Raw genomic sequence first — 56,283 nt, 5'->3', positions numbered from 1 at the left:
TTGGTGGGGGGGCGGGGAGCCGCGGGGGCGCCCGGGGTGGGTGAGGGGCTGGGGGGGGTGGGGGCGCCGGGGGCCGCGGTGTCGGGGCGCGGGGGGGGGGGGGGGGGTCCCCCCCCCCCCCACCCCCACCGCCCTGCCTGAAGGACGAAGGCCCGGACTCAGGCGACTTCGCTGACCGCGGAGGTGCCGTCGATCCGGGCCAGGGCGTCGTCCGCGCCGAAGGGCTGCAGATACGGGAGCCAGCGCGGGTCCCGGTGCCCGGTCCCGATGATCCGCCAGGCCAGACCGGTCGGCGGGGCGGGCTGATGGCGCAGCCGCCAGCCGAGCTCCCTCAGGTGCCGGTCGGCCTTGGTGTGGTTGCAGCGGCGACAGGCCGCCACCACGTTCTCCCAGGCGTGCTGTCCGCCACGACTGCGCGGAATGACGTGGTCGACGCTGGTTGCGACGCCACCGCAGTACATACAGCGCCCGCCGTCCCTGGCGAAGAGCGCACGGCGGGTGAGCGGAACGGGCCCCCGGTAGGGGACCCGCACGAACCGTTTGAGCCGTACGACGCTGGGAGCGGGGACGACACGGGTCGCACTGTGCAGGAAAGCGCCGGACTCCTCCAGGCAGAGTGCCTTGTTCTCCAGGACGAGAACGAGCGCGCGGCGGAGCGGTACGACGCCGAGCGGCTCGTACGACGCGTTGAGGACCAGGACATGCGGCACGGATGCCTCCTTGGACGCCGGCGGCGCGTGGCTCGCGCCGGGACGATGCAGCACCAGTCTCCCCTCATGCCTGGTCGTGGCGCCACCACGTCCGGGTAACGGGCCACAAGTGTTGTCCACCACACGGGGGAACCGCCGCGCGTGGTGTCGCGGACCACAGGGTTGCGGGCCCGAAGTCAACGGGGCCCTGCCCGTTGCCCCGATAGTGTGGTGGGTCTGCCACACCGCAGGAATCGCATGGAGGTGCCCGAGGTGTCCTGGTCCGTCCTACCGCTCGCAGACCCGTCCCCCACCCCAGGCCCCGTCACCCTCGACGAGGCCGCAGAGCGGGCCGGCAACGCCGCGAGCTGGGTGGAGCAGAACTGGTCCACCTGGCTGAGCGTCGGCCTGCGCATCCTGCTGATCGTGGTGATCGCCGCCGTGCTGCGGACGGTGATCCGGCGCACGATCACCAAGCTGATAACGCACATGAACAACAGCGCCCAGGCGGTGGAGGGCACCGCCCTCGGCGGTCTGCTGGTGAACGCCGAGCGCCGCCGCCAGCGGTCGGAGGCGATCGGGTCCGTACTGCGCTCCGTGGCCTCGTTCCTGATCCTCGGCACGGCGGCGCTGATGGTGCTGGGTGCGCTGAACATCAACCTGGCGCCGCTGCTCGCGAGCGCCGGTGTGGCGGGCGTGGCGCTCGGTTTCGGCGCCCGCAACCTGGTCACCGACTTCCTCTCGGGCGTCTTCATGATTCTGGAGGACCAGTACGGCGTCGGCGACACCATCGACGCGGGCGTCGCCTCCGGCGAGGTCATAGAAGTCGGGCTGCGGGTCACCAAACTGCGCGGGGACAACGGCGCGATCTGGTACGTCCGCAACGGCGAGGTGAAGCGGATCGGCAACCTCAGCCAGGGCTGGGCCACCGCGGGCGTCGACGTCCAGGTCCTTCCGAGCGAGGACCTGGACAACATCCGGGCCGTGCTGTCCGAGGTCGCCGAGGACATGGCGAAGGCCGAGCCGTGGAACGAGCGGCTCTGGGGCCCGATCGAGGTTCTCGGCCTGGATTCGGTACTGCTGGAATCCATGATCGTGCGGGTGTCCGCGAAGACCATGCCGGGCAAGGCGCTCGGGGTGGAGCGCGAACTGCGCTGGCGGATCAAGCAGGCCTTCGACCGGGCGGGCATCCGGATCGTCGGCGGCCCGGCACTGCTGGTCGAGGAGGCGGCGGCGGACCCGTCGGCGGGGGTGGCCGCGCCGTCCGCGCTGGCCAGTCCCACGTCACCGCAGGCGCTGGCATCGGCGCCGATCCCGCCCGCCGGCCCGACGCCCGGCTCCGGTCCCGCGGCTCCCGCGCCAGGAGCTCCGCCGCTCAACAAGCCCTGACGGACCGGCGGACGCCCCGCCCGCCCCTTATGGGAACACCTCCCTTTTTGGGAACACCTCCTTCCACGCCCCCGCAGGTAACGCTTTGGTTGCCTCGGGGGCGCTTCCCATTGACGCCCCCTTCGCCTGCCCTTACGTTCCTCCCATCCGAATAGGAAACTTTCCTAACAGCGTCTGACCGCGAGGTCGGGAGAGCGGACCGCCGAAAGGGCAGGTGACACCGTCGTGGCCGTAACGCCGGGCACACCGGGTACTCCACGCGTGCTGCGCGCGATGAACGACCGCGCGGCGCTGGACCTGCTGCTGGCGCACGGGCCGCTGTCGCGGACCAGGATCGGAAAGCTCACCGGGCTCTCCAAGCCGACCGCCTCCCAGCTCCTGGCCCGGCTCGAAGCAGCCGGCCTCGTCGTCGCCACCGGCACCACCGAGGGCCGTCCGGGCCCCAGCGCGCAGCTGTACGCGGTGAACGCGGGCGCCGCGCACGTCGCCGCGCTGGACGTCGCCCCGGACCGGATCCGTGCCGCCGTCGCCGACCTCGCGGGCACCACCGCCGGGAGCTTCGAGCTGCCCACGCCGGGCCGCTCGTCCACCGGTGTCGTACGTCAGGTGACGCAGGCGATCGACGGCGCCGCGAAGGACGCCGGTCTCGTACGGGGCGATCTGCACCGGGTCGTGATCGGCACCCCCGGCGCCTTCGACCCGAACACCGGCCGGCTGCGGTACGCCTCGCACCTGCCCGGCTGGCACTCCCCCGCCCTGCTCGACGAACTGGCCGCGGCGCTGCCGATGCCGATGGAGTACGAGAACGACGTGAACCTGGCGGCGGTCGCCGAGCAGCGGCTCGGCGCGGCACGCGGCCACGAGGACTTCGTGCTGCTGTGGGCGGAGGGCGGACTCGGCGCGGCCCTCGTCCTCGGCGGGCGGCTGCACCGGGGCTGGACCGGCGGCGCGGGCGAGGTGGGCTTCCTGCCGGTGCCGGGAGCGCCGCTGATCCGGCGGGTGGCGCAGGCCAACGGGGGCGGGTTCCAGGAGCTGGCGGGCGCGGTCGCCGTGCCGCGGATCGCCCGGCAGCTCGGTTACGACACTCCCGAGCAGCCGGCAGTGGAGGTGGCCACCGGCCTACTGGCGCGCGCCGCCGCAGGAGAGCCAGGACTGGAGGGGCTCCTGCCGGAGTACGCGCAGCGGCTGGCGACCGGACTGGCCTCGGTGGTCGCCGTGCTCGACCCCGAACTGATCGTACTGTCCGGAATGGTGGCCGCCGCGGGCGGCGAACCGCTGCGGGCCCTCGTCCAGGCGGAGCTGGCCGAACTGGCCGCGCCCCGCCCCCGTCTCGTGATCGGCGAGATCCAGCAGTCCCCGGTGCTCAGGGGCGCGTTGCAGAGCGCGCTGGAAGCCACCCGCGACGAAGTGTTCGACACGACGTCGACCGGCTAGCCAGCGCCCCCCGGCCGCCGGCCGGCCCCGGCCCCGTACGACCTGCTTCCCCCACCCCGCAATCCCCCTTGCCCTGCCCCTGGGAGTTTCGTCATGCGCAGAAACCTTCTCCTGTCCGCCGCCGTGCTCGTCGCCTCGATATCGGTCACCGCCACCGCCTGTACCGGCTCCGCCGGGAACACCGCCAAGGACGACCCGAACGCGAGGACCACGATCAACTTCTGGCACGGCTGGAACGCCCCGAAGGAGGTCAGGGGAATCGAGGAGAACGTCGCCCGGTTCGAGCAGGCCCACCCGCACATCAAGGTCAACGTCATCGGCAACATCAACGACGACAAACTGAACCAGGCGCTGCGCAGCGGCGGCTCCAAGGGCCCGGACGTCGTGTCGTCGTTCACGACGTCCAACATCGGCAAGTTCTGCTCCTCGGGCGCCTTCGCGGACCTGAAACCGTTCATCGAGAAGTCGAAGCTGGACCTGGAGAAGACTTTCCCGAAGGTCATGCTCGACTACACACAGTTCGACGGGAAGCGGTGCGCACTGCCGCTGCTGGCCGACGCGTACGGGCTCTACTACAACAAGGACGCCTTCGAGAAGGCGGGCATCACCGAGCCGCCGCAGACCTACAGCGAACTGTCCGCCGTCGCGAAGAAGTTGACGAAACCCAAGGGCGACGGTTTCGAGCAGCTGGGCTTCATGCCCGCCTACCACGGTTACGAGACGACGACCGAGCACTACCTGGGCTCGTGGGGGCCGGAGTACTTCGACAAGGACGGCAAGTCCAACATCGCCAAGGACCCGGCCTTCGCGGACATGCTGACCACGCAGAAGAAACTCGTCGACGACCTCGGCGGAATCAAGAAACTGGACAGGTTCCGCAACACCTTTGGCGACGAGTTCGGCCCCCAGCACCCCTTCCACACCGGTCAGGTCGCCATGCAGCTCGACGGGGAGTGGCGGCTGGGGATGGCGACGGACGCCAAGGTGCCGTTCAAGATCGGTGTCGCCCCGATGCCGGTGCCCGACAGCCGGAAGGACACGTACGGCAGGGGCTTTCTGTCGGGCACGGTGATGGGCATCGCCCCGCAGAGCAAGAAGCAGAACGCCGCGTGGGAGCTCATCGAGTTCATGACGACCGACACCAAGGCGGTCGTCGCGTTCTCCAACGCGATCAACAACGTGCCGTCGACCTTCGAGGCGCTGAAGTCCCCCGACCTGAAGGGCCCCGAGGGCTTCCGGACGTTCCACGAGATCGCCCAGCACCCCCGGTCCAACAGCCCCGCCGGTGCGGTCAACGGGGCCGCGCACCTCAACTCCCTCCAGGAGTTCGGTTACCAGTACGAGAAGGGCGCCGTGAAGGACCTGAAGGCGGGGCTGGAGAAGCTGGCCGAGCAGATCGACACAGACATCGCGAAGGCGAAGTAGCTCCGCGATGACCACTCACACTCTCCGTGCGAAGCGCACCCGCGGTGCGCTTCGCACGGCAGCCTTCATGTCGCCCTGGCTGATCGGTTTCTCGGTCTTCTTCGCGTACCCGCTGATCTCCACCGTGTATTTCTCCTTCATGAAGTACGACGGTTTCGGCGCCCCGGTATTCAACGGCCTCGACAACTGGACGTACGTCTTCACGGACTACCCGAACTTCTGGCCCGCGATGAGGAACACCCTCTGGCTGGTCGTCGTGATGGTGATCTGCCGCGTCGCCTTCGGCCTCGGCATCGGCCTGCTGATCACGAAGATCAAATCGGGGACGGGTGTCTTCCGCACCCTTTTCTATCTGCCCTACCTCGCTCCGCCGGTGGCGGCCACCCTCGGTTTCGTCTTCCTGCTCAATCCGGGCACGGGCCCGGTCAACGAGATCCTGGGCTCCCTGGGGCTGCCCACCCCGGACTGGTTCACCGACCCGGCGACCTCGAAGCCGGCGCTGACGATCCTCGCCGTGTGGGGCATCGGCGACCTCATGGTCATCTTCATGGCCGCGCTGCTCGACGTACCGAAGGAACAGTACGAGGCGGCGGAGCTGGACGGGGCGTCGTCCTGGCAGCGGTTCCGCTTCGTGACGCTGCCGAACATCTCGCCCATCGTGCTGTTCGCGGTGGTCACCGGGGTCATCCAGGCGATGCAGTACTACACCCAGCCCCTGGTGGCGGGGAAGGTCGCTTCGGGCGTCATCGGCAACTCGGGCCAGCCGTTCGAGCCCGGCTTCCCGGACAAGTCGACCCTGACTCTGCCCCAGCTCGTCTACAACCTCGGCTTCCAGCGGTTCGACTACGGCTCCGCCGCGGTCACCGCACTCGTCCTGTTCGTCCTGGCGATGGCCTTCACGGCCCTGCTGATGCGACGGCGCGGCGGCCTCCTCCAGGCAGGTGACTGATTCCCATGTCCACCACGACTCTTGAGCGTCCGCTCCGTACGGAGACCCCCACTCCGGCCCGCCGCACCGCCCGCCGCAGAGCCACACTCCACTGGATCGGTGTGCACTCCCTGGGGACAGCGGCAGCCCTCTTCTTCGTGCTGCCGTTCGTCTTCCTGCTGCTCACCTCGTTGATGAGCGACCGTCAGGCGCTCACCAGCGACCTGGTGCCGCACACCTGGGAGTGGGGCAACTACGTCAAGGTCTTCCGGACGCCGGGCTTCCTCGGCTGGTGGCGGAACAGCCTGATGTACGCGGGCCTGGGCACCGTACTGACCGTGCTGTCGTCGGTACCGGTGGCGTACGCACTCGCCAAGTTCCGCTTCCGGGGCCGGAACCTGTCGCTGCTGCTGGTCATCTCGATGATGATGCTGCCGCCGCAGGTCGTCATCATCCCGATGTACCTGTTCTGGTCGAAGCAGCTGGACCTCACCGGCACCCTGTGGCCGCTGATCATCCCGCTCGCGTTCGGCGACGCGTTCTCCATCTTCCTGCTGCGGCAGTTCCTGCTGACGATCCCCGACGAGTACCTGGACGCGGCGAAGGTGGACGGCTGCGGCGACTTCCGTACGCTGATCCGCATCGTGCTGCCGATGGCCAGGCCCGGCATCGCGGCGATCGCCCTGTTCCAGTTCTTCGCCCTGTGGAACGACTACTTCGGTCCGCAGATCTACGCGTCGGAGAACCCGGCCGCCTGGACCCTGAGTTACGGACTTGAGTCCTTCAAGGGCGCGCACCAGACCAACTGGAACCTGACCATGGCCGCGACCGTACTGGTCATGGCCCCTGTGATCCTCGTCTTCTTCTTCGCCCAGAAGGCGTTCGTCGAGGGTGTCACGCTGACCGGAGTGAAGGGCTAGGTCACCAATTCATGAAGCTCGCAGTAGTCGGTGGAGGTTCCACCTACACCCCCGAGTTGATCGACGGCTTCGCCCGGCTGCGGGACACCCTGCCGGTCACCGAACTCGTCCTGATCGACCCGGCGGCCGACCGGCTGGAACTGGTCGGCGGTCTCGCCCGGCGCATCTTCGCCAAGCAGGGCCACCCGGGCACGATCACCACCACCTCCGACCTGGACGCGGGCGTCACCGGTGCCGACGCGGTGCTGCTCCAGCTCCGGGTCGGCGGCCAGGCGGCCCGCCGGCAGGACGAGACGTGGCCGCTGGAGTGCGGCTGCGTCGGCCAGGAGACGACCGGCGCGGGCGGTCTCGCCAAGGCGCTGCGCACGGTCCCCGTCGTCCTGGACATCGCCGGACGCGTCCGCCGCACCAGCCCCGACGCGTGGATCATCGACTTCACCAACCCCGTCGGCATCGTCACCCGCGCCCTGCTCCAGGCCGGCCACAAGGCGGTGGGACTGTGCAACGTGGCCATCGGCTTCCAGCGGAAGTTCGCGAAACTGCTCGACGTCGCCCCGGCCGAGGTCCACCTCGACCACGTCGGCCTCAACCACCTCACCTGGGAGCTGGGCGTACGTCTCGGCGGCCCGGCCGGAGAGGACCTGCTGCCCCGGCTGATCGCCGAGCACGGCGACGCCATCGCCGCCGATCTGCACATGCCGCGCGCGGTCGTGGACCGCCTCGGCGTGGTCCCCTCGTACTACCTGCGGTACTTCTACCAGCACGACGAGGTCGTACGGGAACTCGGCAGCAAGCCGTCCCGCGCCGCCGAGGTCGCCGCGATGGAGAAGGAACTGCTGGCGCTGTACGGCGACCCCGCGCTCGACGAGAAGCCCGAGCTGCTCGCCGGGCGCGGCGGCGCGTTCTACTCGGAGGCGGCCGTCGACCTGGCGTCCTCGCTGCTGGGTGGCGGCGGTTCCGGGGTGCAGGTCGTCAATACGTACAACAACGGCACGCTCCCCTTCCTCCCGGACGACGCCGTCATCGAGACGCAGGCGCGCGTCGACGCCAGTGGCGCGACACCTCTCGCGGTGCCCGCACTCGACCCGATGTACGCGGGGCTCGTCTCCCACGTCACCGCGTACGAGAACCTCGCGCTCGAAGCGGCCCTGCACGGCGGACGCGAGCGCGTCTTCAAGGCGCTCCTCGCGCACCCGCTGGTCGGACAGTTCGAGTACGCCGAGGCGCTCACGGACAAACTGCTCGCGCACAACCGGGAGCACCTGGCGTGGGCATGAGCACTGCCGCCGACGGCCCGGCCGGCGAGCGGGGCTCGGTCCTCGCCGTCGACGCGGGCAACAGCAAGACGGACGTCGCCGTCGTCGGCGCGGACGGAACGGTTCTGGGCACGGGCCGGGGAGGCGGCTTCCAGCCGCCGCTGGTGGGCGTGCGGGCGGCCGTCGACGTCCTCGCGGACGCGGTCGAACGGGCCATGCGGGCGGCCGGGGTCTCCGGGGTCGACCACGTCTCGGCGTGCCTGGCCAACGCCGACCTCCCCGTCGAGGAGCGGGAGCTGGCCCAGGCGGTGCAGGCGCGCGGCTGGGGCCGCACCACCGAGGTCCGCAACGACACCTTCGCCGTCCTGCGTGCCGGAGTGGACGAGCCGCGCGGGGTCGCGGTGGTGTGCGGGGCGGGCATCAACTGCGTCGGCATGCTGCCCGACGGACGCACCGCCCGCTTCCCCGCCATCGGCAAGCTCTCCGGCGACTGGGGCGGCGGAGGTGGCCTCGCGGACGAGGCGCTGTGGTTCGCGGCACGGGCGGAGGACGGGCGCGGGGCGCCCACCGCGCTCGCGCGCGTGCTGCCCGCGCACTTCGGACTCGACTCGATGTACGCCCTCATCGAGGCACTGCACCTGGGGCGCATCCCCGCGGTGCGGCAGCACGAGGTCGCGCCGCTGGTGTTCGCGGTGAGCGCGGAGGGCGATCCGGTCGCCCGGTCGCTGGTGCACCGGCTGGCGGACGAGGTGGTCGCGATGGCTTCGGTGGCGCTGGGGCGCCTGGACCTCCTGACGGAGGAGGCGCCGGTGCTGCTCGGCGGGAGCGTGCTCGCGGCCCGTCACCCGGAGTTGGACGACCGCATCCGCGCCCTGCTCGCCGAGCGGGCACCGAAGGCGGTCGTACGGGTGGTGACGGCGGCGCCGGTGCTGGGGGCGGCGCTGCTGGGGCTGGACCGGGTGGGGGCGCGGGGGGAGGCGGGGCGGAGGTTGCGGGGGCAGTACGGGTAGGGGGTGGACGGGGGGCGGCGGGGCTTGGGGGTACGGCGGGGGCGGGGCGCACGGCCGGGCGGCGTACGGGGGGTGGGGCGTACGGGGGATGCGGGGCGTACGGCGGGAGGGTGCACCTCCGGTGGGGGCCGCCCCCTTGCCCGCCCGTTCCGCCCCCGGGGGGCGGCCCCGCCGCCCAAAGGGGCGGGCGTAGAGGCGGGCGGCCCCGCCGCGCAAGGGAGCTACCGGGGGCAGCAAGAAGGCGACGTGGGTGATCGTTGGGTTTTTGTGGTCCGGGGTCTGTCTGCCGCATAGGATTCGGCCACGAAGTGGCATGTCCCTGGCGCGAGTTGGGCATCGCACCGGTCCCCGGCCGGCCGGGGCGCCGATCGCCGCCGGGCCCGGTGCGGGAACCAAGCGGATCTCTCCGACGTTTTCATGGGGAGGGGAGCCCGCCGGGAGACGGGCCAGCCGTCCACGACCGAGGGGGAGGTCACGTGGCACACCCGCCGACGAGCGGCCCAGGGGGCACGGCCGTGGCGCCCGCGCCGACACCCGCCGTGCCCGCGCCCACGGGCTCCGGCGCCGTGGCGTCCGGGCCGCAGCAACCGCCTCCCGCCCGCACCACCGCCTGGGCCGAGGGCAGGGACCGGCTGCGTGCCGGTGCCACGACCGAGCCCGGCCGGCTGCGGATCATCGGGGCCGCGCTGGCGCTGCTGGTGCTCGCGTTCGGCGCGGTGACCGCCTGGCAGGTGTCCGACCGGGCCGCCGCCGCCGACGACGTGGTGACCCGCAGCCAGCCGCTGTCGGCCGACGCCGCGAACATCTACCGCTCCCTCGCCGACGCCGACACTTCCGCCGCGAGCGGTTTCCTCGCGGGCGCCCAGGAGCCCCGCGCGGTCACCGAACGGTACGAGAAGGACATCGCGGAGGCGTCCCGCCTGCTGGTCAAGGCCGCCGCGAACACGTCGAGCGTGAGCGCGTCGGGCCAGGAGATAGCCAAGCTCAACCAGCAGCTCCCCCGGTACACCGGGCTGATCGAGCGCGCCCGCGCCAACAACCGGCAGGGCCTCCCGCTCGGCGGCGCCTACCTGCGGTACGCCAACGAGCAGATGACCACCCACCTGCTGCCCGCCGCGAAGAAGCTCTACGACGAGGAGACGGCCCGCCTCTACCGCGACTACGACGAGGCGAGCTCCTGGCCGTACGTCGCCCTGGGCCTGGGCGTGCTCGCGCTCGGCGGTCTCGGCTGGGCGCAGCACCGCAACTACCGGCGTACGAACCGGGTGTTCAACCAGGGCATGCTGGCCGCTTCGGTCGCCTCCCTGGCCGTCCTGCTGTGGCTGACCGTGGGGCACGCGGTCGCCGCGTCGGGCCTGGACGACTCCCGGGCGCACGGGCAGGAGTCCCTGAAGGTCCTCAACGACGCCCGGATCAGTTCCCTCCAGGCCCGCGCCAACGAGAACCTGACCCTGGTGTCGCGGGGCGCGGTGACCACCGCGGACGGCAAGGACAAGTACGAGAGCGACTACCGGAGCGGGATGGCCGCCCTGGAGCGGCAGTTGTCCGACGCCCGGCGGCTCGCCGACGACGTCGGCGGCAGCACCCCTGTAAGTCGGGCGCTGGAAGGCGTCAAGACGTGGAAGGGGTGGCACGCGAAGGCGCGCACGGCCGACGACGGCGGCGACTACGACGAGGCGCTGACGCGGATCACCAGTGCGAAGGACTCGTCCGGTGAGGCGTTCGGGCACGTCGACGACGCCCTGGAGAGGGCCGTGAGCTGGGAGCAGCGGGAGTTCACGGAGGCCGCCGAGGGCGGCAGGAGCGCGCTGTCCGGTCTGGCCGTCGGGGCGGGCGTGCTGGCGGTGCTCGCCGCCGGGGCGGCCGTCGTCGGCATCGGTCGCAGGCTTTCGGAGTACAGGTGATGAGGGAGCGCGGCGCACACGAGGCGCAGGACCGATCGTCCGGAGGGAGCGCGATGAGGAAGACCTGGACGGGCACGTCCGGTACGGGGCGGACCCGTGGGGCTCCCGCGACCGGATCGGCCCGCACCCTGCGGGGCGGCTGGCGGTCGGGGGTGGTGGCGCTGGCCGCCGCCTGTGCGCTGACGGCGGGCGTGGCGGTACTGCCGTTGCCCGACACCGACGGCTACCGCGCGGACACCGTGTCCGCGCCGGGCAGCGGCACCCTGGCCGGACTGTCCGGCAAGGCGGAGGAGTGCGAGAACCCGGAGGCGAGCCTGCGGCCGTCCGGTGCGGACGGTCCGTCGGTCGCGGAGATCAAGAAGCGGGGCAAGCTCGTCGCGGGCGTGGACCAGAACAGCTTCCGCTGGGGGTACCGCAATCCCGCCACCGGCACCCTCGAAGGCTTCGACATCGATCTGGTGAAGGCCATCGCCAAGGAGATACTCGGCGACGAGAACAAGGTCGTCTACCGCGCGATACCGACCAGTCAGCGCATACCCGCGCTGAAGAGCGGTCTGGTCGACATCGTGGCGCGGACCATGACGGTGAACTGCTCCCGCATCAAGGACGTCGCTTTCTCGCACGCGTACTTCCAGGCGGGACAGCAGGTGCTGGCCCCGGTGGACTCGCCGATCAAGGGGTACGACGACACCCTCAGGGGCCGGCGGGTCTGCACCGCGAAGGGCTCCACCGCCAACGAGGCGCTGAAGGAGGAGTCGTTCGGCGCGGTCTTCGACAAGCCGGAGTTCACGGTGGCCAATCAGCTGGACTGCCTGGTGCGGCTGCAGCTCGGCCAGGTGGACGCGATCGTCACGGACAACGCGCTCGCGGCGGGCCAGGCGGCGCAGGACCCGGCGATCCAGGTGAAGGGCAAGCCGTTCACGACGGAGTACTACGGGGTGGCGACCAAGCTGGGCAACGACGACCTGGTGCGGCGGATCAACAAGGTCCTCGCCGCGTACAGCCAGGGCGGCCCCCGGAGCCCGTGGATGACCTCGTACAGCCGCTGGCTGGAGGAGGACCTCCCGGACCTCACGGGCCCACCGGCGCCGAAGTTCCGCGACTGACCCCCGACCGCCCCTGCGCGCAACGCCGCGCACCGCGCACCACACAGGCAGCACCCACCCACAGGACGACAGCAGTCGACGGCAGAAGCGGAGAGGTGATCGATGGGCGTCGCGGGATCCTCCCCCGGCTCGGCGGGGAGCCCCCCTGGTCCGGTTCTCGACCGGGACCAGGCGGACCGCGCGCTGGCGCGGCTCGGCGCCGAGCACGAGGCGGTCGAGTCGTCGCTGCTCGCCCTCCAGGACCACGCGGGACGGCGTCTCCTGGAGGGGGCGGCGCTGACCGGTGTCACCAAGGACCGGTGGGCGTCCGCCGAGCAGTCCATCGCCCTGCTGTGGACGTACTTCGACGCGTACACCGCGGCGCTGCACACGGCCCGGGAGGTACGGGCGCGGCGGCGGTGGCCCAGCCGGGAGGACCTGGTGGAGCTGACCGAGATCCTCCGGGGCAGGGGCGTCACCGTGTCCGGCGGGGCGCACGCGCACGGGGCCCCGTCCTCGATCACCGGCCCCGCGAAGCTCTCAGAGCACTTCTCGCTCGCCGAGCTGGTGGCCCGGATGAACGAGTTGTACGCGTCCTCGCTCGACATGGTGGTGACGGCGGACGCGGTGTGGTCGGCGCTGCCCGCCCGGATAGACCTTCTGGCCGCGGAGCTGCACCGCACCCGTTCCCTCGCGCACTCCGTCGGTGTGCGTCCGGGCGAGCACCCGGCGGGCGACGACCTGGAGTCGATCACGCACGAGCTGGCGACGCTGCGCGAGCAGGTGGTGTCGGACCCGCTGGCCTTCTGGCGTGCCGCGCCGGGCAGTTCGGCTCCCGGCGGCGGCCGTCCCGACACGGACCGCTACGACCGGGCGGCGCGCGCGCTGGAGGACGTGCGGCGCGAGATCGACGCGGTGCTCACGGTGCGCCAGGACGCCGAGCAGCGCCTGGTGAGGCTGCGTGACGTCCTCTCGCGGGCGGACCGCACGCTGACCGAGGCGCGGTCCGCGCGCGGCGAGGTCCTCGCGAAGATCGCCGCGTCCGAGGTGCCCGCGGTGAGCGGGCCGCCAACGGCCCTGCAGGAGCTTCTGGCCGCGGCGGCCGAGCATCGCCGGCACGCCCGCTGGCACCGGCTGTCCCCGCTGCTGGAGTCGCTGGAGCGGGACGCCGAGGACGAACTGATGCGGGCCAGGGAGTCGCTGACCGCCGTCACCGCGCCGCTGGCGGTGCGCGCCGAGCTGCGGGGCAGGCTGGACGCGTACAAGGCGAAGGTGGCCCGGCACGGCCTGGCCGAGGACCCGCAGCTCGTCGAGCGGTACGACGCGGCCCGCCGGATGCTGTGGAGCGCCCCGTGCGACCTGCGCGTCGCCGAGCAGGCGGTGCTGCGCTACCAGGAGTTGGCCCGGGAGGTCCTGAACGCACGTCCGTCCGGCGCCCCACCCAGCGACCGCACCTACGGGGGTAATTCATGAGCACGGCCTGTCAGCGCCCCGGTTGTGGGGGCTCCTACGAGGACATGGGCGGCGGGGAGATGTACTGCGACACGTGCGGGCTCGCGCCCGTGGTGTCGCCGAACGGTCTGATCGTCGCGCCCGCGACCGGTGTCACGGGTGGCGGGCAGGCCTCCGCGAGGGGCTCCGGCGGCTCGCGCAGCAGCTCCGTGCAGAGCAGTTCACGCGCGTCCTCGCAGGCGTCCCGTTCCTCGCGCTCGGCGACCTCCCGGCGTTCCGTGTCGGGGCGGCTGTCGCGTGCGCTGTCCGGGTCGACGGCGTCGCGTTCGGTGTCGGTGCGGTCCTCCGGCAAGTCGACGGCCGCTTCCGGACGCAACCGGCTCGGTGCGGGTCTGGTCGCCGTGCCCGAGGTGCCGCGCCCCGATCCGCGTACGGCGGTCATGGCGAACCCGGAGGTGCCGGAGCGCAAGCGGTTCTGTTCGCGCTCCGAGTGCGGGGCGCCGGTGGGCCGCTCCCGCGGGACCAAGACGGGGCGTACGGAGGGCTTCTGCACGAAGTGCGGCAACCCGTACTCCTTCGTGCCGAAGCTGAGCCGGGGCGACGTGGTGCACGGCCAGTACGAGGTGGTGGGCTGTCTGGCGCACGGTGGTCTCGGCTGGGTCTATCTCGCCGTCGACAAGGCGGTCTCCGACCGCTGGGTGGTCCTCAAGGGCCTCCTGGACACCGGCGACCAGGACGCGATGGCCGCCGCGATCTCCGAGCGGCGCTTCCTCGCCGAGATCGAACACTCCAACATTGTCCGGATCTACAACTTCGTCGAGCACCTGGACACCCGCACCGGCTCCATGGACGGCTACATCGTCATGGAGTACGTGGGCGGCAAGTCGCTCAAGGAGATCGCCAACGAGCGCCGGGACTCCGGCGGCAAGCGCGACCCGCTGCCGGTGGAGCAGGCCTGCGCGTACGGCATCGAGGCCCTGGAGGCCCTCGGTCACCTGCACAGCAGGAACCTTCTGTACTGCGACTTCAAGGTCGACAACGCGATCCAGCAGCAGGACCAGCTGAAGCTGATCGACATGGGTGCGGTCCGCCGCATGGACGACGACGAGTCGGCGATCTACGGCACGGTCGGCTACCAGGCCCCCGAGGTGGCGGAGGCCGGCCCCTCGGTCGCCTCCGACCTGTACACGGTGGCGCGCACGCTGGCCGTCCTCACCTTCGACTTCCAGGGGTACACGAACGTCTTCGTGGATTCCCTGCCGGACCCGGACAACATTCCGGTCTTCCACAAGTACGAGTCCTTCTACCGCCTTCTGGTCCGGGCCACCGATCCCGACCCGGCCCGCCGGTTCGCGTCCGCGCCGGAGATGGCGGACCAGCTGACGGGGGTGCTGCGGGAGGTCGTGGCGCTCCAGACGGGGCGGCCGAGGCCGTCGCTGTCGACGCTGTTCGGGCCGGAGCTGAGGGTCACCGACACGGGTCTCTTCGCCGAGCTGACGGGATCGGTCTCGCAGCTGGGGATACGGTCGCTGCCCGCGTCCCGCAGGGAGCGGCGCAGGAGCGGGGCGGGCCCCCGGATTCCCGCTCAGGCCCAGTCCCCCGTGTCCGCCCCCGGACAGCCCGTGCACGCACCTGCCCCGGGCGCCCCCGCGTACCCGTCGCAGGGCGCGCTTCAGCCGGGCGCCGGTCAGGGCGCGACAGCCGTCGCGTACGCCCCGGCGCGGGGAGCCCACCGGACGCCCCCCATCCCGGGCGCCCCGCCCGCACCCGCGGGCATGCCTCCGGTCGCTCCCGGGGCGCACGGGGCGGCGGGGCCCGTCGGCGCCGTCGGTCCGGTCGGGGTGGTGGGCACCACCGGTACGCCGCCGTCCGTGGTCCCGGAGAACGCCACCACGTACCTCAGACCCCTGGAGGCCAAAACCACCTCCCTCGCGCTGCCCGTGCCGCGCGTCGATCCGAACGACCCGAACGCGGGGTTCCTCGCGGGCCTGATGGCGTCCGCCCCCACCGAACTGATCTCCGCGTTGCGGTCCGCGCCCTCCGATTCCGTGGAGCGGCGGCTCCGTGAGCTGCGGGCCCGCCTGGAGATGGGTGAAATGCCCACCGCGGCGGAGTCGTTGGCGGAACTGGAGGCCGGGTATCCGGACGACTGGCGGGTGGTCTGGTACCGGGGCGTCGCCTCGCTGGCGGCCGGGGACAACGAGACGGCCGCGCTGTCCTTCGACGCGATCTACGACGCGTTCCCGGGAGAGGCGGCGCCCAAGCTGGCGCTCGCGGTGTGCGCGGAGGTGCTCGGTCAGCTCGACAACGCGGCCGAGTACTACCACTTGGTGTGGACGACCGATCCCAGTTACGTGAGTGCCGCTTTCGGCCTCGCGCGCGTGCAGCTGGCGGCCGGGGACAGGGCGGGCGCCGTACGGACGCTGGAGTCGGTTCCGGAGGCGTCGATCCACTACACGGCGGCACGGGTCGCCGCCGTACGGGCGAGGCTGCGGCGGCGCGCCGCCGAGGAGCCGCTGATGGACGATCTACTGGCGTCCGCGGCGCAGGTGGAGGCCCTCGCGGGCTTCGGTCTGGACGCCGTGCGCCGGGAACAGCTGGCCACCGAGGTGCTGGGCACAGCCCTGGACTGGGTACTCTCCGGTGGGCACGGGGCCCGCCCCGTGCAGACCGCGCTGCTCGGCTGTCAGCTCGACGAGCGGGGCCTGCGCCTGGGCCTGGAACGCTCGTACCGGGTGCTGGCACGGCTCGCGCAGCGCGGCGACGAGAGGATCGAACTGGTGGAGCGGGCCAACCGTCTCCGCCCCCGGACTTGGGTGTGATGATGTCGCAGACGCACCAGCTGTCGGCCTGCCCCGGCTGCGAGGAGCCGCTGGAATCGGGCGACTCGTTCTGTGAGGTGTGCGGGTACGACCTGACGGCCGTGCCTCAGCCGCCGCCCGACCGTCCGACGGTCGCCGTCGGGACCTTTCCGCCCGCCGGGCAGCCCGCGGCCCCACCGCTGAACGGGCACTCCCCCGACGGGCCGCCGAGTCCGTCGCACGACCCGTCGCAGGGCCGGTCCTCGCACGACGGCTCGCACGGCGGGTCCAGTGACCCGTCCGGGGACGGGCCGGCCCCCGACGTGTCCGCGCCCGGCTTCGGCGCCGACGGTGACCACCGGGCCCGCCGCGACGGCGGGGACGACGGTGGTGAGGACACCGCCGACATGCCGATCGTCCGGCGGCCCGCCGCGGACGACTACCCGCTCGCCGCCCCCGGCGCCCCGGCTGCCGCCCCGGCGCCCGCCGCGGAGGCCGTCGCGCCCAAGGTCTGCGTGGCCTGCCGGGCGGGCCGCATCGACACCGACGGGTACTGCGAGAACTGCGGGCACGCCCAGCCCCGCGAACGCGACCATCAGGAAAGCGAGTTGGCGACGGTCGCAGCGGTCAGCGACCGGGGTCTGCGGCACCACCGCAACGAGGACTCGTTCGCGATCTCCGAGGCCCGGCTGCCCGACGGCACGACCGCGACGATCGCCGTGGTCTGTGACGGGGTGTCGTCCGCGACCCGTCCAGACGAGGCGTCGGCCGCCGCCGCGAGCGTCGCGGACAGCCTGCTGCGGGAGTCGCTGCCGCGCGGAACGCACCCTCAGCAGGCGCTGCACGAGGCGATCCTGGCCGCCGCCGAGGCGGTCAACGCGCTCGCCGCCGACGAGACCGCGCAGGCCATGGAGCACGACCCGCACCGCCACCAGAACGCTCCGGCCTGCACGCTGGTCTCCTCGATCGTCGCGGGTGGTCTGCTGGTCGTCGGGTGGATCGGCGACAGCCGCGTCTACTGGGTGCCCGACGACCGTTCCGCGCCGCCCGCCCGCCTCACCGAGGACGACTCGTGGGCGGCGCAGATGGTCGCCGCGGGGCTGATGGGCGAGGCCGAGGCGTACGCCGACGACCGGGCGCACGCGATCACCGGGTGGCTGGGCGCGGACGCGTACGAGATCGACCCGCACACGGCGTCCTTCAAGCCCGACCGGCCCGGTGTGGTGGTGGTGTGCACGGACGGGCTGTGGAACTACGCGGAGGCCGCGCAGGAGATGGCGCACGTCATTCCGCCCGACGCGGCGCAGCGCCCGCTGCACAGTGCTCAGGTGCTGGTGGGGCACGCGCTCGACGGCGGGGGCCACGACAACGTAACAGTGGCGGTGCTGCCGTTCCCGGTGCTCCCGCAAGGGGCAGGATCCGCCTAGTTCGCGTTCGTACCCCGCAGCTCCATGTCAGGACATGCTTCGCCAGAACCGCAGGACTCGCTAGGAGCCGAATCCGATGGCCAATTTCTCCAAGTCGAACGTGCCACAGTTCTCCGTCGACGTGTACCAGAACGAGTTCCTGCCGGAGGGCGGCCGGGAGGTCAACGCGATCGTCACGGTCACGTCGACCGGCGGCGGGACGACCGGCGGGATACCCCTGGCGGGGGTGTCCGCGTCGCCTTCGTACATACCCGGCGCCGCTCCGGAGGTGCCGACGGCCGCTGTGGTGATCATGGTCGACTGTTCGGGGTCGATGGACTACCCGCCGACCAAGATGCGCGGCGCCCGGGAGGCGACCGCCGCCGCCATCGACGCGCTGCGCGACGGGGTGGCCTTCGCGGTCGTCGCGGGCACGCACCTCGCCAAGGAGGTCTATCCGGGTCAGGGCAGGCTCGCCACGGCGGACGACGGGACCCGCGCCCAGGCCAGGAACGCGCTGCGCGCGCTCACCGCGGGCGGCGGCACCGCCATCGGAACCTGGCTGAAACTGGCCGACCGCCTCCTCGCCGGTTCCGAGGCCCCCATCCGGCACGGCATCCTGCTGACGGACGGCCGCAACGAGCACGAGTCGCCGCAGGACCTGGCCGCGGCCCTCGAAGCGTGCGCGGGCCGCTTCACGTGCGATGCCCGCGGTGTCGGTACGGACTGGGAAGTGAAGGAGGTCACGGGCATCGCCTCCGCCCTGCTCGGTACGGCCGACATCGTCGCGGACCCGGCCTCCCTCGCCGCGGACTTCACGCGGATGATGGAGAACGCGATGGGCAAGGAGGTCGCGGATGTGAATCTGCGGCTGTGGACGCCCGTCGGCGTCGAGATCAAATTCGTCAAGCAGGTCGCCCCCACGGTCGAGGAACTGACCTCCCGGCGCACCGGGGCGGGCCCCCGTGCCGGTGACTACCCGACCGGGTCCTGGGGCGACGAGTCCCGCGACTACCACGTGTGCGTCACCGTGCCGGAGGCGGGCGTGGGCCAGGAAATGCTGGCCGCGCGGGTTTCGCTGATCCTCCCCGACACGGCGGGCGGCACCCCGCAGACGCTGTCCCAGGGGCTGGTACGGGCGGTCTGGACCGATGACATGGCCGCCTCCACCTCGATCAATCCGCAGGTCGCCCACTACACGGGCCAGGCGGAACTTGCACAAGCAATCCAACAGGGCCTGGATGCGCGGAAGTCGGGCGATTTCGACGGCGCGACGTCCAAACTGGGACGGGCCGTACAGCTCGCGGCCGCCTCCGGAAACGCGGATACTGCGAAACTGCTTGCGAAGGTGGTGGACGTCGTCGACGAGGCGACCGGTACTGTGCGGCTGAAGGCGAAGGTCGCGGAAGCGGACGAGATGACTCTCGAAACGCGCTCCACGAAGACCGTCCGCGTGAAGAAGTAATCGTTCACGGAACCGTTGACGATCGCGTACGAGCAAGAACCGTGTACGGCCTGCGGGCCGGACGAGGAGAGGGGGAAGCGCCGACATGCCGACCTGCCCGAACGGACACCAGTCGGGTTCCGACGACTGGTGCGAGGTCTGCGGCCATCGCATGGCCGGCGCCGTGCCGCCGCCTCCGCCGCCCGCGTACGGCTATCCGCCCCAGCCCGACCAGGGCGGCCACGGCGGATACAACCCGGACGCCACCGCGCAGGCGGAGCTCTGCCCGCAGTGCCGCACTCCGCGCGAGGCACTGGCACCCTTCTGCGAGGAGTGCCGGTGGAACTTCCTCACCCACCAGGCGACGTACGCCCCGCCGCAGGGCTACCCGCAGCAGGGCCAGGGTCAGCCGCACGACCCGTACGAGTACCAGGCGTCGCGCCCCTCGCAGATGAACCGGCCGGCCGAACCGTTCTCGCAGCAGCAGGGCGGCGGCCAGTTCCCGCAGGGCTACCAGCAGCAGGGCCATGCCGGCGGCGGTGAGGACGACTGGATGCTGCCGCCTCCCTCGCAGCAGGGCGGGCAGGGCGGCTACCAGCAGCAGGGGAACCCGCAGCAGGGCGGTTACCAGCCGGATTACGGCCAGCAGCAGGGCGGTGGCGGTCAGTGGACCGCGACGGTCGCGCCCGACCGCGACTACTTCATGGCGATGATGCAGCGCAGCGGCCCGGAGGCGGGCGGGCTGAACCTGCCCGCGTACTCGCCCGAGCAGCAGCTCCAGCTCACCGGCAACCAGATCACCATCGGACGGCGACGGCACTCGACCGGGGAGTCCCCGGACGTGGACCTGGCCGTTCCGCCGGAGGACCCGGGCGTCTCGCACCAGCACGCGGTACTGGTGCAGCAGCCGGACGGGACGTGGGCGGTCGTCGACCAGAACTCGACGAACGGCACGACGATCAACGGCGGCGAGGACCCGATCCAGCCGTACGTGCCGGTGCCGCTGCAGGACGGCGACCGGGTCCACGTAGGCGCCTGGACCACCATCACCCTCCACCGCGCCTGACCTCACCCCCTCCCCGCCGCTGCCCCCGCCGCCCCCGTGCCGGGGTGGGGCCGCACGGCCCCCACCCCGGTAGCCCCGTGCGCGGCGGGGCCGCACGCACCCACCCACCCCGGTAGCCCCTTGGGCGGCGGGGCCGCCCCCCGGGGGCGGAACGGGCGGGCAGGGGGGCGGCCCCCACCGGACGATGCACCCCCCACCCCACGCCCCGCCACCCCCACGTACACCCTCCCGAACGCCCCCCGCGCACCCCTCCCGTACACGCCTCCGCCCTACCGCCCGTCCAAGGGCCACGCATAGGGCCCCGCCGCCTCATCCAGCCACGCCCACTGCCCCTCCCCGCTCACGGTCACCCCGAACCTCTCCCGGCGCGGCCGGCCCTCCAGGTGCCACAGCGCCAGCGCCTCGTGGGGGTCGAGGCTGCTCGCGCTCAGCGTCAGCAGGAACCGGAAGAGGTCGTTCTCCAGGGCGGACCGGGGCAGCCCGCCCGTGTAGCGCGGCACCGGCGCCGCCGTCCCGCCCCGCAGCGGCACGAAGTACGCGGGCGTGGGCAGGAAGCGCCCCTCCGCGTACCCCGCGTCGCGCACCCGCAGGGCGATCAGACCGGTCGACAGGGGGGCCAGGATCCGCGCCCCGGGGCTGCACTGCCGCAACCACTCCCGCGGCACCGACGGCACCGTGCAGGTCGCGATGATCCGGTCGTACGGGCCGCGTCCGGGACAGCCGCGCGCCCCGTCCCCGACCACCACCGTCGGGCGGAAGCCGGCCCGCCCCAGGTGGATGCGTGCCGTCTCCGCGATCTCGGGGTCGAGGTCCACCGTGGTGACCCGCTCCTCCCCCACCCGGTGTGCGAGAAGGGCCGCGTTCCAGCCCGTTCCCGCGCCGATCTCCAGGACCCGGTGGCCGTCCCGTACCTCCAGTTCGTCGAGCATCCTGGCCATCAGCGAGGGCTGGCTGCTGGAGGACAGCAGCAGGCCGTCCCGTACGCGCGTGGCGAGGGCCGTGTCCGCGTAGACGCCCTTCAGCCAGCGCTCCCGGCGTCGCGGGTCGGGGTCCTCGCCCCAGAGCCGCTCGTAGCCGCCGGGTCCGTGCCGGAACCAGTACGGCACGAACAGGTGGCGCGGCACCTCAAGGAACGCCGCGCGCCAGGCCGGGTCCTTGAGTGCCCCCGCCTCGGCGATCTCGCGCACCAGTTCCGCCCGCTCACCGGCGTACTGCTCCACCGGCTCCGCCGGTCCGACGTGCTCCGCGTGTGCACCCATAGGGCCACTGTGACGCGCGCACCGGCCCCTTGGCGAGGGCCCCCGGCAGGTCCGGCGGCGGGCCGGTCCTAGGCCCCGGGTCCTGGTCCGTGCCGTCTGAGACGATGGAAAGGTGAACGAGATTCCGCGGGGAACGCTTCAGGAGCAGACCTTCTACGAGCAGGTGGGCGGGGAGGCGACCTTCCGGCGCCTGGTGCACCGCTTCTACCAGGGCGTCGCCGAGGACCCGCTGCTGCGGCCGATGTATCCGGAGGAGGATCTCGGCCCGGCCGAGGAGCGCTTCACGCTGTTCCTGATGCAGTACTGGGGCGGCCCGCGCACCTACAGCGACGAGCGCGGCCATCCGCGGCTGCGGATGCGGCACGCCCCCTTCAAGGTCGACCGGGCGGCGCACGACGCGTGGCTGACGCACATGCGGGTCGCCGTCGACGAGCTGGGCCTGGACGGCGAGCACGAGCGGCAGTTGTGGAACTACATGACGTACGCCGCCGCGTCGATGGTCAACGCCGAGGGATGAACCCCCGGCTCCGTAACGGCCACCTCACGCTTTTCTGCGGCAAGTTGCGACATCTCGGGTCGGCATCAACCGGAATTCGGTGATCCACTCACGGACTTCGGTCACAACTGAGCCAATTCCGGCAGGGAATCGGTGACCCCCCACCTGCGCGTCTGACAGCATCTGGCAAGAACTTTCTTGCAGTTGGGGGACGGGTGACCGGATTTGTCTTTCTGCGGGTACGGGCGCACCGGCTGCTGCTCACGGCCGCCCTCCTGGCGGTCCTGCTGACGACATCCGTCCTGGCGGCGCTCGCGGCGTTCTCCAACTCGATCGGGGATGCGGGCCTCCAGCGTGCACTGGGCACCCGCGACGCGTCGGCCGTCGCGCTCGCCATCTCCAGCAGCAACGTCCCCGGAACGCAGCGCGCCGAGGCGGACGAGGTCGTACGGGAGGCCGCCCGCCGCACCTTCGACGGGCTGCCGACCCGCATCTCCCAGCTGGACCAGTCGGGGAGCTACGCCCTGCCCCGGTCCCTGCGGCCCGGCGCGTCCCCCGAGGGCGAGCCCGACCTGACCCTGTTCGCCGGGCTGGACCGGGCCCAGGTGCGGCTGACCGCCGGCGTCTGGCCGAAACCCGCGCCGAAGAACCCCGGTGAGGTCATCGAGGTCGCGCTTCCCGACAACGCTGCCGAACAGCTCCGGGTCACCCCTGGCCCCACGGTCCTCACCCTCACCGACCGTCTCTCCGGCCCGGCCCGCAAGGTCAGGATCACCGGCCTGTACGAGCCCAGGCGCCTCGCCGACCCGTACTGGAAGCTGGAGGACCTGAACGGCCGCGGCATCCGCGTGGGCAGCTTCACCACGTACGGGCCGCTGCTCGTCGATCCGGGCCTGCTGCGTTCCTCGGCGGTCTCGGCGGGCAGTGTCTCCTGGCTGGTCACCGCCGACTTCTCGGGCGTGCACACCGGACGCATCGACGCGCTGCGCGCAGCGGCCGTCGCGGGCGCCGACCGCCTCACCAAGACCCCTCCGCTGCAGAACTCGGCCTCCGTCTCCCACGGGCTCCCCCAGGTGCTCGACCAGGCCGAGCGGTCGCTGCTGGTGTCCCGGTCCACGCTGTTGATCGTCTCGCTCCAGCTGATCCTGCTCGCCGGATACGCCCTGTTGCTGGTGGCACGCCTGCTGAGCACCGAGCGGGCGGGCGAGACCGAATTGCTGATGGCCCGCGGCGGCTCCCGGCGGCGCGTCGTGGGGCTGGCCGCCGTCGAGGCCGCACTGCTGGCCCTGCCCGCCATCCTCGTCGCACCGCTGCTCGCCGGCCCGCTGACCCGGCTGCTGTCCGGACAGGGCGCGCTCGGCCGGATCGGGCTGACGCTGGACGCCGGCGGCGTCCTGGGTGCGGTGTCGGTCTGGCTGGTCGGTCTGGGCGTCGGGCTCGGCTGTGCCGCGGCCGTCGTCGTGCCGGCGATCACCTCGGGCCGCGGTTCCCGGGGCCGTTCGGTGCCCGCGCCGCTGAAGGCGGGCGCGGACCTGGCGCTGCTGCTGGTCGCGGCCGTCGCGTACTGGCAGCTGGACCGGCAGACCTCGGGCAGCGGGCCGTTGAGCGGCAACCCCGGCGGTGACCTCGGGGTGGACCCGCTGCTCGTCGCCGCCCCGGCGCTCGCGCTGCTCGCGGGCACCGTGCTGACGCTGCGGCTGCTGCCGCCGCTGGCGCGGCTCGCGGAGAAACGCGCCGCCCGGGGGCGCGGGCTGCCCGCCGCGCTCGCGGGCTGGCAGCTGAGCCGTCGGCCGATGCGCGGGTCGGGACCGGTGCTGCTGCTGGTGCTGGCCGTCGCCATGGGCATGCTGGCGATCGGGCAGGGCGCCTCGTGGGACCGTTCCCAGGAGGACCAGGCCGACTTCCGCTCCGGCGCCTCGATCCGTGTCTCCGGCGCCGCCTCGTCCGCCGGTTCCGGTCAGGAGGTTCCGTACGCCGCCCTGCCCGGGGTGACGTCGGCCGCGCCGGCCGCCCGCCGCCCGGTGCCGCTGTCGGGCAACCGGACGGCGACGATGCTCGCCCTGGACACCGCGCACGCGTCCGAGAACCTGATGCTGCGCGGCGATCTGATCGACGGCGACCGGGACCTCGTCCGGCGCACCGCGGGCATGCGCGTTCCCGACAAGGACCGCCCCGGGATCCCCCTGCCCGACGGCGACATCTTCCTGCTGGACGCCTCACTGCGCACGGACGACGGCGCGGTCTCGCGGGTGCGGCCGACGCTGGTGGTGTCCGTGGAGGACCGGTACGGCCTGACCCACCGGCTGCCCGCCGGGAACCTCAGCGCCGACGGGCGGACCGCCCGCCTCACCGTCGACGTCACCCGGGCGGTGGGCCGCCCGGCCCGCCCGCTGTACCTCACCGGCGTCGAGGCGACCGTCCCGCAGCCTTACGCACGGCAGGAGCTGCACGAGCTGACCCTGCACGCGGTGCGCGGCGCGGACGGAAGTGCGGCACCGGCGCCGAAGGCCCTGCGCTGGAACGGCCACGCGGTGGACCTGCTGAAGGAACACGTGGGCCAGGACGGAGCCCGCACCGACCTCTCGCCGGGTTCGGGGGCCGGCGCCCTGCTTCGGGTCCGGTACGCGACCGGAGCGAGCCCCTACCCGGCGGACCACGAATACAGGTACGGCGCGGAAGCCACCACCTCCGTGCGCCTGACCTCCGTCGGCGCCAGACCGCTCGCCGTGTCCGCCTACGCGACCGACGCCTTCCTCGCGTCCTCGTCCGCGGAGATCGGCACCGAACTCGACCTGGACCTCAACGGTGTCCCGCTGTCCTTCCGCATCGTCGGCGGCCTGCGGCACCTGCCCACCACCGGCCCCGCCACCTCGGCCGCCGCAGCCGGCGACGACGTCACGCCGGACGGCGGCGGCCTCCTGCTCGACCTGCGTGCCGTCAATCAGGAGCTGTCCCGGCTGGGCGCGCCCGCGCTGCCGCCCGACGAGTGGTGGCTGGCCACCGCCCCGGGGAAGACGGCCGAGGTGGCGTCCGCGCTGCGCGGCCGCCCCGACGTCGACCCCGAACAGGTCGTCGTGCGGGACGAGACCGTGCGGGAGCTGTACGACGACCCGCTCGGCGCCGGCCCGCAGTCGGCCCTCCTGGCGGTGGCCGTGGTGGCCGCGCTGCTCGCGGCCGTCGGCTTCGCGGTGGGCGCGGCGGGCTCCCTGCGGGAGCGGACCGCGGAGTTCGCGGTGCTCAAGGCGCTCGGCGCGCCGCCGCGGCAGCTGGCCCGGCTGATCGCCGTGGAGCAGTCCCTGCTGATCGGCATCGCACTGGTGGTGGGGCTCGCCCTCGGCGCGGTGCTGACCCGGGCGGTCGTCCCGCTGATCGTGCTGACCGGGCAGGCCGCCCAGCCGCTGCCGGGCGTGCTGGTGCAGCTGCCCGCCGGTCAGGTCGCGCTGCTGCTGGCCGGTGTCGTCGCCGTACCCCTGCTGGTCGTCCTGGTGCTCGCGCTGCGCCGCGGCGACCCGGCCACCACCCTGCGCGTCCACGGAGGCGGCAACTGATGAACACCCGCGCTGTCGCCCCCTGGGTCCGCACCCGGCTGCGTGCCGCTCCCGGTGCCGCGGTGGCCCTGGCCGTACTGGTTCTCGTCACCGCGTTCCTCGCCGCCGCGTTCCCGCGGGCGCTGGACCGCTACCAGGACGCCGGGCTCCGCCATCAGATCGCCTCCTCGCCCGCTTCGCAGCGCAACCTGCGCCTCATGGCGGCGGAGGCGAACCTGGACCACTCGCCGGAGGCACGTGAGAGCGCCCTCGCGCCCGGGACGATGAAGGACCGCTTCCAGGCGGCGCTGCGGATCCCGGAGCGCCCGCTGCGGGTGGACAGCGCGTCCTCCGCGTACGGGGTGCGCCTGCCCCAGCGGTCGGACGCGACGGACAAGTGGCTGCCCCGGGTCAGTCCGAGGGGTCCGCAGTTCCTGCTCACGACGCGCTCGGAGCTGCCCCGGCACTCCCGGCTCGTCGCCGGCCGCGCACCCGTTCACACCCTCGCTCCGCGCGCTCCCGCGGGAGACCCGCCCGGTCCCCCCGAAGTCGTCGCGCTGGAGGCCACGGTCACCTCCGCGACCGCGGAGACGATGCGCATCAAGGCCGGCTCGGTGGTGCATCTCGACGCGCTGCCGCTGGGCGGCAAGGCGGAGGTGCGGGTGACGGGGATCGTCGAACCCCTCGCCCCGAAGTCCCCGTACTGGAGCATCGACACGACCCTGCACACTCCGGAACTGGTCGCCGACAAGACCGGAGACGTGTCGCACTGGGTGGGCACCCTGATGCTGCCTCCCGAGGCGGGCCCCGCGCTCACCGGGCTGACCGCGGCTCCCGAGCAGTTCTGGGACCTGGCGCCCGGCACCGGCGGGCTCACCGCACCCGACGTGCCGCGGCTGACGTCCGCGGTGGCGGCCCTGGAGAGCGGGCACGGGCTGGTGGCGCTGCGCGAGGAGATCGGGGAGACGCTGACGGTCGCCTCCGACTTCGAGGGCCTCGTCGACGCCTATCGGGGCGCCCGTGCCGCGATCGATCCGGTCGTCGCCGTCGCCGCGTTCGGCGTCGGGGCGGTCGCCGGGGTGGTGCTCCTGATGGCCGGGGCGCTGGCCGGGGCCCGCCGGGCCGCCGAGCTGGCTCTGCTGCGGGCCCGGGGCGGGTCCCTGTGGGGCATGGCGGGCCGGTTGTGCGCCGAGCTGGCGGTGGTCGCGGTCCCGGCCGCCGCGGCCGGCTGGCTGGCCGCGTACCTGCTGCTGCCCGGCGCCCGGACCACGGCGTCGGTGCTGGCCGCCGCGGCCGTCGCGCTGGTGGCCTGCACGGGTCTGCCGGTACGGGCGGCCGTCGCCCATCTGCGGCCGAGCGCGCACAGCGACCGCACCGACACCGTCCGCGCGAGGCCGTCCCGCAGACGCACGGTCGCCGAACTCACCGTCGTGGTGCTGACGCTGGGCGCGGTGGTCGCGCTGCGCAGGCGCGGCACCGACGCCGGGACGGACCAGTTGGTCAGTGCCGCGCCGGTACTGGTCGGCGTGGTCGCCTCGCTGCTGCTCGTACGGCTGTATCCGCTGCCGCTGCGGCTGGTGTCGCGCCCGCTGGCGCTGCGCCGGGGGGCGGTCGGCTTCCTCTCGGCGGCCCGTGCGGGCCGGGCCCCGGCCACGGCGATGCTGCCGCTGCTGGCCCTGCTGATCGCTCTGACCACGGCCGCGTTCGGCGGTTCCGTACTGGCCGGCGTGGCCGACTCCCGGCAGCGGGCGGCCACCGACGAGGTGGGCGCGGACGCCCGGCTGCAGAAGGGGCCCGGGAAGAGCTTCGACGCGCGGTCCCTCGCGGCGGTGCGCGCGGCCGCCGGGGTGCGCGAGGTCAGCCCGGTCGGCATCGACCCCTGGGTGTCGATGCCCGACGGCGGGGACGACGTGACCCTGCTGGCGGTCGACCCGGCGTCGTACGCGCGGCTGGCGGCCCGTACCGGCATCGGCGCGTTCGACGCCGCCGCGCTGGACGGGGGAGGCGAGGGGCGGGCGTTCCCCGTCCTCGCCTCGCCTAAGGCCGCGCAACGGCTGGGCCGGGGCACGGACGTGGAACTGCGCAGCCATCTCCTCGGGGGGAGCTTCACCGCGCGTACGGCCCAGGTCGTGCCGTCCACCCCGGCGCTGCGCGACACCGAGTTCCTCATGGTGAGCAGTGCGGCGCTGCCGGGGCACCGTCCGACCGCCCTCATGGTCACCGGGGAGGGACTGGACCCGACGGCGCTGCGCAGCGCGGCCGGCCCGGCCGTGCCGGTTCACGTGCGGACGGAGAGGATCGCCGCGTACGCCGACGGGCCGCTCCAGCAGGGCGCCGGAGGGGTGTACGTGTCGGCGGTCGCGGCCGGGGCTGGCTACGCCGTCCTGGCGGTGCTGCTGTCGCTGCTCCAGGCCGCGCCGGAGCGCCGCGCGCTGCTGGCCAGGCTGCGCACGATGGGGCTGAGCCGCGGCAGCGGGCGCGGGCTGCTGGTCTTCGAGTCGCTGCCGCAGGCGTTGCTGGCGGCGTGCGGCGGGGTGCTGGTGAGCTGGGCGGCGATCCGGCTGCTCGCTCCCGACATCGACCTGGACACCCTGGCACTGGCCGCGCGGGCGCAGGCGGGGATCACCGTGCCCGTCGCGCTGCGCCCGGACGCGTGGTCGCTGTTCGTGCCGGCGCTCGCGGTGGTGGGTGTCGCGGTGGGAGTGGCGGCGGGCCAGGCGTGGTGGACCACGCGACGTACGACGACGACCGAACTCAGAGCGGGAGACACGCGATGACCGACACCACCACGACCCTCGCGGAGCTGGAGCGCCGGGCGACGTCGCGGCGCGAGCGGCCCGGCTACGGCCACGACGCGCTGATCACCTGCGACCGGCTGGTGCGCGTCTTCAGCACGGACGGGGTGGAGGTGCAGGCACTCCAGGGCCTCGACCTCCTCGTCCAGGACGGCGACCTGATGGCCCTGGTGGGCGCGTCGGGCAGCGGCAAGTCGACGCTCATGAACATCCTGGCGGGGCTGGACACCCCGACCGCCGGTGCCGCGCGGGTGGCGGGCTGCGACCTGCTGACGATGGGCGCCAAGGAGCGGCTGCACTACCGGCGCAGCGTCGTCGGCTTCATCTGGCAGCAGACCGCCCGCAACCTCCTCCCGTACCTGACGTCCGCTCAGAACGTGGCGCTGCCGATGCAGTTGACGGGGCGTGGCAAGAACGCCGCGCGCACGGCGCGGGTCGACGAACTGCTCGCCATGATGGGCGTCGCCGACTGCCGCGACCGGCGCCCCGCACAGATCTCGGGCGGCCAGCAGCAGCGGGTGGCGATCGCGGTGGCCCTCGCCAACCAGCCCTCGGTACTCCTCGCCGACGAGCCGACGGGCGAGCTGGACTCCGCGACCGCCGACCAGATCTTCGGCGCTTTCCGGCGCGCCAACGAGGAGCTGGGCACCACGATCGTCATCGTCACGCACGACCAGTCGGTCGCCTCCGAGGTCCGCCGTACGGTCGCCATCCGCGACGGCCGCACCTCCACGGAGGTCCTGCGGCGCACCGAGGTCGACGCGGAGACCGGCCAGGAGTCGGTGGTCGCCCGCGAGTACGCGATGCTGGACCGGGCCGGCCGCCTGCAACTGCCCGCCGAGTACACGGAGTCCCTGGGCATGCGGCACCGCGTCGTGCTGGAACTGGAACAGGACCACATCGGGGTGTGGCCGGACGACCAGCCGTAACCGGCGCCGGCCCGCGCGGCATTGCGCACGCGGGCCCCTCGGTCAGGCCGGTGCGACGGTCAGCGCACCCAGTCCGCCCGCCGTCCTGCGTACCGACACCGACCCGTAGGGGGTACGGAGCCGCAGCCAGCCCCCCGCGGAGAACAGCGCGACCGGTACGCCCGGCCGCACGAAGCCCAGCGACTGCGCGGCGTGCACGGCGCGCAGCGGGAGTTCGGTGGTGCCCAGTGTCCGCGACCAGATGTCCCGGCCGATCCGGTCCCGGGCCTCCCGGGTCCGCCCCTCGGGCGCCAACTCCTCGTCACGCGCCCGGAATTCGGCGACGGCGGCCGCCACGACACCGCGCAGGGCCGCGGCGTCGGGCACCCCGTCGGTCACCTGGCGCCAGCCGCCGCGCGGCGGCAGCAGTCCGGCCCACGGCGGCCCGGTGACGGCGCGCGGCACCTGTACGGCACCCGTCGACGCGTCGATCGCTTCGAGGAGTTCACCGGCGGAGACGGTCGCGTCGAGTTCGGCGGGCCGCGCGAGGCGTGCGGTGCGCACCGCCAGCACGTCGAAGGACGGGGGCCGCCCGAAGACGGCGAGCGCACCGCCCTGCGCCTGGAGGCGGACGGCGGCGGCCCGGTCGTAGTGGAGCAGCCGGCCGAGGAAGGCGGCGAGGTCCGCCGCCTCCCCCGCGCCGTCGAGTTCCAGGGTCCGGGCCCCCGCCTGCACCGTCATGCCGCGACAGCCTCCGTCTTGCCGCCGCGCGGCCTGTCGCCCTGCGGCGCGTCGTCGTCCAGGTACTCCCGCAGGAAGGACTTCTCCTCGGCGGTGATCCGCCGGGGCCGTCCCTCCGCCAGGTTGAACGGGACCACCACCGTGGACGCCCGTACGTACACCTGCTCGGGGTCCTTGATCTCGTACGCGATCGTCAGGGACGCCGCGCCTATCTTCGTCACCCACGACTCGATCCTGACCGGCTCGTGCCGGTGGACGAGGGGCCGCACGTAGTCGATCTCGTGCCGGGCCACGACGGACCCGCCCGTGAAGGACTCGCTGCCCTCCCCCGGCGCCAGCCGGAACATGAAGTCGATCCGCGCCTCTTCCAGGTACCGCAGGAAGACGACGTTGTTGACGTGCCCGAAGGCGTCCATGTCCGACCAGCGCAGGGGGCAGGAGTAGATGTGCCGAGCCACAGCTGTCAGCCTCGCGTGAGCTTCTTGTAGGTGGCGCGGTGCGGACGGGCCGCGTCCGCTCCGAGCCGCTCGATCTTGTTCTTCTCGTACGACTCGAAGTTGCCCTCGAACCAGTACCAGCGGGACTCGCCCTCGTACGCGAGGATGTGCGTGGCCACCCGGTCCAGGAACCAGCGGTCGTGGGAGATGACCACGGCCGCGCCCGGGAACTCCAGCAGCGCGTTCTCCAGCGACGACAGGGTCTCGACGTCGAGGTCGTTGGTCGGTTCGTCGAGGAGGAGCAGGTTGCCGCCCTCCTTGAGGGTCAGCGCGAGGTTGAGGCGGTTGCGCTCACCGCCGGAGAGGACCCCGGCCGGCTTCTGCTGGTCCGGGCCCTTGAAGCCGAACGCGCTGACGTACGCGCGTGAGGGCATCTCGACCTGGCCGACGTTGATGTAGTCCAGCTCGTCCGAGACGACGGCCCAGAGGGTCTTCTTCGGGTCGATGTTGGCGCGGCTCTGGTCGACGTAGGAGATCTTGACCGTGTCGCCGACCTTGATCGAACCGCTGTCCGGCGTCTCCAGGCCCTGGATCATCTTGAACAGGGTGGTCTTGCCGGCGCCGTTCGGGCCGATGACGCCCACGATGCCGTTGCGCGGCAGCGTGAACGACAGGTCGTCGATGAGGACCTTGTCGCCGAAGGCCTTCGACAGGTTCTCGACCTCGACCACGATGGAGCCCAGACGCGGGCCCGGCGGGATCTGGATCTCCTCGAAGTCCAGCTTCCGCATCTTGTCGGCCTCGGCCGCCATCTCCTCGTACCGGGCGAGACGGGCCTTGGACTTGGTCTGACGCCCCTTGGCGTTGGACCGCACCCACTCCAGCTCTTCCTTGAGGCGCTTGGCGCGCTTCTCGTCCTTCTTGCCCTCGACCTTGAGGCGGGTCTGCTTCTTCTCCAGGTACGTGGAGTAGTTGCCCTCGTACGGGATGGCCCGGCCGCGGTCGAGTTCCAGGATCCACTCGGCGACGTTGTTCAGGAAGTACCGGTCGTGGGTCACGGCCACGACGGCGCCCGGGTACTTCGCGAGGTGCTGCTCCAGCCAGTTCACCGACTCGGCGTCCAGGTGGTTGGTGGGCTCGTCGAGGAGGAGCAGGTCCGGGGCCTCGATCAGCAGCTTGCACAGCGCCACCCGGCGCTTCTCGCCACCGGAGAGGTTGGTGACCGGCCAGTCGCCGGGCGGGCAGCCCAGGGCGTCCATGGCCTGCTCCAGCTGGGCGTCGAGGTCCCAGGCGTTGGAGTGGTCCAGGTCCTCCTGGAGCTTGCCCATCTCCTCCATGAGCGCGTCGCTGTAGTCGGTCGCCATGAGCTCGGCGACCTCGTTGAAGCGCTTGAGCTTGCCCATTTGTTCGGCGGCGCCGTCCTGCACGTTCTCCAGGACGGTCTTCGACTCGTCGAGCTTCGGCTCCTGCATGAGGATGCCGACGCTGTAACCCGGCGACAGGAACGCGTCACCGTTGGACGGCTGCTCGATCCCGGCCATGATCTTGAGAACGGTGGACTTGCCCGCGCCGTTCGGCCCGACCACACCGATCTTCGCGCCGGGCATGAAGTTCAGGAAGACGTCGTCGAGAATCACCTTGTCGCCGTGCGCTTTACGCGCCTTGCGCATGGTGTAGATGAACTCAGCCAAGAGAAACCGTCCGGCAGATCGAGTGGTGGGCAGATACACCCCATCTTGCCTGACTGCACACCCCGGGCGGAAACCGGATACCCGGCGGAGCAAGGGGTGCGCGCCCGCGCACCCCTTGCCGCGCCCGGTCAGCCGTCGTGCGGGACGGGCTTCTTCTTGCGGAGCAGGACCACCGCGCCCGCGCCGAGCACGATCATCCCGAACGCGACGTAGGCGATCTTCGGGGTCGCCGGGGAGGCGCCGGTCGCGGCGAGGTTCTCGCCCGCGGCGACCGGGTCCGGGCTGCCGCCGGTGGCCGGGGTGGGCCGGTTGGCGGGGGCGTCGGCGGTGCCGATCGCGGCGGTGCCCGCCGTCTCGCAGTCCAGTACGCCCTTGAAGTTCTTCGTCAGGCCGTCGGGCCCCGAGACCGTGAGGTCGTACGCCTGGTCCTCCTGCAGCGGGATGGTCACCGTCCGCGAGGTCCTCGCGGGGATGGTGTGCCGGAAGCCGAGCAGTTCGAAGGTGAACGGGGCGTCGCCGGCGTTGTCGGCGGTGATGCCGATGCCGCTCTTGGCGCAGTTCTTCTTCGCGGAGAGCGCCGGGACGGCGCCCTCCGCCTTCTGCGCGGCCCAGGTGACGGTGGCGTCGGCGGTCACCGTGGAGGTGCTGGCGCCGGCCAGGATCTGGGTCTGGCTGTGGGAGTCGCTGACGAAGGTGCGGCCGATCGGCACCGGGGCGTCGGCCTGGACGGTCAGCCTGGCCGTACCGCCCGGGGCGTCGGCCGGTATCCGGAAGTACAGCTCGGACCCCCCGACGACACCCTCGACGGCCTTGCCGTGCTTGTCGACGATCGCGGCCCCGGGCGGGGCGCCCACCGCCAGGTTGACGGTGGCCCGGTCGGCCCGGGTGCGGACGGTGACCGGGCCGATCCGCTCGCCGGCCCGGCCCGCGACGGCCGGCGGGTCGAGCGTGAGGGAGGCGGGGGGCTGCGGAGTGCTCTTCGCGGTCCGCAGTAGGTACGCGGCGAGCTTCTGCGCGTCGGGGTCGTCCGGACGGGCGTCCACGTCGTCGGACAGGCGCCAGATAGCGGCCTGGGTGCCGGCGGCCGCGGCCGTGTCGTCGAGCGTCTTCGCCCCGGCCTTCTCGGCGAGCGCGGCGAGGTCGTTGACCTGGGGGTAGGAGTTCTCCAGGATCCAGCGGAGCTTCCCGGCGTTCTTGTTGCTGTGCAGCGAGGACTGCTCCCAGCCGACTTCCTTGTACGAGGTCCCCTCACGGGCCGGGGTGCGCAGATCGATGCTGTAGCTCTGCAGGGCGCCGCCGCCGGTGACGGACATCTCGAAGAGTCCGGCCTCGGCCTTCCACTCCTCGCCCGCGTCGCGGACGGTCACCCCGTCGTGGACGGTGAGCCTGCCGAGCGTGGCGGCGGCCCCTCCGGTGTCCCCCGGCCGGTCGCCGGCCACCGCGGTGCCGGTGCCCGCCACCGTTCCTGCCAGCACGCCCGCCGCGAGCAGGCACGGCGCCAGCGCGGCTGCGGCCAGCCGGGCCGTCCGGGTGGTGCGGGTGGAGGGCACGGTGTGCCGCTCCTGGTCCGAAGCCGACGCTTCGTCAGTCATGCAAGTCCCCTCCGGGCGAGGTTCATTCGCATGATGCGTGTGGGGGGAGCGCCTCGCCGACAACCTCAAATGCCCCATGGGTATCCCGGAATCCTAGGTACGCATTGCCGAACAGCCGCACGACAGGCGCCCGGAGGTCCGATTCCGAATCGGAATCGTTATCGCGAAGAGCCAACCGTCTCGGCTTTGTCGACAAGTCAGCACCCCATAAGGGATGTTCAGGACACGGCGCTCACCGCCTTCTTCTTCTGGTTCACCCCGTCGTCCGTCGCACCGCCCGAAGGACCGGTGAAAGGCTCTTCTGACGGGTCGCCCGGAGCTCCGGTCGGCGCGCCGCGGGCCGCCCGGTTCACCGGCGATTCCACCGCCCACAGCGCCGCCTCCGCGGCGCGGACCGCCGCTGGTTCCACCAGCCGGGGGTCCGCCTTGGTGACCTTGCGGAACGCGGCGGTGCCACGGTTCAGGTCGTGGCCGACCGCCACGGCCTCGACCTCCGCGGAGAGCCGGCGCCGGTCGTCCTTGGTCTCCTCCTTGATGCGCAGCCTGCCGTGCACGATCACCGGTTCGCCGATGCTCAGCGAGGAGGTGAGGTTGGCGGCCAGCGTCCGCCGGGTCCACACCGTGTAGAAGCTGGTCGGGCCGTCCGCCCAGGTCTCCTTCTCGCGGTGGAAGTACCGGGGCTGCACCGCCAGCCGGAACTTGACCGACCCGCCCCTCGGCGTCTCCACCTCGACCGGCCCGCTGGCGGCGTTGCCCACCAGGGTCACCATCGTCTCGTTCATCGCGGTCCCCGTCCGTGTCCGTCCGCGCGATGCGTCCCTTGCACCGCACCCGCCGCCTTTTCGGCTGGTGCCTCCCATGCTGGCGGGTTCCCGGCTCCCCTGCCGGGGCCTGTGGACGGACGGCCGGCTGTGGAAAACCGCGTCACCCTCCCAGGCCCCACCCGTGGACGGACGGCCCGCTGTGGAAAACCGCGTCACCCTCCCGGGCCCCACCCGTGGGCCCATCACCGGTGCCCGCGCCACTCATGCCCCGCCGCCGTGACCCAGTGCCGCGCACTCTCCGATCACGCGGAGTCCCCGATCACGCGGGCCCCCGGTCCTGTCCGGGGCCGGGGACGCCCCGCGCCTCAGCCCGGGTGCGTCCCCGTCACCGTCGCGTACCGCTCCCGCACCTCCCGGTAGCGCAGCAGCTCCGCCGCCACCGGGTCGAGGACCTTGGCCCGTCCGCAGCCGGCCGCCGCCTGCCGGAGCCGCCGCTCGGCGTCCTGGCCGTACCGCCTGGCCGGACCGCGCGCGGCCGCCCAGCAGCCCCACTCGACCACCGGGCCGCCGACGACCCCCGCCAGCATCAGCAGGAACGCCGGAAGAAGGGCCGGTTCCTGAACCCCCAGCACCTGCCCCAGCAGCCACAGCCCGCCCAGTACCTGAACCAGCGTCATCGCGGCCTGCGCCAGTACCGCGACCGGCCACCACGCGGGCCGCGGCGGCTTCCCGCGGGGCACGGCGACGGTCGCCGCCAGGGCGTCCAGCTCCTCCGGCAGCCCCTGCGCGCCGCGCGCCGCCGACTCCCGCACCGCCTGCGCCCAGGGGGCGGGCAGGCCGGTGGTCGCCGCGTCGGCGACGGTGCGCACCGCCTGCTCCACCCGCTGCCGCGCGGTGACCTCCCCGTCCGCGGACGGTTCGTACGCGGGCTCGGAGAGGCCCGTGCCGGCGCCACCGAGGGTGCGCTTCGCGTCGTACCAGCGCCACAGCCGCAGCCAGGGCGTCCCGCACGCGGTGCCGGCGTTGCGCCGCCATTCGCGCTCGGCGGCCTCCCCGGCCGCGGCGGCCCCGACCGCCTCCGCCAGCCGGTCGGTGAACTCCTCCCGCGCCCGTTCGCCCAGCCCCGCCCTCCCCTCCGCCACGTACACCGGGCGCAGTCCGGCGGCCGCCGCGTCCACGTCGGCGGCCAGCCGCCGCCCGGCGGCGCCCCTCTCCTGCACGAACGTCCGCAGCAGCTCCCGGAGTTCCTGCACGCCGTCACCCGTGAGGGCGGACAGGGAGAGCACGGTCGCCCCGGGTTCGCCGTGCTCGCCGAGCGCCATGCCGTCCTCGTCCAGGAGCCGGCGCAGGTCGTCCAGGACGAGATCGGCGGCCTCGCCCGGCAGCCGGTCGATCTGGTTGAGCACCACGAAGGTGACCTCGGCGTGCCCGGCCAGCGGTCGCAGGTAGCGCTCGTGGAGGGCGGCGTCGGCGTACTTCTCCGGGTCGACGACCCAGATCACCGCGTCCACCAGAGCCAGTACCCGGTCGACCTGGTCCCGGTGCGCGGTGACCGCCGAGTCGTGGTCGGGGAGGTCGACGAGGACCAGCCCGCGCAGCCCCTCGTCGCCTCCGGTGCCCGCGCCGGTGCCCGCCTGGAAGGGTCGCCTGCGCAGCCGTCCGGGGACGCCGAGCCGGTCCAACAGCCCCGCCGCTCCGTCCGTCCAGCTGCACGCGATCGGCGCGGAGGTGGTGGGGCGTTTCAGTCCGGTCTCCGAGATCCTCACTCCGGCGAGGGAGTTGAAGAGTGTGGACTTGCCGCTTCCGGTCGCTCCGGCGATCGCCACGACGGTGTGCTGCGCGGACAGCCGCCGTCGGGCCACCGCCTCGTCGAGGACCCGTCCCGCTTCGTGCAGCGCGTCCGCGCCGAGCCTGGCGCGCGAGAGCCCCAGCAGCTCCCGCAGGGCGTCCAGGCGTACGCGCAGTTCGTCCCCGTACTCCCCGCCGCCGGGCGGCACGTCCCCGAAGTCCTCGGTCGGCTCCCCGGCCAACGCGCCGGGCCCCGCCCCGGCCGTCCCCGAAGGCCCCGGCCGGCGCCCGGCCCGCCGTGCGATCAGCCCGTCGTCCCACCCGCCGGTCCCGGCAGCGGGCGGTGACCCGGACGTCGCCCCGGGCGCGGCGGGCGGTCCGTACTCCCCGCGCGACTCCGTAGCGGGCTGTTCGCCCGCAGCAGCCACATTGTTCACCGCGCCCTCTTCGGTCGCGTCGGCCTGCACCGTCACCGCCTTCACCTCTCCTTCTTGGTCACGGACAGCGCGGCGATCAGCGCGGCCTGGGGGTCGGGCGCCACGTCGAGCGCGTCCAGGGGTGCCAGGCGCCGGTCCCGCTCGGCGTGCAGCACTCTTTCGAGGTACGTCGTCAGGAGTTCGCCGCCCCGGTCGCGCAGCCGCAGCGCGCTCTGCGCGCCGGTACGTTCGGCCAGCCGTTCGCCCGCCGAGCGCGCCCTGCGGCCGCCCAGCAGCGCCGCCGCGAGGAGGGCGGCGACGGTTTCGGGGTTCGGTGCGGCGGGCCGCTCCGTCTCCCGTACCTCCTCCTCCGCGAGTTCCTCCAGGACGCGCCGCCAGCGCCGTACGGCGAGCCCAATGCGTTCCCCGGACTCCGGGTCCGTGCCGCCGATCACGACGGCCCGCGCGGCCGGCTCGTCGCCCCAGGCGGCCCGTACCCGCTCGTCGGCCGCGGCCACCGCGCACTGCAGCAGTGCCGTCAGGCTGTCCACAAGGGAGTCCACAAGCTCCCCGTCGGTGGCGTCCGCCGGGTACGCGCGCCACCGGGTGAGCGCGTCCCCGGAGAGCACGGCCCCGCGCTGGAGCCGCTGCCGCACCCGTTCGGCCTCCTTCTCGTACGCGTCCTCGACCGCCGTCGAGAGCCGGACCGCGGCGGCGTACTGCGCGGACACGGCGCCGGCGAGTTCCGGCAGCCGGGCGTTCAGCGAGTCCATGGCGCCGCGCGCGGTTCGGGCGACGGCCTGCTGGCGCGCGGCGGGGTCGCGTACCCGGTGGGTCAGCCACTCCAGCAGCGGCGCCACGGCCGTCGAGGGCAGCAGTCCGCTGCCGCCGCCCGCCGATTCGGGCAGTTCCGGGATGGTGAAGCGGGGCACCTCGCCCAGGCCCGCGCGGGTGAGCAGCGCGGCGTACTGCCGCGACACCTCGCCGATGACCTGGTGCGGCACCCGGTCCAGGACGGTGACGAGCATCGCGTCGTACTCCTTCGCGGTGCGCAGCAGGTGCCACGGCACGGCGTCCGCGTACCGCGAGGCCGTCGTCACCATCACCCACACGTCCGCGGCGCAGATCAGTTCGGCGGCCAGTACCCGGTTGGAGGCCACGAGCGAGTCGACGTCGGGCGCGTCGAGCAGGGCGAGCCCCAGGGGCAGCGACTCGCTGGTCTCCACCCGGAGCACCCCGCTCTCCTCGTCCTCGCCGCCCTCGTCGCCGCGTTTCTCCGGCACCCACACCCGGGTGAGCTGCGGCAGCACGCGCTGCCCGGCGAACCAGTGGTGGTCGTCCGGGTGGCACACGAGCACCGGCGTGCGTGTCGTCGGCCGCAGTACGCCCGCCTCGCTGACCCTGCGCCCGACGAGCGAGTTGACCAGGGTCGACTTGCCCGCCCCGGTCGAGCCGCCGATGACGGCGAGCAGGGGCGCCTCCGGATCGCGCAGCCGGGGCACCAGGTAGTCGTCGAGCTGTGCGAGGAGTTCCTCCCGTGTCTGCCGGGCCCGGGGCGCCCCCGGCAGCGGAAAGGGAAGGCGCACGGCGGCGACACGGTCGCGCAGGGCGGAAAGTGCGTCAAGCAGCTGAGGCCGTACGTCCAAGGTCACCACATACGAAGAATGCCCAACTATGACCCTTTTTTGAAGCGTATAGACCGTCTCTGCGCGCCGATATACCCCCAATCGGTGACAATGCGCACCCTGGGGCGCTGGGGGCGAGGGGGGCGCAGGCATAACGAGTGCACAACACCCGGGGCGCGAGGCGCCAAAAGCGATGCGGGATTCGCACTTGCCTGCGATTATCGGTGGCGTTTCACCGAACCTCCACACCGAGCCACGCAGGTGAAGCAGCAGGGCCAGGGGGACGGGACCCCTATCCTTGTCCCCGGCAACGGCCACAAACAGCCCCACCGGCCGACCCGGGCCCCAGGCCCACCATCCGGCCCCCGTAGCTCAGTGGATAGAGCAGGCGCCTTCTAAGCGCTTGGCCGCAGGTTCGAGTCCTGCCGGGGGCGCAGCGTTTCCGCATGTCAGGCGCTACATCCAGCCCGTCGCAAGGTCACTTGCGGCGGGCTTTCCGCGCTGCACGAAGCGTGATGTGCGCCGCTTCGCCCTCACCTCCTCCCCGGGCCCGACAAGTACTTATATGGGTAAATTCAGCACAAATACCCCGACCCTTCTCCACCCCGGGAATGCCCATGGACGTCTTCCTTGTCTCCGGCAGCGTCGACGCACGGGGCGGTGAGGCCGCGCGTGCGCGTCAGCTGGCCGGTCTCTTCGGCCGGATGGGGCACCGGGTGCACCTCGTGGGCATCGCCCCCGCGCCGCCAGGCGAGCGCCGACCGGGAGAACCGGGCGCCGAGGGCGGTCCGTACCGGCGCAGCACCCTGTACGACGTCGGGCCGCCGCCCTGTGCGCCGAGGAGGCCCCGGGGGTGCCTGGACCTCGCCGCGCGTCGGCGGCGGCGGGCGCACGAGCGGCGGATGCGGGCGGGCGCAGCCGGCCTGTCGGCACTTCTGCGGGGGTGCGAGGGCGTGATCGTGGTGATGGGGGCGTGGGCGCTGGAGTGGGTGGCGCTCGCGGACACCACCGGGTTCAAGGTGGTGGTCCTCAGCCATGAGCCGTATGCGGTGACAAAGCGGTCCGCGCGGTACGCGCGGCTGCGCTGGCTCTGCCGTCGGCACGCGGACCGGGTCCTCGCGCCCACCCGGCAGGACGCCGACTGGTGGATCCGCAGCTGGCTGAACAACGTGGGCGTGATGCCCGCCCCCCTGCCCGGCCCGGTGCCGGAGCCCTCGCCTCGGGACTCCCCGTGCGTCCTCAGCATCGGGCGTTTCACGCACGACAAGGGCACGGACATCCTCCTCGACGCGTGGGCGCGAATAGCCCCGTCCCATCCGGGCTGGGTGCTGCGGCTGTACGGGGACGGGGACGCCACCCATGTGGAGGCACTCCAGAAGCGGTGCGCGGAGCTGGGCATCGCGGCGTCCGTGCGGTGGATGGGGTACACCGCGGACGTGCCGGGGGCACTGCGCGGGGGGTCGGTGTTCGTGCTGCCCTCGCGGCAGGAGGGGTTTCCGCTCGCGCCACTCGAAGCGATGGCGGCGGGGCTGCCGTGCGTCGCCTTCGACGTGTCGCCGGGGGTACGGGAGATCGTCACGGACGAGGTCGACGGGCTGCTCGCCCGGCCGGGCCACCTGGACGAGTTCGCCGACCGGCTGGAGCTGCTGATGGAGGACCGGGAGGCGCGGGAGTGGCTGGGCGACGCCGCCCGCCGGAGCGTACGGCGGTACGCGCCGGAGGTGGTGGCGCGGCGCTGGGAGGAGCTGTTCGCACTGTTGCGGCGGTAGGGGCGCACCGGGCGGTGACGCCGGAGGGGCCCGACGGGGGCGGCGCGAGCACGTGAAGGATGCGGGGCTCCTCGGTCGGCGGGTTGCGCCCCCAGCGCACTCGTGTCGGCGCACGGATGGGACCGGCCCGCCGCCCCCCACTTCGGCGAACGGGTGGGACCGGCCCGCCGCACCCGCTTCGGCGAACGCCTCCCACCGCCCCGCCGCACCCGTCCCGGCGAACGGCTACGACCACCCCGCCGCGCTCGCCGTGACCAGCGCGAAGGCCACGACCGCGCACAGGGTGCGGATCGTGTGCAGCCGGTTCCAGCGGGTTTCGAAGGCGGCGCGGACCTCGCCGTCCGGGGTGCCGGCGGATTCGGAGGAGGCGAGCGCGTTGTTGAGCGGGACGTTGCCGCCCGCCGTGATGCCGTGGTTGACGACGGAGAGGGCGAGGCCGCCCGCCAGCAGCCACAGCTGGACGCCGGTCCGGCCCCCGTCGGGCGCCACGAAGAGGACGGCCAGCGGGAAGCCGACCGACGCGAACATCGTCAGGACGAAGAGACCGCGCGGAACGTCCTCGTTGATGCGTCTCATCACGTTCACGAACTGTGCGTCGGGCACTCTCGCGAGTGCGGGCATGATGCCGGTCCGGAAGATCAGCATCATGCCCGCATAGAGACCTGTGGACACAACTGCGAGCGCGAGCAGAAGAGTTGACATGGCGCTCATGATGTACGGAGTCGGTCCCGGCCGCACCGCTGTTTGTGTCAGGAGACGATGTCCTTGCGGGAGAACCCCCGGAAGGCGAGCGCGAAGAGGATCAGTGCGTAGGTCACCGAGATCGCCGCGCCCTTGACCATCCCGCCCCATTCCAGTTGCGGCTGGAGGGCGTCGACCCAGGCGAACTGCCAGTGCGCGGGCAGGAACTCCCGCCACGAGCCGAGAGCCGTGACGGCGTCCAGCACGTTCCCGACAATGGTCAGGCCGACCGCTCCGCCGACCGCTCCCAGCGGCGCGTCCGTCTTCGTGGAGAGCCAGAACGCGAGGGCAGCGGTGACCAGTTGGGAGACGAAGAGGTACGCGACGACGAGCGCGATGCGCGGGACGGCCGCCGAGGCCGCGAGCGCGCCGCCGGTCGGGAGTTCCAGCGGCCCCCAGCCGTACGCCGCCGTACCCGCCGCCAACGCCACGAGCGGCAGCAGCACCATCGCCGCCAGGCTGAAGGCGAGGGCAACCGCCAGCTTGCTCCACAGCAGCCGTGCGCGGGGCACGGGGGCGGCGAGGAGGTAGCGCAGCGAGGCCCAGTTGGCTTCGGAGGCGACGGTGTCGCCGCAGAACAGGGCCACCGGGATGATCAGCAGGAACCCGGCCGAGACGAAGAGACAGGTCGCGGCGAAGTTCGCGCCGGAGGCGGTGGCCGTGTCCATCAGGTTGATGCGGTTGTTGCTGCCACTGCCGCGTTCGGAGGGGGTGCCGCCGATGGCGAAGGCGGCGATCAGCACGAAGGGCAGTGCGCCCAGGATGATCGCCATGACCATGGTGCGGCGGCGCTTCCACTGCCGCCTGGCCTCGACGAGCAGTGGCAGGGTCCGGCCGGGGCGGTAGCCCGGCGCGGTGTCCGCGCCCGCGGGACGCACGCGGTCCGCTTCCGTGTCGACGGTGCTGCTCATGCCGGGCCTCCGATCAGGGTGAGGAACGCGTCCTCCAGGCGTCGGTGCGGTCCCACACCGGTCAACGGCACGTCCAGGCGCACCAGTTCGGCGACGAGCGCGGCCGGGCGCGCGCCGTCGAGTCGCACCAGGAGGCCGCCTTCGGCGCGTACCGCCGTCCCGACGCCGGGCAGTGCGGCCACCTTGTCGACGAGGGCTTCGGAGACCTCGCCCTCGACGGTGACCAGCAGGGTGTCGCCGGAGCCGATGATCTCGGCGACGGGCCCCGCCTGGACGAGCTTGCCGCGGTCCATGACGACCAGGTCGGTGCAGGACTGCTCGACCTCGGACAGGAGGTGGCTGGAGACGATGACGGTGCGCCCGCCGGCCGCGTACCGGATCATCACGTCGCGCATCTCACGGATCTGCGGCGGGTCGAGGCCGTTGGTCGGCTCGTCGAGGATCAGCAGGTCCGGCATGCCGAGCATGGCCTGCGCGATGGCCAGGCGCTGGCGCATGCCCTGGGAGTACGTCCGTACGGCGCGCTGGAGGGCGTCGCCGAGTCCGGCGATCTCCAGGGCCTCGTCGATGTGCGCGTCCGCCACGGGGCGCCCGGTGGCCTGCCAGTACAGGTCGAGGTTGGCGCGGCCGGAGAGGTGCGGTAGGAAACCCGCGCCCTCGACGAAGGCGCCGACCCGGGAGAGGACGGGTGCGCCGGGGCGGATGGCGTGCCCGAACACGCGGATCTCGCCGCCGTCGGGCGAGATGAGCCCCATCAGCATGCGGAGGGTGGTGGTCTTGCCCGCGCCGTTGGGGCCGAGCAGTCCGAGCACCTGGCCCCTCTCGACGCGGAAGGACAGGTCGCGGACGGCGAACCGGTCGCCGGACTTTCCGTACCGCTTGCTCAGTGAGGTGATCTGGAGGGGGACTTCGGCCAGGGCGGGGTCGGGCGCGGGTGCGGAGGTGCGGCGGCGGGCGCTGAGGAGCAGTCCCACGGCGATCACGGCGGAGGCCAGGGGCAGTCCCCACACCCACCAGGCGAGCCCCGCGGAGGCGGTGGTCAGCTGCGGGGCGGTGGGCACGCTGAGGGCGCCGCCGTTCAGGGTCACGGAGTACTTCGCGGGTTCGGCCGGGGAGGCGTAGCCGAGGTCGGTGGCGGTGAGCAGCAGCCGCATCCGGTGCCCGGCCTGGAACTTGTGGTCGATCGCGGGCAGCGTCAGCTCGACGGTGCGGCCCGCTTTGGCGCCGGTGATCCGTACGGGGGTGACGAGCTGGTGCGGCAGGGTCTGGCGGCCGTTGGCGCTCGCGTCGTAGACCTTCACGAAGAGCACCATGTCGTCGCGGTCGGACTTCACCGTCACCTTGACGGTCGGGGATCCGGTGACCTGCACTCCGGTGTCGAGGGGTGCGGAGTCGTACTGCGCGTACTGGCCGGGGAAGTCGAGCGAGACGCCCACGCCGAGCCCGGAGAACTGCGAGAGGGCTCCCACGCCGGGCACGGAGGAGATGGCGGGCGGGTTGGCGCCGGCCGGGTTGGCGAAGGCCTGCGTGGGTCCTCGGCGGCCGGTGAGGGGGATGGCGCGCACGTCGCCGCGCAGGCCCGGGTAGCGGTCGGCGTCGGCGCCGCGCAGGCTGGCGGCGCCGTTGGTGGAGTCGACTCCACCGGTCCGGGTGACCCGGAAGCCGGGGCCGGTGCCGGCCGCCTCGTCCTCCTTGAGGTGGCGGTCGAACCAGGAGGTGATGCGGGTGTGGACGCGGCCGGCCTCCTGGTCGCCGCCGTCGTGGCCGCCGCTCACCCAGTCGACGGCCACGGGGGCGCCGTTGCCGCTGATCGCGCGCGCCATCCGGTCGGCCTGGTCGAGCGGGAAGAGGGAGTCGCTCTGGCCCTGCACGATGAGCGCGGGCACCTTGATCCGGTCCGCCACGGCGGACGGACTGCGCTCTTCGAGGGTGGTGCGGGCGGCGTCGTCGGGCTTGCCCGAGACCGCCACCCGCTCGTACAGCTCGCACAGCTCCGGCTCGAAGCGGGCGCAGCCACCGCCGGTGGTGACGAAGGTCCCCGCCCAGAGCTTCTTGAACACCCCGTCGGGGAAGAGGGCCTGGGCGAGGTTCCAGTACGTGAGCTGCGGGGCGATGGCGTCCACGCGCGGGTCGTGACCCGCGGCCAGGAGGGAGATCGCACCGCCGTAACTGACGCCGGTGACGCCGACCCTGGGGTCGCCGTCCTTGTCGAGTGCCACCTCGTCGCGCGCGGCGAGCCAGTCGATGAGCCGGGAGACGTCCTTGACCTCGCCGTCGGGGTCGTTGAGGCCGATGCGGCCGCCCGACCTGCCGAAGCCGCGCGCGGACCAGGTCAGGACGGCGTATCCGTTCCTGGCCAGTTCCTCCGCCTGGCCCTGGACGTCCTTCTTGCTGCCGCCGAAGCCGTGCCCGATGAGGACGGCGGGCCTGCGCCTGTTCCCGCCGTTGGCGTCGTCGCCGACGAAGTACGAGGTGTCGATGCGCGCACCGGGCATCGACAGCATCCGGTCGGTCCTGTGCACGGGGGCCGGGCCGTCCGAGGCGGCGGCGACACCGGCCCAGACACCCCCGCCCACCAGCACGGCGAGCGCCGCGATCACGGCGGCGAGCCGTCGCCCGCGCAGGTGCGGGCGCGGCCGTCGGCGAAGGGGATTCTCCATGCTCCGACCCTATGCGTGCGGCCGGCACGTCCGGGCTGCCGCCCGGGGGAACCGGTGCCCTCCCACGGGAGTAGGCGCGGCGCCCGGCGTACCGCAGCCGCTGTACGCCGACGTGCCGGACGGTCCCGGGCGGTCCCGGGCGGGTCGGCGCCCGTTCCGCGCCGGCGGGTGGCGGTCGAGCGGGTCTCGCACCGCCGCTGTTCGCACCGGAGAAGCCCCTGTACGGGTCTGACCTGCTCGGGTATGGTCTTGCGCGAATCGTCCGCCGCTCGTGCGGGCGACAGGTGCCCGCGGTTCGTGCGGGCCCGGACCAAGGAGGTGGGACCCATTACCGCTGTCGCAGGTCGGGTGCTCTCGCCTCACGGTCGTACGGCTCTTCCGTAGTCGTCACGGATCCGGAGAGCGCCCTCGGTCGTACCGAAAGGCTCTCTGATGTCGCTGTCCTTGGCTGTTTCCCCCGCTTTCCCCTCCGCCCTCTCCCCCGACGCCGTCGTCGGCCGGCTCCGCCGCGCCGGCTGTGTGTTCGCGGAGGACGAGGCGCGGTTGCTGTTCGCCACCGCCCGCACGGACCGCGAGCTGGCCGCCATGGTGCGGCGCCGCGTGGACGGGCTGCCGCTGGAACACGTACTGGGCTGGGCGGAGTTCTGCGGGCGACGGATCGCCGTCGACGCGGGGGTGTTCGTTCCCCGGCCCCGCACCGCGTTCCTCGCCCGTACCGCCGTCGCCCTCGCCGCCGCCCTCGAAGCACCGGTGGTGCTCGACCTGTGCTGCGGGACGGGTGCGGTGGCCGTGGTGGTGGGCGCGGAGGTCGCGGACGCCGAGGTGCACGCCGCCGACGTGGAGCCCGCGGCGGTGCGCTGCGCCCGGCGGAACGTGGCGGCGGGCGGTTCGGTGTACGAGGGGGACCTGTACGCGCCGTTGCCGGCCGGCCTGCGGGGGCGCGTCGACGTCCTGGTGGCCAACGCCCCCTACGTACCGACGGACGACATCGGCCTGCTGCCGTCCGAGGCGCGGGAGTACGAGCCGCTGGTCGCCCTGGACGGCGGGGCCGACGGGCTCGACGTGCAGCGCCGGGTGACGGCGGGGGCCGCGCGCTGGCTGGCGCCCGGGGGGAGCCTGCTGATCGAGACGAGCGAGCGGCAGGCGGACCGTACGGCCGCGGCGATGGTACGGGGCGGCCTGGCGGCCCGGGTCGCCACCGACGAGGAGCTGGGGGCGACGGTCGTCATCGGCACGCGCGGCACCGCACCACAGGTTGACGAGGCGTCAGCATCGCGTTGACGGGCTGACCGGGTGACCTGCGGCGGCGTGGCGTTTGCGCGGACGCCCGCCGCTGGAACCCGTGTGCGGTGACGAAACGCCGCCGTTCTGTGATCGCCGTCTGCGCACTGGTCGCCGCCGCCCTGCTGACCGGCATCGCGAACGGCCCGGACGGCGGCCCCGTCGACTGCCGGACGGCCAGGTGCGTGGCGCTGACCTTCGACGGCGGTCCCGGCCCGTCCACCGGCGCTCTGCTGGACGTCCTGGAGGACAGGCACGTACCGGCGGCGTTCTTCCTGGTCGGGAAGGGACCGGTGCACAAGCACCCGGACCTGGTGCGGCGGATTGCTGCGGAGGGCCACGAGGTCGGCAACCACTCGTGGACCGGTCCGCGGCTGAACGAGGTGCCGCCCAGGGAGGCACGGCGGCAACTGGCGCAGACGCAGGACGTCCTCGCCCGGCTGACGGACCGCCCGCCGACCCTGATGCGCCCGCCGCGGGGGCGCACCGACAGGAACGTGGCGGCGCTCTGCCGGGAACTCGGGCTCGCCCAGATCCTGTGGAACTCGGCGACCGCGGACCGGCGCGAGCACGACCCGCAAGTGATCGCGGAACGCGTCCTGAGGTCCGCGGAACCGGGCGGGATCATCCAGCTGAACGACCTTCACGCAGGGACGGCCGCCGCACTGCCGGCGATCGTGGGCGGCCTACGGGAGCGGGGCTTCCGCCTGGTGTCGCTGGAGCGGCTGTTCGCACCGCGGAAGCCGGCGCCGGGGGCCGTGTACCGGCACGCGTGACGCGGCGCGCCTCCAAAGAGGCACCGCGGCCCGCGCCGGAGGGTGAGGTCACCGGGGCGGGCCGCGGCAGGAAGCGGCAGGTCCGGCGCGGGGGACGCCAGAGGACCCTGCCGGGCGGCCGGGCGGCTGGTCGTCACGCGATCGGCGGGGCCGAGCGGCGCGGGGGAAGCCGGGCTAGTTGTTGCGGGGGAAGCCGAGGTCCACGCCCGTGGGGGTGTCGGCCGGGTCCGGCCAGCGGGTCGTGGTGACCTTGCCGCGGGTGTAGAAGTGGATGCCGTCGGTGCCGTAGATGTGGTGGTCGCCGAAGAGGCTGTCCTTCCACCCGCCGAACGAGTGGTAGCCCACGGGCACCGGGATCGGCACGTTGACGCCGACCATGCCGGCCTCGATCTCCAGCTGGAAGCGGCGGGCGGCGCCGCCGTCGCGGGTGAAGATCGCGGTGCCGTTGCCGAACGGGGACGCGTTCATGAGGGCGACACCCTCCTCGTACGTGTCGACGCGCAGCACGCACAGCACCGGGCCGAAGATCTCGTCGCGGTAGGCGTCGGAGTCCGTCGGGACGTGGTCCAGGAGGGACAGGCCGATCCAGTGGCCGTTCTCGTGGCCCTCGACGGTGTAACCGGTGCCGTCGAGAACGACCTTGGAGCCCTGTGCGGCGGCGCCGGTGACGTAGGAGGCGACCTTGTCGCGGTGGGCGGCGGTGATCAGCGGGCCCATCTCGGACGCCGGGTCGTTGCCCGGACCGATCTTGATCTTCTGTGCGCGCTCGACGATCTTCGAGACGAGCTCGTCGCCGATGGACCCGACGGCCACGACCGCCGAGATCGCCATGCAGCGCTCGCCGGCCGAACCGTACGCGGCGGAAACGGCGGCGTCGGCGGCGGCGTCGAGGTCGGCGTCCGGGAGGACCAGCATGTGGTTCTTGGCGCCGCCGAGGGCCTGGACGCGCTTGCCGTTGGCGGTGGCGGTCACGTAGATGTGCCGGGCGATCGGGGTGGAGCCGACGAAGGAGACGGCGGCGACGTCCGGGTGCTCCAGCAGGCGGTCGACGGCGACCTTGTCACCGTTGACGACGTTCAGCACGCCGTCCGGGAGACCGGCCTCGGTGGCGAGCTCGGCGAGCCGCAGCGAGGTGGAGGGGTCCTTCTCGGAGGGCTTCAGCACGAAGGTGTTGCCGCACGCGATGGCGATCGGGAACATCCACATCGGCACCATCGCCGGGAAGTTGAACGGCGTGATGCCCGCGACGACGCCGAGCGCCTGGCGGATCGAGGAGACGTCCACCCGGTGGGAGACCTGGGTGGACAGCTCGCCCTTGAGCTGCGTGGTGATGCCGCACGCCAGCTCGACGATCTCCAGGCCACGCGCCACCTCGCCCAGCGCGTCCGAGTGCACCTTGCCGTGCTCGGAGGTGATCAGGGCGGCGATCTCGTCGCGGTGCGCGTCGAGGAGCGCGCGGTAGCGGAAGAGGATCGAGGTGCGGGTGGAGAGGGAGGACGTGCCCCACGACGCGAAGGCGTCCTTCGCGGCGGCGACGGCCGCGTCGACCTCGTCCACGGAGGCGAGGGCGACACGGGTCTCGGCGGCGCCGGTGGCCGGGTCGGTGACGGGGCCCCAGTTGCCCGACGCACCTTCGACGGTCTTGCCACCGATCCAGTGGTTGACGGTCTTCATGAACTGCACTCCTTCAAAGGTGGTGGCGCCGGGCTGCGACGTGCCGGTCGTACTCTTCGCGTGCCCGGGCAGCCGACGGGCGGGTCGCGGTCTCGGCCACGGGAACATCCCACCACGCGTCCGCCGCCGGGGGGCCCGACACTGTGTCGGGGGTTTCGGTCTCGGCGTAGACACATGTGGGCACGGTGCTCTCCCGCGCCTCCTTGAGGGCTTCCCGCAGGTCAGCGACGGTACGGACGCGCAGGGTCCGCATTCCGAGGGAGGCGGCGTTGGCTGCCAGGTCGAGCGGCAGCGGATCCCCCGTGTACGAGCCGTCCGGGGCGCGGAAGCGGTAGTCCGTACCGAACCGCTCGCCGCCGACGGCCTCGGAGAGGCCGCCGATGGAGGCATACCCGTGGTTGTCCAGGATCACCACCTTGATGGGCAGCCGCTCCTGCACGGCGGTGACGATCTCGGTCGGGTTCATCAGGTACGTTCCGTCGCCGACCAGCGCCCAGACGGGCCGTCCCGGCGCGGCGAGCTGGACGCCGACGGCGGCCGGGATCTCGTAACCCATGCAGGAGTAGCCGTACTCGACGTGGTACTGGTCGGCGGCGCGGGTGCGCCACAGTTTGTGGAGGTCGCCGGGGAGGGACCCGGCGGCGTTGATCAGGATGTCCTCGTCGGTGACCAGGGTGTCGAGTACGCCGAGGACCTGGGCCTGGGTGGGGCGGGCCTTCTCGTCCGGGGCGGCGTACGCGGCGGTGACCCGCCGCTCCCAACCCTCTTTCGCGGCGCGGTACTCGGCCTCGTAGGCGGGCTCGACGCGGTATGCGGCGGGGCCGCCGCCCTCGTGGTCGTCCGTACGGTCCCGGAGGGCGGCGGCCAGCGCCAGGAGGCTGCGGCCGGCGTCCCCCACCAGGGCGAGGCCGCCCATCTTGTGGGCGTCGGAGCCGGTGACGTTGACGTTGAGGAAGCGGACTCCGGGGTTCTGGAAGAGGGTGCGGGAGGCGGTCGTGAAGTCGGTCCACCGGGTGCCGACGCCGATCACCAGGTCCGCGGTACGGGCGATCCGGTTCGCGGCGGCGGTGCCGGTGTGGCCGATGCCGCCGAGGTCGGCGGGGTGGTCGTACGGAAGGGAGCCCTTGCCCGACTGGGTGGAGGCGACCGGGATGCCGGTGCGGTCGGCGAAGTGCGCGAGGGCGCTCTCGGCGCCGCTGTGGTGGACGCCGCCGCCCGCGACGAGGAGGGGACGGCGGGCGCTCCCGATCGCCCGCACCGCGTCGAACAGGTCGCGCTGGTCCGGCTCCTGGGAGCGCACCCGCCACACCCGGTCCACGAAGAACTCCTCCGGCCAGTCGTACGCCTGCACCTGTACGTCCTGGGGCAGCGCCAGCGTCACGGCACCGGTCTCCGCCGGGTCGGCCAGGACGCGCATCGCGGCGAGCGCCGCCGGGACGAGGGCCTCGGGGCGGGTGATGCGGTCGAAGTACTTCGACACGGGCCGCAGGCAGTCGTTGACGGAGACGTCGCCCGCGTACGGGACTTCGAGCTGCTGCAGGACGGGGTCGGCGGGACGTGCGGCGAAGCCGTCGCCCGGCAGGAGGAGGACCGGCAGACGGTTGACGGTGGCCAGCGCCGCGCCGGTGACGAGGTTGGTGGCGCCGGGACCGATGGAGGTGGTGACGGCGTGGGCGGAGAGGCGGCGGGACTGGCGGGCGTAGGCGGTCGCGGCGTGCACCATGGCCTGCTCGTTGCGGCCCTGGAGGAAGGGCATGGTGCCGGGGGCGGGGGTCGGGGCGGGGGCCGGGGCGGGCGTGGCTGTGGCGGGGGTCCCGGGCGGGGCGGGGGTGCTCGTGAGGGAGGCGGGCGTGTGGCCCGGGATGCCGGGGCCGGGGAGGCGGCCGGGGGCGGGAGTGGTGCGGCACTCGGTGAGGGCCTGGCCGAGGCCCGCCACGTTGCCGTGGCCGAAGATGCCCCAGGTGGCGGCGATGAGGCGATGGCGGATGCCGTGGTGCTCGGTGTGCTGGTGGGCGAGGAAGGTGAGGAGGGCTTGGGCGGTGGTGAGGTGGCGGGTGGGGGGTGAGGGGGGCATGGGTCCTCCTCGGGAGGGGTGGGGGTCAGGTGGGGGGTGGTTGGTGGTGGGGGTGGAAGCGGATGTTCCATTCGCGGTGGGGGTCGGGGCCTGCCATGACGTTCAGGTAGTACATGGCGTGTCCCGGTGCCGCGATCGACGGGCCGTGCCACCCGTCCGGCACCAGCACCGTGTCGCCCGAACGGACCTCGGCGAGCAGGTCCGCCCCGCCCTCCCGCGAGGGGGAGACCCGCTGGTACCCCACACCGCCCGGTCCCCCGGCGATCTCGTAGTGGTAGATCTCCTCCAGTTCCGACTCCTCGCCCGGTACGTACTGGTCGTGCTTGTGCGGCGGGTACGAGGACCAGTTCCCGCCGGGTGTGATCACCTCGACCGCGATCAGGCGGTCGCACTCGAAGACGTCCGCGGCGGCGAAGTTCCGCACCTCGCGCTCCGTCCGCCCGCTCCCCCGCCGCTCGACGGGCACCTCCGGAGCGGGGCCGTGGCGGGCGGGGAGCCGCCGCTCGCACTTCGCTCCCGCCAGGGCGAACCGGCCCCCCGCTGCGGAGGCGATCTGTGCGTGGGCGTCGCGCGGGACGTAACCGAAGTCGGTGACCGCGTCGAACACGCCGGATCTGCCGCGCAGTTCGAGGATCAGGCCGTCCACCAGGACGCTGCAGCCCCCGGTGAGGGGGACGACGATCCACTCGTACTCACCGGTGGAGAGGTGGTGCGAGCCGCCGGGCGGCAGTTCCAGCACGCGCAGTGCCGTGTGCCGCAGGCGGTCGGTCCGCTGCGGCCCGAGGTCCACGGCGTACGGCCCGTGCGCCGTGCTCCCCGCCGTCTCGTGGAGCTGCGTCATGAGGTCTGGCCCGCCCTTCCGTCGGAAAACTGTGCCTCCGGAACCGCCCGTTCAGGTGACGCCCGTCCCGGAGCCGCCCCGGTCTCAACCGCCTGACCGAACCCGCCCGTCCGAACCTGCCGTCAGGAGCCGCCGTCCGTCCGCGAGCCGCCCGTTCGCGAGTCGTCCGTCAGGAACCGTTCGATCTCCTCCGTGTACGGCATCGCCGACGAGCACGCCAGCCGGCTCGCCACGATCGCCCCCGCCGCGTTCGCCCAGCGGACCGTCCGTGGCAGGTCCCAGCCGGCCAGCAGCCCGTGGCAGAGCGCACCGCCGAACGCGTCACCCGCTCCGAGCCCGTTGAGGACCTCCACGGGCAGCGGCGGCACCTCGACCGTGGTCCCGTCCCGGTGGACGGCCAGCACTCCCTTCGGCCCCTGCTTGACCACCGCGAGCTCGACTCCGTACCCGAGCAACGTGCGTGCCGCCGCGTGGGGTTCCCGTTCACCCGTGGCGATCTCGCACTCCTCGACGTTTCCGACGGCAACCGTGGCGCGGCGCAGGGCCTCCGCGTAGAGGCGGCGGGGCAGGTCCGTCCCGGAGCCCTCCCAGAAGGCCGGCCGCCAGTCGAGGTCGAAGACCGTGTGCCGCGCGCCCCCGCGGGCGGTCAGTGCCTCCAGGGTCGCGTCCCTGCTGGGCAGGGCGCACAGGCCGGTGCCCGTCGCCCAGAAGATCCGGGCGGAGGCGATCGCGTCGAGGTCCTGTTCGCCGGGGCGGATCTCCAGGTCGGGCGCCTTCGGCCGCCGGTAGAAGTGCAGGGGGAAGTCGTCCGGGGGGAAGATCTCGCAGAAGGTGAGCGGAGTGGCGTACTCCGCGACCTGCGTCACCCATCGCGCGTCCACCCCGAAGTCCCGCAGTTCCCTGCGCAGGTACGTTCCGAAGGGGTCCGCGCCGGTACGGGAGACGAGTGCGGTCCGACGGCCGAGCCGGGCCGCGGCGACCGCCACGTTCGCCGCCGACCCGCCGAGGAACCTGCCGAAGGTCTCCACTCGGTCCAGCGGCACGCCCGCCCGCAGCGGGTAGAGGTCCACGCCGAGGCGCCCCATCACGATCAGGTCGTACGCGTCGTGCTCGTGCGTGTCGTACACGTCCTGCATGGCGCCCCCTCGTCGGCGGACCGCGGCGGTTCCCCAGGTCTATCCGCGGACCCGGAAAACTGTCAATGGTTTGTCCGGACATATGGCCTCGTTGCCGCTCCGGCTGCCTTGACACCCTTCGCCGCCCGCGGAAAGGCTGCTTCCATGGCCGCCGACGGACAGCTGACGCGCATCAGGATCGGTTCCGCCCCCGACTCGTGGGGGGTGTGGTTCGCCGACGATCCCGGGCAGGTGCCCTGGCAGGTCTTCCTCGACGAGGTCGCCGCCGCCGGATACGAGTGGATCGAGCTGGGACCGCACGGCTATCTGCCCTCCGACCCGCACCGTCTGCGCGCCGAACTCGCCGGCCGGGGCCTGCGGGTGTCGGCCGGGACGGTCTTTACCGCGCTGCACCGGGACGACCCCGGCACGTGGGAGGCCGCCTGGGCGCACGTCGCGGAGGTGGCCGGGCACGCGCAGGCCGTCGGGGCCGGGCACCTGGTGATGATCCCGGCGTTCTGGCGGGACGACCGGACGGGCGAGGTGCTGGAGGACAGCACCCTCTCCCCGGCGCAGTGGCGCATCCTGGCCGACCGCACGGAGCGGCTGTCGCGCCGGGTCCGCGAGGAGTACGGGCTGCGCGTCGTCCTGCATCCGCACGCCGACACCCATGTCGACAGCGAGGAGAACGTCGTGCGCCTCCTCGACTCGACCGACCCCGACCTGGTGTCGCTGTGCCTGGACACCGGGCACTACGCCTACTGCGGCGGCGACAGCGTGCAGCTCATCGAGACGTACGGGGAGCGGATCGGTTATCTGCACCTCAAGCAGGTCGACCCGGCGGTGCTGGCCGAGGTGCACGAGCGGCGGCTGCCGTTCGGGCCCGCCGTGGGCATGGGGGTGATGTGCGAACCGCCGCGCGGGGTGCCGGCGCTGGAGCCCGTACTGCAGGCCGCGCAGTCCCTCGGCGTGGACCTCTTCGCGATCGTGGAACAGGACATGTACCCGTGCCCGCCGGAGCAGCCGCTGCCGATCGCCCAACGGACCCGGAAGTTCCTGCGGTCCTGCGGGGCGTGAAGGCGGGCGTGGAGAGCAGCGGGGTGCACGGCCGGGGCGGCGACGGCCGGCACGCGCGCACGTCCGCACCACCCCGCGCGCAACGGCCGACACGGTAAAGAGCAGGCAAAGCGATCGCGGGGTGCATTACACCCACAAACGGGTCGGACCGAACACATCGGCCCGGTCCGGCCCGCGTGTCCCGCCCTCCTCCCGCACCACTTCCGTCACGGTCGTATCCCTCCCGTCACGCTTGTCGCCATTACGCGGCCCTTCCGTCACAGGCACACGACAGCCCTCACCCACCGATCACGGGGCGTCGTTCACGGGGCAGAGGCTCAGTGATCGCCAGCGAACGCCGCAGCTCCCCCGACGGCCCCCCGGCCGTGGCTGCGGTCTTCGCAGGGAGGTGCACACATGACGGACCACAAGCTCTGGTCGTACAAGGAGATCGCCGCGCACATCCAGGTGCAGCCGGACACCGTGCGCTCGTACCGCAAGCACGGGCTGCTCCCGCCACCCGACCACGTGGAGGGCGGCAAGCCGTACTGGTACGCGGACACCGTCCGCGCCTGGGTGGCGTCCCGGCCCGGCAACAGAAGCCGCAACGGCTGACTCCCCCGCCCCTCGGGCCCCGCACCCGGCCGCACTCCGGCCGCGGGCGCGGGGCCCCTCGCCGTCCGTCTGATCGTCGGGTACGCCTTCGAGCAGCTCCGCCCGAACCGCGCCCCCCTCGGCGTCTTCGCCTTCAACCCGCGGGCCGGCGCGCGTACGAGAAGGCCGGTTTCGTCGCGGAGGGCACGGAGCGCGAGGTGCTGTGGGCCGACGGCCGCTGGGTGGACTCGACGCCGATGTCGGTCCTGGCCCGGGAGTGGGCGGTGCACCGGGGCGGCATGTCGGGGGCCGACACCCGGCGCGGTACCCCCTAGGGGTATAGTCTGGATCGTGACCGGCGCGCGGCCCGACCGCGCCCTCCCGGGCACCACGACACCTGTGTACGCCGTCGAAGAGGAGCAAACGACATGACCGACGAGACCAAGAACCCCGCCGGCGAGCCCGCCCGGCCCGCCGGCTCCTGCTGCTCGCCGTCCGGTTCCTGCGGGACGGACGGCACGGCCGACGTGCAGGTGGGCTCCTTCACCACCGTCTACGAGGTGAAGGGCATGACCTGCGGGCACTGCGAGGGCGCCGTCTCCGCCGAGATCTCCGAGATCGCCGGGGTCGGCTCGGTCGAGGCCGACGCCGCGACCGGCCGGGTGACCGTCGTCTCCGCCGCCCCGCTCGACGAGGAGGCGGTACGGGCCGCCGTCGACGAGGCGGGGTACGAGCTGGCCGGCACCGCCTGATCCGCCCCCGACCCGCAGCCTCCGGGCCGTGTCCGCCGGTTGCCCATACTGGTGCGGGTACGGCCCGGCCCGCTTCCCTGGAGCCCACGATGAACAGCGCGACCCCTGAGCAGGCGCCCGCCACCTGCGCACCGCCCGTCCTGGAGGGGCACGTGGAGCTGGCCATCGGCGGGATGACCTGCGCCTCGTGCGCCGCCCGCGTCGAGAAGAAGCTCAACCGGATGGAGGGCGTCGCCGCCACCGTCAACTACGCGACCGAGAAGGCGCGGGTGGCCTACGACACGGGCACGGTCGCCGTCGCGGACCTCGTCGCCACCGTCGAGAGGACCGGGTACACGGCCGCCGGGCCCGCCGGCCCCGCACCGGACGACACACCGGCCGGGCAGCCCGCCGCCGCTTCGGAACCGGACACCCTGCGGCAGCGGCTGACCGTCTGCGCCGTCCTCGCCGCCCCCGTGATCCTCCTGTCCATGGTCCCCGCCCTCCAGTTCGACAACTGGCAGTGGCTGTCCCTGACGCTGGCCGCCCCGGTCGTCGTGTGGGGTGCGCTGCCCTTCCACCGGGCCGCCTGGACCAACCTGAGACACGGCGCGGCCACCATGGACACCCTCGTCTCGGTGGGCACCCTCGCCGCCTTCGGCTGGTCGCTGTGGGCGCTGTTCCTCGGCGGGGCGGGGATGCCCGGCATGCGGCACGGCTTCTCCCTGACGGCTGGCAGGGCCGACGGCGCCGCCACCGTCTACCTCGAAGTCGCCGCCGGGGTCACCGTCTTCCTCCTGCTCGGCCGCTGGCTGGAGGCCCGCTCCAAGCGGCAGGCCGGAGCCGCGCTGCGCGCGCTGATGCACCTGGGCGCCAAGGACGTGACGGTGCTGCGCGGCGGCCGGGAAGCCCGCATCGCGGTACGGGAGCTGGGGGTGGGCGACCGGTTCGTCGTACGGCCCGGCGAGAAGGTCGCCACGGACGGCACCGTCGTGGAGGGCACCTCCGCCGTCGACGCGTCCATGTTGACCGGCGAGTCGGTTCCGGTGGACGTCGGGCCGGGCGACCCGGTCACCGGGGCGACCGTGAACGCGGGCGGGCGGATCGTCGTCGAGGCGACCCGCGTCGGCGCGGACACCCAGCTCGCGCGGATGGCGCGGCTGGTGGAGGACGCGCAGAACGGCAAGGCCCAGGTGCAGCGCCTCGCCGACCGGGTCTCGGCCGTGTTCGTGCCCGTGGTGCTGCTGATCGCGCTCGGGACACTGGTGGGATGGCTGCTGGCCACGGACGACGTGACCGCCGCCTTCACGGCCGCCGTCGCCGTGCTGATCATCGCCTGTCCGTGCGCCCTGGGGCTGGCGACGCCGACCGCGCTGATGGTCGGTACCGGGCGGGGCGCCCAGCTCGGCATCCTGATCAGGGGGCCCGAGGTGCTGGAGTCGACGCGCCGCGTGGACACCGTCGTGCTCGACAAGACGGGGACGGTGACGACGGGCCGCATGGCGCTGACGGACGTGCTCCCCGCCGCGGGCACGGACCGGGCCCTGCTGCTGCGGCTGGCCGGAGCTCTGGAGGACGCGTCCGAGCACCCGATCGCGCGGGCGGTGGCGGCGGCAGCGGCGGAGGCGGAGAACGGGGCGGGACTTCCGGCCGTCAGCGACTTCGCGAACGTCCCCGGACTCGGCGTACAGGGGACCGTGGAAGGGCGCCGGGTGCTGGTGGGGCAGGAGAAGTTCCTGGCCGACCGGGCCGTCGAGCTGCCCCGCGACCTCGCGGACGCGAAGGCCGCCGTCGAGGCGTCGGGGCGCACGG

The 56,283-nt window shown here is 73.0% G+C and carries 41 protein-coding genes and 1 tRNA gene (1 of these 42 cut by a window edge); 26 read left to right on the top strand and 16 right to left on the bottom strand.

Going from position 1 to position 56,283, the window contains the following annotated elements:
* Positions 1 to 158 precede the first annotated feature (158 nt).
* The gene (locus tag HNQ79_RS17735) at positions 159 to 710 is read right to left on the bottom strand and encodes an HNH endonuclease (RefSeq protein WP_185032108.1); all 552 of its coding nucleotides are present in this window, start codon (positions 708 to 710) and stop codon (positions 159 to 161) included.
* 237 nt (positions 711 to 947) lie between these two features.
* Between HNQ79_RS17735 and HNQ79_RS17730 the strand changes: the two genes are divergently transcribed.
* The 14 genes from HNQ79_RS17730 (at position 948) to HNQ79_RS17665 (ending at position 20,209) form a co-directional block, all read left to right on the top strand.
* A complete protein-coding gene (locus HNQ79_RS17730; protein WP_185032106.1) occupies positions 948 to 2,078 on the top strand; it encodes a mechanosensitive ion channel family protein in 1,131 nt (376 codons plus the stop codon).
* A gap of 273 nt (positions 2,079 to 2,351) precedes the next feature.
* On the top strand, positions 2,352 to 3,512 hold the full coding sequence (locus HNQ79_RS17725; protein ID WP_185032174.1) for an ROK family transcriptional regulator: 1,161 nt from the start codon (positions 2,352 to 2,354) through the stop codon (positions 3,510 to 3,512).
* A 93-nt stretch (positions 3,513 to 3,605) separates the two neighbouring features.
* Complete coding sequence (locus tag HNQ79_RS17720; protein ID WP_185032104.1) at positions 3,606 to 4,937, top strand: ABC transporter substrate-binding protein; 1,332 nt, start codon at positions 3,606 to 3,608, stop codon at positions 4,935 to 4,937.
* Between the two features lie 7 nt (positions 4,938 to 4,944).
* Positions 4,945 to 5,886 (top strand): carbohydrate ABC transporter permease, encoded by a 942-nt coding sequence (locus tag HNQ79_RS17715; protein WP_185032102.1) that lies wholly within the window; start codon positions 4,945 to 4,947, stop codon positions 5,884 to 5,886.
* 5 nt (positions 5,887 to 5,891) lie between these two features.
* Positions 5,892 to 6,785, top strand: a complete 894-nt coding sequence (locus HNQ79_RS17710) for a carbohydrate ABC transporter permease (protein ID WP_185032100.1) — start codon at positions 5,892 to 5,894, stop codon at positions 6,783 to 6,785.
* An 11-nt stretch (positions 6,786 to 6,796) separates the two neighbouring features.
* On the top strand, positions 6,797 to 8,062 hold the full coding sequence (locus HNQ79_RS17705) for a 6-phospho-beta-glucosidase (protein WP_185032098.1): 1,266 nt from the start codon (positions 6,797 to 6,799) through the stop codon (positions 8,060 to 8,062).
* The gene (locus HNQ79_RS17700) at positions 8,059 to 9,051 is read left to right on the top strand and encodes an N-acetylglucosamine kinase (protein ID WP_185032096.1); all 993 of its coding nucleotides are present in this window, start codon (positions 8,059 to 8,061) and stop codon (positions 9,049 to 9,051) included. The genes HNQ79_RS17705 and HNQ79_RS17700 overlap by 4 nt, the downstream gene beginning before the upstream one ends.
* Positions 9,052 to 9,527: 476 nt before the next feature.
* Complete coding sequence (locus HNQ79_RS17695) at positions 9,528 to 10,955, top strand: GlnX family signal transduction membrane protein (RefSeq protein ID WP_373312407.1); 1,428 nt, start codon at positions 9,528 to 9,530, stop codon at positions 10,953 to 10,955.
* A gap of 53 nt (positions 10,956 to 11,008) precedes the next feature.
* Positions 11,009 to 12,061: a glutamate ABC transporter substrate-binding protein gene (locus tag HNQ79_RS17690; protein WP_185032094.1), complete on the top strand. Its 1,053-nt coding sequence runs from the start codon at positions 11,009 to 11,011 to the stop codon at positions 12,059 to 12,061.
* A 102-nt stretch (positions 12,062 to 12,163) separates the two neighbouring features.
* Positions 12,164 to 13,513: a coiled-coil domain-containing protein gene (locus tag HNQ79_RS17685; RefSeq protein ID WP_185032092.1), complete on the top strand. Its 1,350-nt coding sequence runs from the start codon at positions 12,164 to 12,166 to the stop codon at positions 13,511 to 13,513.
* The gene (locus HNQ79_RS17680) at positions 13,510 to 16,314 is read left to right on the top strand and encodes a serine/threonine-protein kinase (RefSeq protein WP_185032090.1); all 2,805 of its coding nucleotides are present in this window, start codon (positions 13,510 to 13,512) and stop codon (positions 16,312 to 16,314) included. Before HNQ79_RS17685 ends, HNQ79_RS17680 begins: the two co-directional genes overlap by 4 nt.
* Before the next feature lie 2 nt (positions 16,315 to 16,316).
* A complete protein-coding gene (locus HNQ79_RS17675; RefSeq protein ID WP_185032170.1) occupies positions 16,317 to 17,720 on the top strand; it encodes a PP2C family protein-serine/threonine phosphatase in 1,404 nt (467 codons plus the stop codon).
* Positions 17,721 to 17,796: 76 nt separating this feature from the next.
* Positions 17,797 to 19,164: a vWA domain-containing protein gene (locus HNQ79_RS17670; protein WP_185032088.1), complete on the top strand. Its 1,368-nt coding sequence runs from the start codon at positions 17,797 to 17,799 to the stop codon at positions 19,162 to 19,164.
* Positions 19,165 to 19,249: 85 nt separating this feature from the next.
* Positions 19,250 to 20,209: an FHA domain-containing protein gene (locus HNQ79_RS17665; protein ID WP_185032086.1), complete on the top strand. Its 960-nt coding sequence runs from the start codon at positions 19,250 to 19,252 to the stop codon at positions 20,207 to 20,209.
* 269 nt (positions 20,210 to 20,478) lie between these two features.
* Here the strand turns inward: HNQ79_RS17665 and HNQ79_RS17660 are convergent, their stop codons facing one another.
* On the bottom strand, positions 20,479 to 21,468 hold the full coding sequence (locus tag HNQ79_RS17660) for a methyltransferase domain-containing protein (RefSeq protein WP_185032084.1): 990 nt from the start codon (positions 21,466 to 21,468) through the stop codon (positions 20,479 to 20,481).
* 112 nt (positions 21,469 to 21,580) lie between these two features.
* Here HNQ79_RS17660 and HNQ79_RS17655 point away from each other — a divergent pair, with 112 nt between their 5' ends.
* The 4 genes from HNQ79_RS17655 (at position 21,581) to HNQ79_RS17640 (ending at position 29,215) form a co-directional block, all read left to right on the top strand.
* Positions 21,581 to 21,985 carry a globin gene (locus HNQ79_RS17655; RefSeq protein WP_185032082.1) on the top strand — a complete coding sequence of 135 codons (405 nt, stop codon included), beginning with the start codon at positions 21,581 to 21,583 and terminating at the stop codon, positions 21,983 to 21,985.
* A 194-nt stretch (positions 21,986 to 22,179) separates the two neighbouring features.
* Positions 22,180 to 25,512 (top strand): FtsX-like permease family protein, encoded by a 3,333-nt coding sequence (locus tag HNQ79_RS17650; RefSeq protein ID WP_185032080.1) that lies wholly within the window; start codon positions 22,180 to 22,182, stop codon positions 25,510 to 25,512.
* Positions 25,512 to 28,268, top strand: a complete 2,757-nt coding sequence (locus HNQ79_RS17645) for an FtsX-like permease family protein (RefSeq protein WP_185032078.1) — start codon at positions 25,512 to 25,514, stop codon at positions 28,266 to 28,268. The genes HNQ79_RS17650 and HNQ79_RS17645 overlap by 1 nt, the downstream gene beginning before the upstream one ends.
* Entirely contained in the window at positions 28,265 to 29,215 is a 951-nt protein-coding gene (locus HNQ79_RS17640; RefSeq protein ID WP_185032076.1) for an ABC transporter ATP-binding protein, read from the top strand. Before HNQ79_RS17645 ends, HNQ79_RS17640 begins: the two co-directional genes overlap by 4 nt.
* 42 nt (positions 29,216 to 29,257) lie before the next feature.
* Here HNQ79_RS17640 and HNQ79_RS17635 read toward each other — a convergent pair whose 3' ends face one another.
* From HNQ79_RS17635 to HNQ79_RS17605, 7 genes are all read right to left on the bottom strand, one after another.
* A complete protein-coding gene (locus HNQ79_RS17635; protein WP_185032074.1) occupies positions 29,258 to 29,935 on the bottom strand; it encodes a DUF8010 domain-containing protein in 678 nt (225 codons plus the stop codon).
* A complete protein-coding gene (locus HNQ79_RS17630; RefSeq protein WP_185032072.1) occupies positions 29,932 to 30,393 on the bottom strand; it encodes an acyl-CoA thioesterase in 462 nt (153 codons plus the stop codon). Before HNQ79_RS17630 ends, HNQ79_RS17635 begins: the two co-directional genes overlap by 4 nt.
* A 5-nt stretch (positions 30,394 to 30,398) precedes the next feature.
* Complete coding sequence (gene ettA, locus HNQ79_RS17625; RefSeq protein WP_185032070.1) at positions 30,399 to 32,063, bottom strand: energy-dependent translational throttle protein EttA; 1,665 nt, start codon at positions 32,061 to 32,063, stop codon at positions 30,399 to 30,401.
* A gap of 128 nt (positions 32,064 to 32,191) precedes the next feature.
* Positions 32,192 to 33,655: a Cys-Gln thioester bond-forming surface protein gene (locus HNQ79_RS17620; protein ID WP_185032068.1), complete on the bottom strand. Its 1,464-nt coding sequence runs from the start codon at positions 33,653 to 33,655 to the stop codon at positions 32,192 to 32,194.
* 218 nt (positions 33,656 to 33,873) lie between these two features.
* Positions 33,874 to 34,437 carry a single-stranded DNA-binding protein gene (locus tag HNQ79_RS17615; protein WP_185032066.1) on the bottom strand — a complete coding sequence of 188 codons (564 nt, stop codon included), beginning with the start codon at positions 34,435 to 34,437 and terminating at the stop codon, positions 33,874 to 33,876.
* 347 nt (positions 34,438 to 34,784) lie between these two features.
* The gene (locus HNQ79_RS17610) at positions 34,785 to 36,680 is read right to left on the bottom strand and encodes a GTPase (RefSeq protein WP_373312405.1); all 1,896 of its coding nucleotides are present in this window, start codon (positions 36,678 to 36,680) and stop codon (positions 34,785 to 34,787) included.
* Between the two features lie 5 nt (positions 36,681 to 36,685).
* Positions 36,686 to 38,269 carry a dynamin family protein gene (locus HNQ79_RS17605; protein WP_185032166.1) on the bottom strand — a complete coding sequence of 528 codons (1,584 nt, stop codon included), beginning with the start codon at positions 38,267 to 38,269 and terminating at the stop codon, positions 36,686 to 36,688.
* Between the two features lie 340 nt (positions 38,270 to 38,609).
* Between HNQ79_RS17605 and HNQ79_RS17600 the strand changes: the two genes are divergently transcribed.
* Together HNQ79_RS17600 and HNQ79_RS17595 are read left to right on the top strand one after the other, a co-directional pair.
* Positions 38,610 to 38,682 (top strand) — tRNA-Arg (locus tag HNQ79_RS17600).
* Positions 38,683 to 38,865: 183 nt separating this feature from the next.
* Positions 38,866 to 40,017: a glycosyltransferase gene (locus HNQ79_RS17595; protein ID WP_229923132.1), complete on the top strand. Its 1,152-nt coding sequence runs from the start codon at positions 38,866 to 38,868 to the stop codon at positions 40,015 to 40,017.
* Positions 40,018 to 40,242: 225 nt separating this feature from the next.
* Here HNQ79_RS17595 and HNQ79_RS17590 read toward each other — a convergent pair whose 3' ends face one another.
* From HNQ79_RS17590 to HNQ79_RS17580, 3 genes are read right to left on the bottom strand one after another with little or no spacing between them, the layout of a single operon-like run.
* Positions 40,243 to 40,719, bottom strand: coding sequence for an anthrone oxygenase family protein (locus HNQ79_RS17590; RefSeq protein ID WP_185032062.1), 477 nt, complete (start codon positions 40,717 to 40,719; stop codon positions 40,243 to 40,245).
* Positions 40,720 to 40,766: 47 nt separating this feature from the next.
* Complete coding sequence (locus tag HNQ79_RS17585; protein ID WP_185032060.1) at positions 40,767 to 41,669, bottom strand: ABC transporter permease; 903 nt, start codon at positions 41,667 to 41,669, stop codon at positions 40,767 to 40,769.
* A complete protein-coding gene (locus HNQ79_RS17580) occupies positions 41,666 to 44,329 on the bottom strand; it encodes an alpha/beta fold hydrolase (RefSeq protein ID WP_185032058.1) in 2,664 nt (887 codons plus the stop codon). The genes HNQ79_RS17585 and HNQ79_RS17580 overlap by 4 nt, the downstream gene beginning before the upstream one ends.
* Before the next feature lie 432 nt (positions 44,330 to 44,761).
* Here HNQ79_RS17580 and HNQ79_RS17575 point away from each other — a divergent pair, with 432 nt between their 5' ends.
* Positions 44,762 to 45,610 carry a putative protein N(5)-glutamine methyltransferase gene (locus HNQ79_RS17575; RefSeq protein WP_185032056.1) on the top strand — a complete coding sequence of 283 codons (849 nt, stop codon included), beginning with the start codon at positions 44,762 to 44,764 and terminating at the stop codon, positions 45,608 to 45,610.
* Between the two features lie 68 nt (positions 45,611 to 45,678).
* Complete coding sequence (locus tag HNQ79_RS17570) at positions 45,679 to 46,386, top strand: polysaccharide deacetylase family protein (RefSeq protein WP_185032054.1); 708 nt, start codon at positions 45,679 to 45,681, stop codon at positions 46,384 to 46,386.
* A 174-nt stretch (positions 46,387 to 46,560) separates the two neighbouring features.
* Here HNQ79_RS17570 and HNQ79_RS17565 read toward each other — a convergent pair whose 3' ends face one another.
* From HNQ79_RS17565 to iolC, 4 genes are all read right to left on the bottom strand, one after another.
* Complete coding sequence (locus tag HNQ79_RS17565; RefSeq protein ID WP_185032052.1) at positions 46,561 to 48,060, bottom strand: CoA-acylating methylmalonate-semialdehyde dehydrogenase; 1,500 nt, start codon at positions 48,058 to 48,060, stop codon at positions 46,561 to 46,563.
* A gap of 13 nt (positions 48,061 to 48,073) precedes the next feature.
* Complete coding sequence (iolD, locus tag HNQ79_RS17560) at positions 48,074 to 50,134, bottom strand: 3D-(3,5/4)-trihydroxycyclohexane-1,2-dione acylhydrolase (decyclizing) (protein WP_185032050.1); 2,061 nt, start codon at positions 50,132 to 50,134, stop codon at positions 48,074 to 48,076.
* Between the two features lie 25 nt (positions 50,135 to 50,159).
* Entirely contained in the window at positions 50,160 to 50,975 is an 816-nt protein-coding gene (iolB, locus tag HNQ79_RS17555) for a 5-deoxy-glucuronate isomerase (protein WP_185032048.1), read from the bottom strand.
* Between the two features lie 122 nt (positions 50,976 to 51,097).
* Complete coding sequence (gene iolC, locus HNQ79_RS17550; protein WP_185032046.1) at positions 51,098 to 52,111, bottom strand: 5-dehydro-2-deoxygluconokinase; 1,014 nt, start codon at positions 52,109 to 52,111, stop codon at positions 51,098 to 51,100.
* Positions 52,112 to 52,255: 144 nt separating this feature from the next.
* Between iolC and HNQ79_RS17545 the strand changes: the two genes are divergently transcribed.
* The 4 genes from HNQ79_RS17545 to HNQ79_RS17530 all read left to right on the top strand — a co-directional run.
* Positions 52,256 to 53,167: a sugar phosphate isomerase/epimerase family protein gene (locus HNQ79_RS17545; RefSeq protein ID WP_185032044.1), complete on the top strand. Its 912-nt coding sequence runs from the start codon at positions 52,256 to 52,258 to the stop codon at positions 53,165 to 53,167.
* Positions 53,168 to 53,563: 396 nt separating this feature from the next.
* Positions 53,564 to 53,761 carry a helix-turn-helix transcriptional regulator gene (locus tag HNQ79_RS17540; RefSeq protein ID WP_185032042.1) on the top strand — a complete coding sequence of 66 codons (198 nt, stop codon included), beginning with the start codon at positions 53,564 to 53,566 and terminating at the stop codon, positions 53,759 to 53,761.
* Positions 53,762 to 54,168: 407 nt separating this feature from the next.
* The gene (locus tag HNQ79_RS17535; protein ID WP_185032040.1) at positions 54,169 to 54,492 is read left to right on the top strand and encodes a heavy-metal-associated domain-containing protein; all 324 of its coding nucleotides are present in this window, start codon (positions 54,169 to 54,171) and stop codon (positions 54,490 to 54,492) included.
* 89 nt (positions 54,493 to 54,581) lie between these two features.
* Positions 54,582 to 56,283: the 5' portion of a heavy metal translocating P-type ATPase gene (locus tag HNQ79_RS17530; protein WP_185032038.1), read on the top strand. Its footprint extends 587 nt past the window's final position; only the first 1,702 of its 2,289 coding nucleotides appear in the window; it begins with the start codon at positions 54,582 to 54,584; the stop codon falls past the right edge of the window.

Origin of the sequence: Streptomyces candidus, from assembly GCF_014207445.1 — a bacterium.
In the GTDB taxonomy this organism is placed as follows: domain Bacteria; phylum Actinomycetota; class Actinomycetes; order Streptomycetales; family Streptomycetaceae; genus Streptomyces; species Streptomyces candidus.
Note: the sequence above shows the minus strand (reverse complement) of the source record. Positions and strands in the feature narration are given on the sequence as shown.

Bases quoted from the DNA above. Each gene is read 5' to 3' on its own strand.
- HNQ79_RS17690 (WP_185032094.1), top strand. From the start codon at position 11,009: ATGAGGAAGACCTGGACGGGCACGTCCGGTACGGGGCGGACCCGTGGG.
- HNQ79_RS17665 (WP_185032086.1), top strand. From the start codon at position 19,250: ATGCCGACCTGCCCGAACGGACACCAGTCGGGTTCCGACGACTGGTGC.
- HNQ79_RS17680 (WP_185032090.1), top strand. From the start codon at position 13,510: ATGAGCACGGCCTGTCAGCGCCCCGGTTGTGGGGGCTCCTACGAGGAC.
- HNQ79_RS17565 (WP_185032052.1), bottom strand. From the start codon at position 48,060: ATGAAGACCGTCAACCACTGGATCGGTGGCAAGACCGTCGAAGGTGCG.
- HNQ79_RS17710 (WP_185032100.1), top strand. From the start codon at position 5,892: ATGTCCACCACGACTCTTGAGCGTCCGCTCCGTACGGAGACCCCCACT.
- HNQ79_RS17575 (WP_185032056.1), top strand. From the start codon at position 44,762: ATGTCGCTGTCCTTGGCTGTTTCCCCCGCTTTCCCCTCCGCCCTCTCC.
- HNQ79_RS17645 (WP_185032078.1), top strand. From the start codon at position 25,512: ATGAACACCCGCGCTGTCGCCCCCTGGGTCCGCACCCGGCTGCGTGCC.
- iolD (WP_185032050.1), bottom strand. From the start codon at position 50,134: ATGCCCCCCTCACCCCCCACCCGCCACCTCACCACCGCCCAAGCCCTC.
- HNQ79_RS17705 (WP_185032098.1), top strand. From the start codon at position 6,797: ATGAAGCTCGCAGTAGTCGGTGGAGGTTCCACCTACACCCCCGAGTTG.
- HNQ79_RS17635 (WP_185032074.1), bottom strand. From the start codon at position 29,935: ATGACGGTGCAGGCGGGGGCCCGGACCCTGGAACTCGACGGCGCGGGG.
- HNQ79_RS17535 (WP_185032040.1), top strand. From the start codon at position 54,169: ATGACCGACGAGACCAAGAACCCCGCCGGCGAGCCCGCCCGGCCCGCC.
- HNQ79_RS17730 (WP_185032106.1), top strand. From the start codon at position 948: ATGGAGGTGCCCGAGGTGTCCTGGTCCGTCCTACCGCTCGCAGACCCG.
- HNQ79_RS17580 (WP_185032058.1), bottom strand. From the start codon at position 44,329: ATGGAGAATCCCCTTCGCCGACGGCCGCGCCCGCACCTGCGCGGGCGA.
- HNQ79_RS17675 (WP_185032170.1), top strand. From the start codon at position 16,317: ATGTCGCAGACGCACCAGCTGTCGGCCTGCCCCGGCTGCGAGGAGCCG.
- HNQ79_RS17720 (WP_185032104.1), top strand. From the start codon at position 3,606: ATGCGCAGAAACCTTCTCCTGTCCGCCGCCGTGCTCGTCGCCTCGATA.
- HNQ79_RS17660 (WP_185032084.1), bottom strand. From the start codon at position 21,468: ATGGGTGCACACGCGGAGCACGTCGGACCGGCGGAGCCGGTGGAGCAG.
- HNQ79_RS17595 (WP_229923132.1), top strand. From the start codon at position 38,866: ATGGACGTCTTCCTTGTCTCCGGCAGCGTCGACGCACGGGGCGGTGAG.
- HNQ79_RS17715 (WP_185032102.1), top strand. From the start codon at position 4,945: ATGACCACTCACACTCTCCGTGCGAAGCGCACCCGCGGTGCGCTTCGC.
- HNQ79_RS17640 (WP_185032076.1), top strand. From the start codon at position 28,265: ATGACCGACACCACCACGACCCTCGCGGAGCTGGAGCGCCGGGCGACG.
- HNQ79_RS17585 (WP_185032060.1), bottom strand. From the start codon at position 41,669: ATGAGCAGCACCGTCGACACGGAAGCGGACCGCGTGCGTCCCGCGGGC.
- HNQ79_RS17545 (WP_185032044.1), top strand. From the start codon at position 52,256: ATGGCCGCCGACGGACAGCTGACGCGCATCAGGATCGGTTCCGCCCCC.
- iolB (WP_185032048.1), bottom strand. From the start codon at position 50,975: ATGACGCAGCTCCACGAGACGGCGGGGAGCACGGCGCACGGGCCGTAC.
- iolC (WP_185032046.1), bottom strand. From the start codon at position 52,111: ATGCAGGACGTGTACGACACGCACGAGCACGACGCGTACGACCTGATC.
- HNQ79_RS17725 (WP_185032174.1), top strand. From the start codon at position 2,352: ATGAACGACCGCGCGGCGCTGGACCTGCTGCTGGCGCACGGGCCGCTG.
- HNQ79_RS17685 (WP_185032092.1), top strand. From the start codon at position 12,164: ATGGGCGTCGCGGGATCCTCCCCCGGCTCGGCGGGGAGCCCCCCTGGT.
- HNQ79_RS17590 (WP_185032062.1), bottom strand. From the start codon at position 40,719: ATGTCAACTCTTCTGCTCGCGCTCGCAGTTGTGTCCACAGGTCTCTAT.
- HNQ79_RS17620 (WP_185032068.1), bottom strand. From the start codon at position 33,655: ATGACTGACGAAGCGTCGGCTTCGGACCAGGAGCGGCACACCGTGCCC.
- HNQ79_RS17540 (WP_185032042.1), top strand. From the start codon at position 53,564: ATGACGGACCACAAGCTCTGGTCGTACAAGGAGATCGCCGCGCACATC.
- HNQ79_RS17670 (WP_185032088.1), top strand. From the start codon at position 17,797: ATGGCCAATTTCTCCAAGTCGAACGTGCCACAGTTCTCCGTCGACGTG.
- HNQ79_RS17700 (WP_185032096.1), top strand. From the start codon at position 8,059: ATGAGCACTGCCGCCGACGGCCCGGCCGGCGAGCGGGGCTCGGTCCTC.
- HNQ79_RS17615 (WP_185032066.1), bottom strand. From the start codon at position 34,437: ATGAACGAGACGATGGTGACCCTGGTGGGCAACGCCGCCAGCGGGCCG.